This is a genomic window from Microcoleus harperi Pol14_C6, from assembly GCF_036701295.1.
GTDB lineage: Bacteria > Cyanobacteriota > Cyanobacteriia > Cyanobacteriales > Microcoleaceae > Microcoleus.
Window position 1 is genome coordinate 57,672 of record NZ_JAUBQN010000021.1, and the last position, 57,671, is coordinate 115,342.

Consider the following 57,671-nt stretch of genomic DNA (forward strand, 5'->3'; position numbering starts at 1 on the left):
TCTCAAAACCGCTTCAACCGAGTGATGCAGCAGTTACTTCAAGCAATTGCCACTGCCGAACATCCCTTAGTAATGTTTCTCGACGACTGCCAGTGGATAGATGCTGCAACAGTCAATTTATATCAACAAAATGGCCTCGCAAAAATTCCTTACTTGCTAGTAATTGTTGCTTATCGGGATAACGAAGTCAGCCCGACGCATCCATTGATGGTAGCGAATGAAGCAATTCGAGCTGCAGGCATTCCGATAACAGCTATTACTTTAGAACCGCTAGCAATTGGCAGCGCCATTCAACTAATTGCTGAAACTTTGAGATGTGCTGCTGAAACAGCGAGTCCGCTGGCGAATTTGCTAGTGCAAAAAACTGACGGCAATCCATTTTTTTTCAAGCAAATGCTGAGGTATTTGCATCAAAAAGGCTGGTTGAGATTTAACCCGCAGGCTGCTGAGTGGCAGTGGGATATTAAACATATTCAACGCCAGGCTATTTCAGAAAACGTTGTCGATTTGATGGTGAATAAAATTAAAACTTTGTCAACGGCAACCCAGCGAATTTTGCAATTAGCGGCTTGTACAGACAATCAGTTTAGTTTGGATGTACTGTCGGTGGCTAGCGGACAATCTTGGACTGAAACAGCGCAGGATTTGTGGGAAGCGTTGCAGGTGGGCTTGATTTTACCTGTAGGTAATAGCTATCGGATTCCGCAAGTATTTGAGCCGGAAGAGTTGGAAAAGTTGGGGATAGCGGCTGGAGATGTGTGCTACAAATTTATGCACGATCGCGTTCAACAAGCTGCTTATGCTATGATTCCTGACGCACAGAAAGAACCTGTTCATTTGGCGATCGGGCGTTTGTTGTTGCACAGAAGTAGCGCAGCCCAACGGCAAGAACGAATTTTTGATATTGTCAATCATTTGAATTTTGCTGGCGGGTTGATTTGCGAGTTGAGCGAAAAGTATGAATTAGCTGAGTTAAATTGGCAGGCTGGCAAAACTGCGAAAGCTGCTTCTGCGTTTGAAACGGCGCTGAGTTTTTTCCAGTCGGGCTGCAAATGTTTGCCGGCACAAAGCTGGGAAGATAATTATTCGTTAACTTGGGCGCTGTATTTTGAATTGGGCGAAGCTGAATATTTGAATGGGAAAAATGACGAAGCTTTGACAATTCTAGACTTTATTTTGCCTCCAACTCAGACATTGTTAGAACGGTGTCGGATTAATGAGTTGAAAATGACTTGTCTGCGAATGAAAAATGATTTGCCTGCAGCTTATCAGTTAGGTATCGAAACGCTGCAATTGTTGGGAATTGAGTTTGAAGCTTGCCCGGATGATGGGTATTTGCTGCGGGAGTTGGCAAAGACGAAGGAGATGATTGGGGGTTCGATCGCCAATTTAGCCGATTTACCAACACTCACCGATCCGCTGCAACTCGCCGCCCACCGGATTTTGAAAGAACTTTACCCCATTGCTTACTTTACCAGTCCCAACGCTCAATTTTTGTGCGCGATCGAGTTGGTGCAGGCGACAATCGAACACGGAAATTGCCGGATTTCCGCCTTTGGTTACATTGTGTATGCCTTTACTTTGATTGTTAAATATGGCGAAATTGAGGCTGGTTTGGCAGCAGGAGAACTGGGTTTAACTCTCTACGAACGCTGGGATGCTAAAGAGTTAAGTGCTTATATTTTCTTGCTGTGGGGGGCTTGTTTGCACTACATCAAACATATTGATGAGTCCAAGGTTTTTGTCCTCAAAGCTTTTAATAGCGGTTTAGAGACAGGTGCTTATCAGTGGTCGGGATATGCTGCGATTAATTGTCTTTGGTTCAGCTTTTTCGGCAATGACTCGCTGCAAAAAACCACCGCAGTTGTTGAGGAATTTTTACCTGTTTTGCAAAAAATTGACCGCAATATGCTAGCATTTTTTATGCTAAATAAATCGGCAATTGCTCGGCTTACTTGTGCTGCCGAGAGTGTAGAAAATCCCCCAACTTTCATCGACGAACAGTCGCTATTAGAATTTGCTGAAGCCTCGGCAGATTTGATGACTTCTTTTATGGTTTATCTCTACAGACTAACCGTGGCGAATTGGTTTGGTGAGGTCGATCGAGCATTAGAATATGCCAATATTGGTGTTAAATTTTTGGCAGGTGCTGCGGGCGTTTTTCTGAGTCCGGTTTTTTGCTTCCACCGGGCTATAGCCCTGGCTGCTGCTTGTACAAATGCCAGCGAGGGCGATCGCCAACTCTACCTCGAACAGCTTAGCATTAGCTTGGAAGAGCTTGGAGAATTTGCGAAAAACTGCCCTGCAAATTACCAGCACAAGTATTTAGCCATCCGTGCCCAAGTGGCGCGGTTGTCGGGACAAAAGTATGAGGCGGCAGAATGCTACGATAGTGCGATCGCCCTCGCAATAGAAAACGGCTTCATTCAAGATGCTGCACTCCTTAACGAATTAGCTGCCCAATTTTATTTATCTCAAAATCGGCTTATTTTCGCCAAAAGTTACCTCAACGATGCCAGAGTTTGCTATCTCCAGTGGGGCGCTACAGCGAAAGTCCGTCAACTCGAACAATACTATGGCAATTTATTTCCTGAAGCTGTAGATTCGCGAATTTCTGCAACTGTATCCGCGAGTACATCTAGTCATGCTAATATCTTAGATTTAGCAACGGTAATCAAAGCATCTGGGGCAATTAATAGTGAAATAGTCTTAGAAAAATTGTTGAAAAAACTGCTGCACATTATCTTAGAAAATGCTGGCGCGCAAAAAGGTTGTATTCTTTTAGAAAGAGACGGGCAACTGTTTGTTGAAGTTTCGGATACTAACCTGCATGACTCAGCAACATTTCAGGAGTCAATCTTTGTTGAAAACAGCTCGGATGTTCCTATTTCTATAGTCAAGTACGTTGGGATAATTCAGCAACCGTTGGTGGTGAGCGATGCAAGTCAAGAAATAAGGTATCAATCGGATACTTACATTCAGAATTGCCAACCAAAGTCGATTTTATGCGCGCCGATTTTGTATCAAAGTAAGTTGATTGGCATTGTATATTTAGAGAATAATCTGGCGAGTGGAGCATTTACGCGCGATCGGCTGGAACTGTTGCAACTGTTAACGACACAAGCGGCGATCGCCATTGAAAACGCCCGCATCTACGCCAGGGAACAGCACAAATCCCGCCAGTTGGCTGAATCTCTCGAAAGCCTACAACAGTTCCAAGTCGAACTCGTCCAAAAAGAACACGAGTACCGCAGCATATTTGAGACAGTAGCAGACGGACTTTCGGTGATAGATTTGGAGACTGGTAAAGTCATTGCAGCTAACCCCGCACTATGTCAAATATTTGGCTATGCTGAGCAAGATTTCGTGCAGTTAAATCCGCCCCATTATATTCTCCCAGAGTCTTTATTCGCCAAATTCCAACAAACTGTCAGCAGAGGCGAACAATTTACGTGTCAATCTATCATACAGAGAAAAGACGGTACGCTGTGCGATATTGATGTAAAAGCAAACTTTTTTGAGTACGGCGGTAAACCCCACGCCCTGGTGATTAATCGAGATATTAGCGATCGCAAGCGCGCCGAAATAGCACTGCAAACATCGGAAGCTCAATTGAAACAAAAAGCTGAAGATTTAGAAGCAACACTCGTTCAATTGCAACAAGCTCAAGCACAATTAATTCAAACAGAAAAAATCTCGCAACTCGGACAACTCGTGGCTGGAGTGGCCCACGAAGTGAACAATCCCGTCAGCTTTATTTCTGGCAATTTGCATCATGCCAAAGAATATGTTAGCGATTTGATAAATTTAGTTCAAGTTTATCAAGACAACTTTCCCGAGCCAGGGCAACAAGTTTTAGATGAAATAGAAGCGATTGAATTAGAATATTTAGTAGAAGATTTGCCGAAGATGATTGACTCTATGAGATTGGGAACAGATCGTATCGGCGACATCATGCAATCTTTGCGAAATTATTCGCGTACCGACGGGATTGAGAAAAAACCAGCAAATCTTCACGAAGGAATTGATACCACATTAATGATTTTAGCACACCGGTTGAAAGCGTCGGGCGATCGCCCTGCCATTAAAATCATCAAAAATTACGAGGAATTGCCTCAAATCGAATGCTATCCGGGGCAACTAAATCAGGTATTTATGAATTTGCTAGCCAACGCGATCGATGCTCTGGAAGAATCTAATGTTGGTAAAACCTACAAAGAGATTGAGAGCAACCCCAATACGATTACAATTTCGACCTCTGTTGCCAACTCGATCGAAAAATTTATCAATCCTATCGTAAAGATTCAGATAGCTGACAATGGAATTGGAATGTCAGAAAACATCAAAGAAAAGTTGTTTACGCCATTTTTTACAACGAAAGCAGTAGGCAAAGGAACCGGATTTGGACTGCCAATTTGCCACGATATAGTCACAAAAAAACACGGGGGAACCTTAGAATGTTGTTCGCGGCCGGGAAGGGGAACAGAATTTGCGATCGCCCTTCCGGTACACAGCATTCCTATCAAGGATAATTAGGGTATTCGGCAAAAATCGGACTCGGCGATTGACATCGCTACTATACAAAAAAAGTCCACTCCAAGCGGACTAAGTAATAAAGTGAATCCAACCCGTCATTAGTGCGGTAACTTGCTGAGGGCGTGCCAAGTTCTGTAGCCGACAATTCCATCTTGCGGTAAAGCCATGCTAATTTGCAATTGTCGCACTGCTACATCTGTCATCGTCCCGAATAATCCGTCAATAAAGCCGAAATAGTATCCATTGATTTTCAAGACATTCTGAACAATTTTAACAGCATTACCGGAACTGCCCTTCATGACGATCGGCATATTCACAGGTGCACCAGAGTATAGTGCTTCCCAAGTGAGAGGGCCGACAATCCCATCTTCTTTTAAAAAGACGCGGTGTTGATAGCCTTTGACCGCGTTTTGAACTTGCACACCGAAGATACCGTCTATCGGGCCGAAATAATATGCCCAATGATATAGAAGTTGTTGTAGTTCCTTGACAGCTTGACCTGTTGAACCCATTTGTAAAGTGGGTTTGTTTACTCCCGTGGTTTCAGCAAATGCCAGAGTTGATTGAGCAGTAGTATCGGCGACGAGAGCCATAGTTTCATTGTTCAAGCTTCTTTCTTCGGTGTACATAATGTGGTTCCTCTCAAGATTTAAGTTTTAGTCTTTGATATTTCAGGTATAACTGGCGGGATTTGTGGATGCACAGTCACTTTTTGGAGTGTCACTCCTGTGAGTGTCACTCGTTTGAGTTACCCGTTGGTTTGTCATAAGGAATGCAAGTTGTAATATTTTTATGAGGACTTTCGTTGTCACTACAAACCAAGGGGTAAGGTGCGCGGTGGACGCCTACCCAATACAAAGATGCGGGATACGCACCCTAACAACTACTGTTGATTGTTTACTCAGCAAATTCTCGCAATGTGGGAATTAAATACTGTGTCAAAGTAAAGGCATCTACTCCTAATTCCGTCCGTTCTTTGGCAGCCATGATTCCGGCTTGAGCGTGCCACCAAGCTGCTGTTGCTGCAACTGATTGGGGGGGGGATTTGCGGGCGATCGCAGTTGCTAATAGTCCCCCTAACAAGCCTGTAAGAACGTCGCCGCTGCCGCCTCTGGCGAGGGCTGGGGTGCTTTCGGGATTGAGGTAGGTGATGGTACGTGAAGCGTAGCTATCCCCTAGGGAATCGCCTTCCTCCTTCCAACTTATGCAAACTCTGGCTCCTTTGAGCAATACCGTTGAACCACAAAGCTGAGCCGCGGCTTGACTTGCGGCAATTCGATCGTCGCCTGTTTCGTCGGCTAATTCGGGAAATAAACGCTTGAATTCGCCCGGGTGAGGCGTGATAATTGTCAGTGCTGAGCGTTCCGACAAAATCGGGACTGTGCCGAGTTGAGCGAGGATATTTAAACCGTCAGCATCTAAAACCAGAGGTCGATCGCTCTCCAGTACAGATTCTACAGCTATTGCCGCTTCCAATGTCAGACCTGGCCCTACGGCGATCGCATCATAAGAACTCAAATCAATTGCTACTGGCAACTCGCTAATTGCACCGCTTTGGGTTTCGGGACATCCTATAACTAATGCCTCTGGCAACTGACTGCTTAACATCGATTTAATTGACTCAGGAACCGCAATTGATAGCATTCCGATGCCGCTTGCTCTTGCTCCCAATGCTGCCAAAATTGCGGCGCCGCTGTAGCGGCGGGAACCTGCAATAATTAGTAAGTGACCGTTGGTGTATTTGTGCGAAATTGGCGATCGGGGTAACGGCAAATGCTGAGTTGCCGAGGCTGTTGTAATGCGTTGTATTGCCGGCGTTTCCCCCAAGACTGCTGCAATATCTGCTGCGGGAATATCAAAATCAATTAATTCGGAACTGCCGATATATTCTAATGCTCTGTCTTGCAGAAATGCCATTTTCCACAAACCCAAACATAATGTATGTTTTGCCCGAATAGCAGTTCCCAAAACTTCTCCGGTATCTGTATGAATTCCCGATGGAATGTCTATACTTAAAATGGGTATATTTAAATTATTTATTTCGTTAATAGCTGCCGCAGTGGCGTTATTGATTTCTCGTTCTAATCCAAATCCAAATAAACCATCTACGAGCAAATCGCAGTTTTTCAGCAGTTCAATTTTGTCAACAAATCGAATATTCAAACAACGCGCATAATCAGCATGATTTTTGGTGAGTTCTTTGAGTTTAGAAAACGGGCAGTAAATAACTACTTGGAACCCTTGAAAGTGCAATTCGCGGGCAACAACCAAAGCATCGCCGCCGTTGTGTCCGGGCCCAACCAATAGGCCGATAATTGGCAATTGAGAATTAACAAGATTTTTCCCTTCTTCCCTTTTCCTTCTATCCGTTAAATCCCGTCCACTGCTAGTTGCCCCACTTCCTTCCACCTTCAAAAGCTCCTGAATGCGTCTAGCAATCAGTCCCGCGACTTTTTCCATTAAAGCTGCGACTGGCATTCCAGCAGCAAAGATTCTCGTTTCTATTTGCCGCATTTGGTCGGCGGTAACAACAAATTTTTGAATAGTCATTTCGATTACAGTGGTGGTAAGCTTTCAGCTAACAGCAGCAGTCGCAGTTTGTAGTATTTTAGTGCTACAATAAATTAGCTCGATCGAACAAAGTAACAGTAAAATAGCAATTTCTCCCCAACCATGAACAAGATTGTTGTAGGCCTCTCCGGCGGGGTCGATAGTTCCGCAGCAGCCGCAATTTTACACCATCAGGGATATGAAGTGGTGGGTTTAACGCTGTGGTTGATGAAGGGCAAAGGTCAGTGCTGCTCTGAGGGAATGGTCGATGCCGCTAAAATTTGCGAAGATTTGGGCGTTCCCCACCACATTGTTGACAGCCGCGAGGTCTTTCAGGCAAGTATTGTCGATTATTTGGTGGAGGGTTACAGTGCAGGAGTTACGCCTTTGCCTTGTTCGCAGTGCAATAAAACTGTGAAGTTCGGTCCAATGCTTAAGTATGCTCGCGAAGAACTCGGAATTGAAAAAATCGCTACAGGGCACTACGCTCGGATTAGTTACGATGCTGCTACGGGTCGCTATCAGTTGCTGCGGGCGATCGACCCTGGGAAAGATCAGTCTTATTTCTTGTACGATCTAACACAGGATTTGTTGGCGGGTACGGAATTTCCTTTGGGGGAAATTACCAAGACAGAAACTCGCAGAATTGCGGCGGAATTTGGCTTGAAAACTGCTGATAAGCCGGAAAGTCAGGATTTATGCTTGGTGGAAAGTAACGGTTCGATGCGGGCTTTTCTGGATAAGTACATTGCGCCGCAAAAGGGTGACATTGTGGACAAGTCAGGGCGGGTGCTCGGACAGCACGACGGCGTTCACCACTACACAATCGGTCAGCGGAAGGGACTCGGAATTGCTGCACCGGAACCGCTGTATGTGATTGAACTTGATGCTGTTGGCAATCGGGTAATTGTGGGCGATCGACAGTTGGCAGTAGAATCTGAATGTACAGTCCAGAAAGTGAATTGGGTTTCTGTAGCTGCACCGACGGCTCCGATTCGGGCTCAGGTACAGATTCGATATCGATCGCACCCCGTCCCCGCTACAATTATTCCTGTGGAACCATTCCCAGCAGAGGAAAAAACCGGCGGTACAAGAGTTAAGTTGATTTTTGACGAACCGCAGTTGAGCATTACCCCCGGACAAGCGGCCGTTTGGTATGACGGAGACGTGCTGTTGGGCGGCGGGATCATCGAAAGAAACCAGCTCCCAAATTAAAGTAAGGGGCGGGCTAGAACCCCACCCCACAAGAAACCACCCACAACAAAACTCACTCTTTGTGGAACAGGCATCTTGCCTGTTTGTTCTCCCCACCCACAAGAAAATTCACTCTTTGTGGAACAGGCATCTTGCCTGTTCCAAAATGAAGTTTATTTTTGATTTGACCGGCTCAAATTTACCGAGCTAACTTCTTTTCCAAACGCAAGATATTTCCCCTAGCGTTAGTACGGTAAACCCAAGTTTGCCTACCATCAGAGACCACAACCCGCCAACCTTCGACAATCATTTGACCGCAAATTTCATCTGCTTTCGCGAGTCCTAAACAAGTATTCGGCCAACTTTGTCCGCTGGATTCAGTTACTTTCAACTTGTCAGCAGCAATGCCAGTGGAGTCCGACAACTCTTGGCGAATGGCTGCTGCCACGGTTGCGGGCAATTTGTTCGGGGGATTTTGGCGCGTAGCCTCGGTCAAATTGCCCGGTTCGGAAATCAGAGTATTAAGTGCCAATACCGAATAGCTAATTTTTTTGGGCACCGCTGCTGAGGAAAATTGCTGCGCGGTTTGCTGCGGTTGCTTTTCCAACTGGGCAAGGGAAGATTTGAGAGCGCCCGCCTTAGCTTCTGCGGTATGTCTTAGCGCCGGATACATTTCCCATACTAGAATCCCTGTCAGCACCAAAGCCAAGATTACAGGATTAGGCTGCTTTTGGTCTCGGTTTTTATTCTTTTGAAATTTATTTATGGAGATTCTTTTCATCATACGCCCTCTGCCTCACTTTACACAATTGGCGATCGCTCCTGAACACTCAACTGCAGATACTTATTTAGACACTCTTGCTGGTGCTATTGGTTCCTTTGTGCAGAACCGACTTGACTGCTAGTTGCTGGTATGGCACAAGTATTTCCTACTCGCTGCCGGCTGATGTGCTTCAGGAAACTTGCACTACCCAGTTATTACTTAATTTTTACTTTTTGTCTCAGGGTATTAAGAAAAATTTATGCTTAAGTAAATATTCTTAAAAGCCTCTAATCCTACCCCCCAATCTCAGTACAAATTACTATTCTTCGTTCCACACCTGCTAAACGTGTTTTAGACTGTGGGAGGCGAGCTGAGCCAATGATATCACAGGGATGTCGCCATATTTGTTGCAACAGGACGAAAACGCATTAGAAATAAAACCAGCTATCGCTGATTAATTGTATTAGCATTGTGGTTTTCTAGAGCGACCGTCCTCGCAACTAATTTAGTAGCAAAGGCTACTTTCTGAGTACAATTTTGTTGACATCTATCCATTATGAACAGGAAATCCCTGGCAATCCATTTAATGAATCGGCTGAGTTATTCTCAAAAAAATCTCCTGGTCGGTTTTCTCTTTGCAATACCGTTAACCTTGGTCATGTACCTGTTGATTTCCGAAATTAACAGCAGGGTTGATTTTACTAAAAAAGAAATCTACGGGAATGAATACCTGCGACCACTGCCCCATTAAAGGGAATACATACCGAAACTTCAACAGTTAAATTATCAGAGTTTAAATCCTAATTTAAGTACTTCAAAATCCCTCAAAAATTTAGAAGCAAAAGTATACAACAACTTTCACTCCATAGCAAATACAGATAGCCAGGTCGGAAACATATTAATGTCCAGTGAAATTTTTTATAAAGTTTATCAAAGTTGGTAAAAGTTTAAACGTCCTCGCCATTTGAGTTGAGAAGATTACGCTTTTGTCTATCAACGTTTAGCTACAGATATTGATAGACTGAAAGCTCGCGTAGGCGATAGTTCTAATCTGATTTGAGACCAAGATTTGGATACATATTATTTAATAACTACTACTTTTCCTCAGCTTCCACAAATGGAAAAATATTTGTCATAAATTAGGCTTGTTTCTCAAAAAATTAGCCTGAATTCCGATGCCCTACCAGAAGAAAGAGCGCAATTGATTACTTTTTCCAGACGATTGAGAGAAATAAATGATGATTTGGTACTTAATATAAAAGGTACATTTAGCAACGATAATTAGGGGAATCTGCGCTCGGCATTAACACAGGATTTAATAAAATTTAACTCTCTGGTTAAGCAGCTAAATAAGCAATTATATCAAACAATATATCAAACTGGATCACTAAAATATTACGCATCCATCACTGGAAGCAATTTGGCTTTAAAGGCAAGTTTTAAAATCGAGATAAAACTGTAAATTTATTAGACTTTTTTCAGTATTGGCTTGCTGGTTCTGTTAATAAAAAATAATTGATTTTAGTTTTAGTGTTAACAATATTAGATCTTTTTATTTATCTATTTGTGTCTTTTTACAGGGCAGTTATGCAAACTGTATTTGTTCTTTACGAAACTTTTAAAAAAATGGCAACTGACAATTTCGACCCGAAAATTATTTTGGATAACAGAGATGAACAGGGGCAAGTTGTGGGTGCATTTAACAAAATTGCCGATGCCTTAGTTGCGGCAAATCAAAAAATTACTGTTCTTAACGATTGCCTAAAAGCTGAATATATGTCAATGAGCGCTGAACTAGACGTTCCTCGCAAAATTCAGCAGATGCTGCTACCGAAAGACCGAGAACTCAAGGAAGTTATCGGCTTAGATATTGCGGGATTTATGGAATCTGCTGAGGAAGTAGGCGGCGACTATTACGACGTACTCCAGCACAAAGGTAGAGTAAAAATCGGCATGGGGATGTGACCGGAAACGGATTGGAGAGTGGCGTTTTAATGATTATGGTTCAAACGGCTGTCCGAACTTTGCTCGCCTACAATGAACCCGATCGGTGAGATTTTTAAGTTCTATTAACAGTGTAACTTACGATAATGTGAAGTGAAGGAAATCCGATAAACACCCCAGCCTTGCTTTGCTAGACTATGAGCAAGGAATGCTGAAGTTGACTGCCCGGCACGAAGAAATGATTGTCGTGCGGTGTAACGGTTCTGTCGAGCGCTTTGATACAATCGATTTGGGTTTCCCGATCGGGCTTGATGCAGATATTGCTGAATTTTTTGCTGAGAAAATTGTGCACTTGCATTCAGGAGATGTGGTTGTGCTGTACACTGACGGGATTACGGAAGCTCAAAGTACGGATCAACTGCTTTATGGTTTAGATAGGTTAATAGAGGTAATAGAAAGTTATTGGCAGCGTTCGGCTACCGAAATTAGGCACGCTGTAATTAAGGACGTGCGATCGCACATCGGTAAACAAAAAGTTTTTGACGATATCACGTTGTTGGTACTCAAACAAAAATAACTACTTGGATATCCTTTCTAAAGTTTAAAATATATTTAGTGATGTCCCTCATCTCAAACTTTAGCTCTCAAATCGATATGATTCAGATTTTAGGTAATTTCATCGAGCAGCCCGCTAGCCAAGAATACTTAATAATTGGATTTTCTCCGAGTTCGGTTCCTCTCAAGCAGCGGTGGCGGAACAATGGTTTGTCGGCGGATTTTTTGGCTGACTACCTGACGACTTTTTTTCCGGGCAAACAAAATGAACCCTCGACAATTGAAAAACAAGCTGAAATAAAAAGCGCTGTTAGCTACATTGCAAATGAGTTATTGGAAAATGCCATGAAATTTAATAATGAAACTTCGGAGTACCCGATCTACATTAAACTGCAATTAGAGACCGACGGAGTGATTTTCTCAGTTGCTAACAGCATCTCTCCGCAAGCTGTGGACAAGTTTCAGGCTTACATTCAACAGTTGCTGACCTCGGAACCCAACGAACTTTACATTCAGCGGCTGGAAAAAAATGCTGCTGACGAAAGCTGCACAAATTCTGGATTGGGTTTGTTGACGATGCTCACCGATTATAGCGCCAAACTTGGCTGGAAATTCCAGACCATGCAAAAAGACCCGGAAGTAATTGCAGTGACAACTATGGTGCAATTAACAGTATAACCAACGCTGGCGATCGATAATATCTAAGGGACTTTTTTTTGTGACTATGGAAATTAATACAGAAGATTACCAAATCTGTTACGATCCAGCAACGGCAACCGTGAGTATTATTGGATCTCTAAGGCTGAGCGGGCCTGCAGAGTACGCACCGATAGCGCAGTTGCTGACGAAGGTTGCCGACGTGGAACCGACGAAAATTACCCTCAATTTGCAGCAGTTAGAATTTTTGAACAGTTCTGGCATCAATATGCTATCTAAGTTTATTATCCAGGTACGCAAAACAGCCAGGGTGCAAATGGCGGTACAAGGCTCTCAAAGCATAGGTTGGCACGGTAAATCTTTGAGGAATTTCCAACGTCTGATGCCTGGTTTGCAATTGGATTTTATATAGAAAAACGATGACGTTTAGGGTGCGAGCTGTTGAGAAATTTTTTGTTAGTCGAGGCGCAAATTCTCGAGTTATGCTGGAAGAACAACCATCTAGAGAACAGCTACTTTTAGAGATAGAAAGATTGCGCCAGCAAGTGGAAGACTTGAAGGAAGAAAAAGCGGATCTGGAAATCTTGCTGGAAACTACTGCTCAACATTCCGATACCGTTGAAACTGAGTTGCGATCTCGTGCATTCGAGGCGGTGCGCGAAGGCGAAATCAAGCTGGCTCAATTTCTCGAAGCGATTCCCATAGGTGTGCTCGTGCTGGATTCTCAAGGCAAACCTTACTACGTAAATCACGCAGGACAGCAGTTACTCGGTCAAGGAGTTTTGCCATTAAACGCAGTTGAGGGTTTGTCAGAAAGTTATCAAATTTATATTGCGGGAACTGACACTATTTACCCTTTTGAGAATTTGCCGATCGTCCGAGCTTTGAGGGGCGAAAACGCGACGGCTGAGGATCTAGAAATTCATCAACCCCACAAGAAAGTTCCCCTTGAGATTTGGGGAACGCCAATTTTTGACGAGGGTGGCAAAGTTGCTTTTGCGATCGCAGTTTTTCAAGATGTCACGGAACGCAAAGAAGCTGAAGCCGATCGCCATTTATTTATTAAGAAACTATTTGACCTCAACCAAAATTTAGAAAAATCCCTGGATGCCGAATCAGAGTTAACTGATGCCTACGGTAGATTTGTGCCTCACCAATTTCTAAATTTGTTGGGATATGAAAGTATTATAGATGTCCATTTAGGCGACCAAGTACAGCAGGAAATGTCGGTGCTATTTTCGGATATTCGGGATTTCACGACGCTTTCAGAAACTATGACTCCCCAAGAAAATTTTAAATTTATCAATGCTTATCTTTCGCGGATGGAGCCTGCCATTACTAGGAATAACGGGTTTATTGACAAATACATCGGCGATGCAATTATGGCTTTGTTTAGTGACTTTGCCGATGATGCAGTAAAAGCGGGTATTGCAATGCTAAATATCCTCAGAAATTACAACGAATACCGTCAAGGTGTCGGCTACGTCCCGGTTAAAATTGGAATTGGCATCAATTCGGGTTCTTTGATGCTGGGGACAGTTGGGGGTAAAAGCCGAATGGACAGCACTGTGATTAGTGATGCTGTTAATTTAGCATCTCGCATTGAAGGATTGACCAAAGATTACGGCGTACCTCTGTTAATTTCTCAGCAGACGTTGGAACGGTTGCGAAATCCAACAGATTATGCTATTAGAATTGTGGATAAAGTACAGGTAAAAGGAAAATCTCAATATGTCGTAGTCTATGAGGTATTTGATGCAGATCCGCCGGAAATTTTGTCGGCAAAGCTAGCAAATTTGTCTGTATATAATGAAGCTATGTTACTGTGCGATCGCAAGGAATTCCGAGAAGCGGGAAAATTATTTGAAGAGTGTTTGCGAACAAATCCCAGCGATCATGTAGCTCGCATTTACCTGAAACGCTGTCGGGATTGGCGATCGCTCCTCAAAGGAATTTAAAGCAAGTTAGTCTATTTGAGATTTTAGATTGACTCCATATAGCCATCCTCGCATCACTTGTGAATTTCTTACTTTCTCAGAACGGGTTCGGAGAGGGTTGGGGTGGGATAAAAAAATTACGACTCCTGCAAGGATGGCTATATATCTTGAGAGTGACGACTGACCTCTGGAATCTGCCAAAGGTGTAAAATATAAACAGCTTTATACCTGTTACTTCTGGGGGTTCTCAAAATAGAACGGCTTAGGGGTCAAAAACCAGCGATGGGTAATTTGGTACGAGAACGGTGGCCAGCGCTGAACCTGTCTCAAAAAAAGTTGGCGGATGAATTAGGGATGACCTTTCCCCGATTCATCGTTGGGAAAATGGACACCCTACGCCTTCTCGCTTGGCGCTCAAGCAAAGTTAGATATTGCTGGATGAGTTAGGTAATTTGCCAGATGCAACGCTTCGCGAATGCAGTCACGCGCGGCGAGCAAGATATTTTTCTGATAAGGAGTACAAAGGGTGAGTTTAGAGGGAATCAACAGCATTTTCAGAGTTAGACTACTTCCCTATGGTGTGGCGACCCTCTCCGTGGCTCTAGCACTGGCGCTAACCCGATCGCTTTTACCGTGGATCTACCCAACCACGACACCCCTGTTTTTCATCGCGGTGATAGTGAGTACCTGGTATGGCAGTTTCGGGGCTGGGTTACTGGCAACAATTTTATCCACGCTGGCAATTAACTATTTTTTTATTGAGCCGTTCTATTCCTTACAGATAGTTAATGTAGAGACAATTCTTCGGATCGGTATGTTTTTGCTCGCGGCAGGATTGATCGCTTCACTCAATCAATCGTGGCGCACTGCTATAAAAAACGCGAAAGCAGCCTTGCAAAATTTACAGCAGGCAATGGAAGTAGAACAACAGGTGCGCGACGAAGCAGCAGAAGCTGCGGCGACTGAGGCAAAAGAACAACTAGAAACGGTACTTTCTAGCATCAACGATGGGTTTTATATCCTCGATCGCGATTGGCGCTACACCTATGCCAACGATCGCTACTGTGAAATGGTTGGAATGTCGCGGTCAGCGCTTCTGGGTCAGAACGTTTGGGAGCTATTTCCCGCTACCGTTGACACCAATGCTTATGTGCAGTTTCATCGGGCAATGCACGAACAAAAGCCGCTCCAGTTTGATTATCTCTACTCACCTTGGAACGGTTGGTATGACTACCGAATTTACCCTTCGCCCCGTGGACTTACCGTTTTGCTTGCTGACATTACCGATCGCAAACAGGCCGAACTCCTGCTAATCGAGCAGAAACGACTGCTGGAGTCGATCGCATTCGGACAGCCACTAGACGACTGTCTGGCAGCCGTGTGTGACTCAGTATCCAGGCTGAATCCGGGTACCCGCGCGGGCTTCCTGCTAGCGGATGCTCAGCGGCTGACGTTTAACAGATCCATTACTCCAGACTTTCCAGCGTCTTTTGGTGAAGGGCTCCAAGATGCTCCAATTAACGATTTGTGCATTGGAACCTGTGGCGAAGCAGTGTATAGCGGCCAGCCCGTGACCTGCGCCGACATTGCTAAGGACGATCGCTGGTCGCAAGCATGGCGAAATTTATGCGTGGCTCATGGCATTCTAGCGTGTCATTCTCAGCCCGTGTTCAGGCAGGACAATCTAGCCCTGGGGTCGCTGATGCTTTGCTTTAGCGAGGCGCGGAGGCCGACGGATTGGGAATATAAACTCGCCGAGTTCGGCACCCAAGTGGCCAGCATCGCCTTCGAGCGCGATCGATCGTTCCAGGCGTTGCGCGACAGCGAAGAACAGTTCCGACTGGCTTCCGAAGGCGGCAATTTGGGTTTGTGGTATTGGGATATGGAAACAGACACGCTGAGTTTTACGGACATAGCCAAAGCGATGTTTGGTTTAGCCGTGGATAAGGCAATGTCGGTGCAGGTGTTTTTAGAAGCCGTGCATCCGGACGATCGCCCATTCGTTCACACCGTCCTCAATGAGCTAAAAGCGAATCAAGCGCATACTGAAATAGAGTATCGGACGCTGTGGGCAGATGGCACTGTTCGTTTGATTTTGGCAAAGGGCGATTGCGCCTACAACGCTGAGGGCTTCATAATTTCGACGCGGGGCGTATTCATCGACATCAGCGATCGCAAACAAGCCGAAGAAGCGTTGCGTCAAAGCGAAGAACAGAGTCGGAACATTCTAGAAAGCATTGAGGATGGATTCTTTTCCCTGGATGAGAATTGGTGTTTTACTTACGTGAATCGGTCAGCGGAAATTCTGCTAGACCGCACTTCGGGCGATCTGATGGGGAAGAATTTTTGGGAAGAATTCCCAGGACTCGATGGCAGCGAGTTTGAGCGGGTTCATCGGCGTGTGGCAAACGAGCGCGTGGCTTTGTCTGTTACCGCGTTTTATCCCGATCACGATCGGTGGTATGACGTTCGCACCTACCCTGCCGCAAACGGGATTACCATTTATTTCCGAAATGTCACCGATCAAAAACTGGCCGAGGAGGTATTGCAACAACGAGAAGCAGAACTTCGTTTAGTCACCAATGCCGTGCCTGCCTTGATTTCCTTTGTAGACTCTGACCAACGCTACCGCTTCCACAATCGAGCATATGAAGAATGGTTTGGACATCAGGCAACGCAAATTTACGGCAAGCATCTCCCAGAGGTTTTAGGCGAAACGGCGTATGAAGCGGTTCGTCCTTATGTTGAGCAAGTCTTGGCAGGAGAGGAAGTGACCTTTGAAACCCAAATTCCCTACAAAGATGGTGTAATTCGTTATGTCAATGCGACCTATGTTCCCCGCTTCAATAGCCAGGGAAAAGTTGAAGGGTTTGTAGCACTGGTCAACGATATCACCGATCGCAAACAAGCCGAAGCCACACTACGGGAAAGTGAGGCACGGTTCCGGCTGATGGCAGATGCCGCCCCTGTGCTGATTTGGATGTCGGACACCGATAAACTCTGTAATTACTTCAACCTCCCGTGGCTAAACTTTACGGGACGGACGATCGAGCAAGAAAGGGGCAATGGCTGGGCAGAAGGAGTCCACCCCGACGACTTTGAGCGCTGTTTAGACACCTATGTGACTGCCTTTGATGCCCGTCAACCGTTCAAGATGGACTATCGCTTGAAACGCTGTGATGGCATATACCGTTGGATTATGGATGAAGCTATTCCTCGCTACGGATTGGAAGGTGAGTTCTTGGGCTACATCGGCTCCTGTGTTGATATTGAAGACCACAAACAAGCTGAGGAAGCCCTGCGCGAGAGTGAATCCCGCCTCCGTCTGATCATTGAAAGCGCCAAAGATTATGCCATCTTCACCCTCGACCTTAACGGCATCATTGCCAGTTGGAACTCAGGGGCAGAAAGGTTGTTGGGCTATACCGAGACAGAAGCAATTGGTTGCTCGAGTCGGATGATCTTCACGCCCGAAGATAACGAACAAGGACAAGCCGAGTACGAGAGGCAAACGGCTCTACTACAAGGACGGGCAGAAGACGAACGCTGGCACGTCCGCAAAGATGGGAATCGCTTTTGGGCCAGTGGATTGATGATGCCCCTGCTTAACGAAGCGGATTGTCTGCAGGGATTTGTCAAAATCATGCAGGACAAGACCGCACAACGGCAAGCAAGTGAGCGACTGCAATTGCTGTATGAAACTACCCGCGATCTGATGCAGACAGAACAGCCTCTGGCTTTGATGGACACGCTATTCCGCAAACTTTCCGTGCAACTCGATCTGCACTCTTACTACAACTTCATGGTGGAAGAAAAAGACAACCACCCGATGCTGCATTTGAGAAACTATGATGGCATCTCTGAAGAAAGGGCGCAGGCGATCGCCTGGATCGAAGTAGGGGAATATCTCTGTGGACTTGTTGCCCAAACGCAGCAGCAACTTGTCTTGAATCAAGCCGAACTCTCCACTCATCCGAATGCTAAAGCCGTCTCTGAACTGGGCATGACGGCTTACGCGGGTCAACCGTTAATCGCTCAAGGGCAGTTATTAGGAACGCTCTCCTTTGCCAGTCGAACTCGGACGCACTTTACGCCTGCAGAAATCGATATGCTGCGATCTACCTGTGACCAAATCGCGAGCGCTCTGGAACGGGCCAACCTGAACGATTCACTCCAGCAGCAAGCGGAACACCTAAGACAGGCAAATCGGATCAAGGATGAGTTTTTAGCGGTACTGTCCCATGAATTGCGATCGCCCCTCAATCCGATCCTGGGGTGGACAAAGCTGTTGCAAACTGGCAAGTTAGATGCGGTCAAAACTGCACAGGCGTTAGCGACGATCGAACGCAATGCCAAGCTGCAAACTGAATTGATTGAAGATTTGCTTGATGTCTCGAAAATTCTCCAAGGCAAGCTCAGTCTTAATATTCGTCCAGTCGATTTAGCTTTAACTGTGGAATCGGCGATCGAAACTGTCAATTTGGCTGCTGTTGCCAAATCCATTGATATTCGGACTGCGTTAGATCCTCAGATTGGACAAATTTTGGGGGATTCGGGCCGTTTGCAGCAAGTAATCTGGAATCTTGTTTCCAATGCGGTCAAATTCACCTCAGCCGGGGGGCGCGTTGAGGTGAATTTGACTCGTGTTGGCAATCACGCTCAAATTACGGTGGCGGATACAGGGATTGGCATCGCACCGGAGTTTTTACCCTACGTGTTTGACTATTTCCGGCAAAAAGATGGCGCTACAACCCGCAAGTTTGGGGGCTTGGGATTGGGGCTGGCGATCGTGCGCCATCTAGTCGAACTGCACGGTGGCACCGTTGGGGCAGATAGCCTCGGTGAAGGGTTAGGAGCTACCTTTACCGTCAGACTGCCCCTATCAGGGAAGTTAAGACAAGAAAACTGTCTTGCAGGACTTTCGGAACGCTCGACTGCGGATGAACCGTTATCCGGGATGCGGATACTTGTGGTAGATGATGAGCCGGATATGCGAGAGTTGATTTCCTTTTTGCTAGAAGATGCAGGTGCAGAGGTTCGGACTGTTGCTGTCCCTCAAGAAGCCCTCACAGCGTTGACTAATTTCCAGCCAGATGTCTTGTTGAGCGACATTGGAATGCCGGGGATGGATGGCTATATGCTGTTGGGCCAAGTGCGATCCCTGCCGCCAGAACGGGGTGGGCTGATTCCCGCGATCGCCCTGACTGCCTATGCGGGGGAGTTTAATCAAAAGCAAGCTTTGCAAGCTGGATTTCACCGACATCTGGCAAAGCCGATCGAACCGGATAAATTAATTAAGACTATCGTCGCACTTGTTAGCAAGAACAGTCATCGCCCAGCAAGCTCTAAGGATTGATGCGATCGAGCTCAAAGTGATCGAACATCACCAAGCTTTCAAGTTGCTGTGGTTAGGCAGCGATATTTGTATTACAGGAAAATCTACCAATAAATCCGGTTTCTAGTCTAACAGTGCGTAAGTCCTGATAATATAATCAATAATTTGGAGTGTCAAAAAAAGACGATGGGAATTAACAAGCAGCAGCCTAGAATACATATAAAACCTTCAGTGATTAAAGCGATAGCTCTGTTCTTTCTGTGCTGCTTGTTAACTGCAAGTTGCGGACAGGGATCGCGTCGCTCGGTGAATGCGAGCGGCGAAAATGCTAATAACCGCATTACTATTGGCACAACCTTGAAATTGCGGACGATCGACCCTGCAGACGGTTACGAAACATTATCAGGACAATTGCTGCGAAATTTGGGCGACACTCTCTACACCTACGAGTCTGGAACTACAAAGTTAATTCCCCACTTAGCGACAGCGATGCCAAAAGTTAGCCAAGACGGATTGACATATACAATCCCCTTGCGTCAAGGCGTTATTTTTCACGATGACACACCGTTTAACGCCGCTGCAATGGAATTTTCCTTGCAGCGGTTTATCAAGAATGGTGGCAGTCCGGCTATGTTGTTGGGCGATGCAGTAGAATCGGTAAAAGCCACGGGCGAATACGAATTAACTTTTCAACTCAAAAAGCCTTTTTCTGCTTTTCCTTCCCTGTTGACATTTTCCGGTATGTGTGCTGTTTCTCCGAAAGCATACGAGATTGGACAGGGTAAATTTAAACCCGATACGTTTGTGGGAACTGGACGTTACAAGCTGGCGAAGTACGGCAGCGATTCTCTCAAGTTTGACGTGTTTGAAAAGTATTGGGGGGAAAAGCCGGTTAATCAAGGAATTGACATTTTGCTGCTTTCTAGTTCGTCAAATTTGTTCAATACTTTTCAGACTGGTGCCGTTGATGTGGCTTATTTGTCTCTGGATGCAGACCAAGTTCAAAGCTTGGACGAGGGATCAAAAAAAGGGAAATGGCAGGAAATCGCGGGGGAAAGCAGTACGGTTAATTACATAACGCTGAATACCAAGTCTAAACCGCTGGACAAGTTAGAAGTCAGACAGGCTATCGCAGCAGTGATGGATCGCCCGGTGATTAACGAGCGCGTACTGCGGGGACAAGCACAACCGCTTTACAGTCTGATTCCCACAAACTTCGACGTTCAAAAACCAGTTTTTAAGGAACTCTACGGTGATGCCAACACGACAAAGGCTAAGGAACTTTTAACGAAAGCGGGATACTCGGCTACCAATCCTTTCGTTCTGCCAATTTGGTATGCTTCATCTTCTACAAAACGAGCTTTAGTGGTGAGCATGATGGAGGCGCAAGCTAAACTCAAAATGGACGGGATAATGAAGGTAGAAATTAACAGCGTGGAATCTCCCACTTTGTTTCAAAACATAGAGAAGGGAATTTATCCTGCGGTTTTAGTGGATTGGTCCGCCGACTTTTTTGACGCTGACAATTATATCCACCCGTTTTTAGATTGTGCGACAGGTTCCGAGGCTGAGGGCTGCTCCAAGGGTCAAAGTCAAGGTCAGGGTTCGTTTTATTATAGCGATCGGGTAAATCAACTAATCGACAAGCAACGAAAAGAAGCAAATCCTGAAACCCGCAAAGCCCTGTTTGCCGAAATTCAAGACATACTGGGTCAAGATGTACCTTTTATCCCTCTTTGGCAGGATAAGGACTATACTTTTGCTCAGAACAGCATCACCGGCGTCCGTCTTGAACCGACGCAATCTTTTCCTTTTTGGTTCCTGAAAAAGCAATAATTCTTTACAAGAATTTACCGCAGTTGAAACGTCAGTAATTATTGCATATTTTGTACACAATAGGGTGATGATTGTCACAGTTTATCAAAGAGACTGATCACCCTAACCTATTTAATAATGTGGAATATTATTAAAAGAGAGATATTGCTGAGGGTGGGTATATGAAACTTGGGATTTTAACAACAACAGGGCTGGTAATTGCGATGGGCTTAGCCTCGGGAGTAAAGGCAGAAAATGTATCCCACGTCAAGCAATTATTAGAAACTAAAAAATGTAACCAATGCGACTTGACAGGAGCGCAACTTGCTGGTATGAATCTGAGCGGGGCAGATTTGAGCGGTGCGAATCTCAGAGGTGCAAATTTGAACGGTGCAAATTTGGACGAAGCCAAACTGAATGAAGCAAATCTAAAACAAGCTAAATTGCAAGGTGCGAGTTTAATTGGGGCTAAAATGCACGGGGCTAATTTGGAGGGTGCTGATTTGAGCCGCGCTAATTTGAGTTTGGCGGGTTTAGTGATTGCTAGTTTAAAAAATACGAATCTCACCAGCGCTAATTTAATCGGCGCTAATTTAGAAAGCGCCAATTTGGCGGGTGCAAACCTGAGAAATGCTCGCCAGTCTATAGCGAATTTAGCGAATGTCAGCCTCAGAGGTGGCAATTTGTCGGGAATAGACGTACAGGGAGTCAACTTGCGGGATGCAAATTTGACCAATGCAAATTTGAACGGTGCAAATTTGAACGGTTCCGACTTGACAGGTGCTAATTTAAAGAATGCCAATATGGCAAATGTAGATTTGCAAAACGCTTCTTTGCCGTAGGACGATCGCCACTTGCTATATCAAATTCTGGTGCTTAACAAACTTAATATAATAAGGTAGGGGCAATTCTGAAATTGCCCCTACAGTTTTAATTGTAGGATTTATCTTGTTCCCGGTCGCTGCGTAGGTCAATCGATTTTAGATTTTAGATTAAAGAATTGAAGCATTGACCCCACGGATAAATTTGGGGGCTTGTATCCTGGATGCTTCCGGTCATTGTTCGGTGTGCGAAGCTTTTCCTTGGCGTCTGCGAGTGCTTCATATTTGGATCTAGGATCAATCTTCCTCGTGACTATCTTGGGCGAAGCGGATAATGTCATCATCGCCGAGGTATTCACCATTTTGGATTTCAATCATCACCAGGGGAATAACGCCTGGATTTTCTACGCGGTGAGCAGTATTCATGGGAACGTAGGTTGACTGTTTCTGCATGAGAATCGTCTCTTTGTCGTCGCAGATAACTTTAGCGGTACCGGAGACGACAACCCAGTGTTCGCTGCGGTGATAGTGCATTTGGGTGCTGATGTGATGCCCCGGCTTGACTTCAATGCGATTGATCTTATAACGATCGCCCGCGTCTATGACTGTAACTTTACCCCAGTAGCGGGTTTGCGTGCGATCGTCAATTTTTTCGATTGTGTCCACTATTTCCACCATGCTGTTTATCTCGCTAACGGTGTCTGTAAAAATATCTGTAGTTCAAAGTATAGCAGGGATAGGGTAAGTGCGATCGATTTAAAGATTACTGAATTAGTTGCCACTCGCGAGCAGCAATAAATTGCGACAAGTGCCCCACATTTGTTGTAGCAATTACCACCTCATTGCCTTCACTGGCCTCCAATATTGCTTGCGCCGCCAAAATCACATCCCAGTCAAGGGCATTAGGTTCGGCTGTTGGTCTTCCTCTCTTTCTCGAATCAGCCCACAACTGAGCCGCTAAAAGCATTACTTCTGTAGTCAAAGGACGGTATGGGATTTGCGATTTAAGTTCATCAAGTCGTCTAATACCTGCCGTTTTACCTGCACGAATTAATTCGCGCCTCACCTCATAGTCAGCAATTTCAGGAAGCATGACAATGTAACCTTTTAGCGGAAAGATTGCAGCCAGACTTTACCCTCTTGAGATAAAGGAGAGGCGGCTTTGGGATTTGTAACAATTCCTAAAAGCCCAGAATTTAACAAAACTATTCTGCTCCTGGACTATATATGCACCGGGTTTTCTTCTAGTGCCTTGCGGAGAACTTCAGCGGTTTCTGTTTGTTCCTGTTCATCTCCATTGTCTATCCAAGACTGTAACAACTTGCTCAGAGCTTCGTGCTGCTGTACGCGATCGATTGTCTTAATTTCGTCTGTAGCTTTTATCGAAGTATCGGGGGTTGTTGGCTTCATTGTTACTGTTTCGCGAAATAGCCGAATCCTCTGAAGTAAGTTTGGCTAATATTCTCTCGGAGTTTGCTGAATCTCCCGCAAAAAATTTACAATTTCTTCGCCTATGCGAGTTTCTGGCGCTGAAGTTGCTGTCGCTTGGCTTTCGCTGATTAAAGCTTGCTCAGGCATAATCACTTTTCTCCTTTCTCAGATTTATATGAAGTTCGATTGATTTACGAAAAGGGGAGGGGGGCGGGTCGATCAATATCCTGGACGTGAATTAGATATGCAGGCGTGAACCCCTACTCCTATTATAAACAAAGGGCGGGCCATAGCCCGCCTCACTTTTTACTTGCTCAACACACCATCGGGAATCCCCAAAATATCCTCAATTCGAGGCATATCTTCCAAAGCAATCACTCGCCCTTCATCCTCAAAACCAGCAATTTGATCGAAATTCAAATACCGATACAAATCACCCGCAAAAGGATCGATTCTCTTCGACACAATGTCATTGTATTCTTGGACTGTGGGAATGCGACCTAACAGCGAACAAACGGCCGCCAATTCCGCCGAACCGAGATAAACTTGTGCATCTTTGCCCATGCGGTTATTAAAGTTACGAGTAGAAGTTGAAAACACCGTTGTCGCATCTTTAACCCGCGCTTGATTGCCCATACAAAGACTGCAACCGGGCATTTCTGTACGCGCTCCAGCAGCTCCAAAAATGCTGTAATAACCTTCTTCTTTGAGTTGCTGTTCGTCCATCCGAGTTGGCGGACAAATCCACAGGCGAGTTTTCACTTCCCCTGCACCTTCCAATACCTTCGCAGTGGCGCGGTAGTGACCGATATTTGTCATACAAGAACCGATAAATACTTCGTCAACGCGATCGCCCGCAACCTCACTCAACAACTTAACATTATCCGGGTCATTGGGAGCAGCCACAATGGGTTCTGTAATCTCGTTCAGATCGATTTCGATGATTTCAACGTATTCCGCATCAGCATCCGCCTCCATCAGCACCGGATTTGCAAGCCATTCCTCCATCTTCGCCACCCGGCGCATCATCGTCCGCGCATCTTGATAGCCCCGCGCCACCATGTTTTTCAGCAGCGCGACATTGGAGCGAATGTACTCGGAAACAGTCTCTACGCTCAATTTAATCGTGCATCCAGCGCAAGAACGCTCGGCAGAAGCATCGGTCAATTCAAAAGCCTGCTCGACCTTCAAATCGGGCAAACCTTCAATCTCCATAATCCGCCCAGAAAAGACATTCTTCTTATTCTGTTTTGAGACTGTCAGCAAACCTTTTTGAATCGCCACATAGGGAATTGCATTCACAACATCCCTGAGCGTTACTCCCGGCCGCAATTCACCTTTAAACCGCACTAATACCGATTCCGGCATATCCAAAGGCATGACGCCCAAGGCAGCAGCAAATGCCACCAGTCCCGAACCAGCAGGAAAGGAAATTCCCAAAGGAAAACGAGTGTGAGAATCTCCGCCAGTTCCCACTGTATCCGGCAATAAAGTTCGATTCAGCCAGGAGTGAATAATGCCGTCTCCAGGCCGCAAAGCTATGCCGCCCCGCTGTGACATGAAATCGGGTAATTCATGGTGAGTTTTGACATCAACTGGTTTGGGATAAGCGGCGGTGTGGCAGAAACTTTGAATTACCAAATCGGCGCTAAATCCCAAACAAGCAAGTTCTTTTAATTCGTCCCGAGTCATAGGCCCGGTAGTATCTTGCGAGCCAACTGTTGTCATGACTGGTTCGCAAGATGTACCGGGACGAACGCCGGACAAACCGCAAGCTTTGCCTACCATTTTTTGGGCTAAAGTGAAGCCTTTGCCCGTATCTACTGGGATTGTGGGACGGGTAAAAATAGTGCTAGGTTCTAGTCCTAAAGCTGCGCGGGTTTTGTCGGTTAAAGTTCGTCCAATTAATAGCGGAATTCGACCACCGGCACGAACTTCGTCTAGAATGGTATCGGGTTTGAGGGTGAAGGTGGAGATTATTTCTCCGGCTTCGTTGGTGATTTCACCTTTGTACGGATGGATGGTAATTACCATTCCTGTTTCCATTTGGGAGACATCACATTCGATCGGCAATGCGCCGGAATCTTCAGCGGTATTGAAGAAAATCGGGGCGATCGCACTTCCTAAAATATAACCGCCACTGCGTTTGTTCGGCACAAACGGAATATCATTGCCAATGTGCCAGAGTACGGAATTAATCGCTGATTTCCGCGACGAACCGGTACCGACAACATCACCAACATAGGCTACCGGATGACCTTTTTGCTTCAATTGTGCAATGGTTTGCAAACCCCCAGGCATCTTACTTTCCAGCATCGCCAAAGCGTGTAGGGGAATGTCGGGCCGCGTGGTAGCATGAGGTGCAGGTGATAAGTCGTCTGTATTGGTTTCTCCAGGAACTTTGAACACTGTAACGGTAATCGCTTCTGGCAACACAGGACGACCCGTAAACCACTCGGCATCCGCCCAAGAATCGACTACCTGCTTGGCGTAGGGATTGGTATCAGACAAAGCTATAACGTCGTGGAAAGCGTCGAATACTAACAACGTTTTGCTCAGTGCCCGGGCTGCAGTGGCGGGAATGGCGGTTTCAGCAGTAGGATTGAGCAAATCGATTAAAGATTGGACGTTGTAACCGCCCATCATTGTCCCCAGCAGGTAAACTGCCCATTTGGGAGCAATTAGGGGGCTGTGGATTTCACCTTTAGCAATGCCAGTTAGAAAACCAGCTTTGACGTAGGCGGCGCTGTCTACTCCGGGGGGGACGCGATCGCGCAATAATTCTATTAAGGTTTCTTCTTCTCCAGCCGGCGGATTTTTCAGCAGTTCACACAGTTCCGACGTTTGCTGGGCGTCCAGCGGCAGCGGTGGAATTCCCAAAGCGGCCCGTTCGGCAGCGGTACGGCGGTAAGATTCAAGCATTTCTCCTCTCTCCTCGGATAGTATTCGGTGGTTGTTTGTAGGTGACTTTACTTTTTAGATTAGGAGCTTCCGCTGCACATTGGGTAAAGTACCTCGCTCTTATCAAAACTTAACGCAACTTTAAAAACAGTAGATTGTCATACCAAAGACAGATGTGGTCTTTAACGAGAGTGCTGCGTATCAAACTTCAGCCGAGCAGTTTAGGGGCGTTCAGTTGCATAGTTCTGGTTAAGATTAATGTGTTGTGGGCTACTGTAGATCGTCCTCTGCATCTGAAATCGTCATTTACCAATAATCTGGACTGTTTTTAGTTCGTAGTTTGAAACCCTTGATTGTCCGTTGGTAGCTCGATCGGCGAATCGCCTTGAAACTTTTATTCTACGAATGCTAATTAAAAACCGTCCGCAGTATTGATTGACCACAAGTTTAAAAAAGTTGTCCTGCTAATGGATCGATTAAACAATGGAAAGTTTTATCCCTGAAAAGTCTGAAGACTGTCACGGCTGGGCGTCCAAGCCAGACTTGTACAAAGAGCTGCAAGGAACCAAAGAATTACTGCTGACGATCGCCAACTCGATGCCACTGCCCCTGATCGTCAGCAGTCTGGCGGACGGCACAATTCTTTATAGCAATGATTTATGCCGTCAGGCCTTCGGGTTCACAGGATTCAAGTCGATCGACCGTCAAAAAGCCGAAATGCTTTACCACAAACCTGCAGATCGCCAGGAATTGCTGTTGCGGCTCGCCCGCAACGGACACGTCCGCGAGACAGAAGTCCGGCTTAAAAAAGCTGACGGCACGCTGTTTTGGGCCAGTGTATCGATGCGGTATCTGACATTGGTGTCGGGGAAAGCTGTTCTGTCGGTGTTCACCGACATTACGGATCGGAAACGAGTCGCCGCCAAGGAGCAGGAATTGCTCACCTCAATCCACTCGCGGGCCCGCCAGCAAGCGGCCGTCGCTTACTTGGGGCAGCAGGCCCTGGCAGAAACAGATTTGTCCGCACTGATGGACAAAGCTGCGGTTTTAATTGCTCAAACCCTGGACGTTGATTATTGCCAGTTGTTAGAACTGTTGCCCTCTGGTCATGCTTTTCTGCTGCGAGCGGGGGTTGGCTGGCAGCCGGGCCTCGTCGGCAGCGCTACTGTTGCCGCTTCTGCTCGATCGCAAGCAGGTTACACATTGCTAGTGGGCGAACCGACAATCGTCGAAGATTTGCGGGTGGAAACGCGCTTTAGCGAGTTGCCACTGCTGCACAATCACCGGGCTGTCAGCGGCGTTACTGTGATCATTCCCGGCAATCGGGGACTGGGGAGGAACTGGGGACAAGCAGAACCCGCGAACAGTTCCTCCTCGCCGGCTTGGGGCATTTTGGGGGTTCATACCAGCCAAGGGCGGGTTTTCAGTCAAGATGACGTTTATTTTGTAGAAGCGATCGCTAACGTATTAGCTGCGGCGATCGAGCGCATTATATCGCAAGAGCGCTTACAAATGATGGAACGGGCGATCGAAAGTTGCAGCAACGGCATTGCAATCACCGACGCAACCGTAGCAGATAATCCAATTATTTATGTAAATCCCAGTTTTGAGCGGATTACTGGTTATAGCAGAGACGAGTTAATCGGGAAGAATTGCCGATTTTTGCAGGGGACAGACACTGACAGCCCCGCTGCCAAAGAATTGCGAATTGCGATTGAAGAAGGTAGAGAATCTCAAGTTATATTACGCAACTTTCGGAAAGACGGCACGCCTTTTTGGCACGAACTGTCGATCGCTCCGGTTTACAACTCGCGGCGACACTTAACCCACTTTATTGGAGTGCAAACAGACATTACCGACCGCCAGAGATCGGAAGAAGAATTATTTTTAAATTCTCAAGCTTTAGCAGCTTTTAGCGCTAATCTCAAACACTTACACCGGATTACAACTTATCATTATCAAAACTTTGAAGAACTGGTTGACGATTATCTAGCAGCAGGCTGTTTGATGTTTGGACTTTCTATGGGCATCATGGCGGAAGTTGACAACGAGACTTTTATTGTCCGAGCAGCTAAAACAGAGTTAGAATACTTTGTGCGAGGTTTAGAATTGAACCTCAGCGATACTTATTGCGCGGCAGTCATTAAACTTAACAAAACAGTTGCGTATTCTCATATAGGAGCAGATATTGAGATGCGCGAACATCCTGCTTATCAGAACTGCCAGGCGGAATCTTACATCGGAACGCCGATCTTTGTTAACAATAAAACTTACGGAACCTTGAGTTTTAGTTCGCGAGAGATCAAAAAAAGAAAGTTCAAGTACGAGGAAATAGAAATTATAGAATTGATGGCTCAAAGTATTGGCAAAATTCTGGCGGTTCACAAGATGGAAGTCGAACGCCAGCGGGCTGAAAAAGAGCGATGCGAGTTGATAGTATCTCTCAAAGAAAGTGAAGAACGCTATCGCCGTTTAGTAGAACTATCTCCCGAAGCGATCGCCGTTCACAGTCAAGGGAAAATCGCCTACATCAATGCTGCCGGGGCGAAACTCCTCGGTGCGAGCTCTCCCGAAGCGCTTATCGGCTTTCCAGTATTGCATTTCGTTCATCCAAACTATGTGGAAATAGCCACAGAGCGCATTCGGCTAGTCGAGACAGAAAATCAGCCGATTGAGCTTGCCGAACAAAAACTGATGCGGCTCGACGGACAAATAATAGACGTTGAAATGGCGGGCATCCCCGCTACTTATCAAGGCTCGACGGCCGGCCAGATTATTATCCGAGATGTCACCGAGCGCAAACGAGTAGAACGGCAACTACTGCACGGCGCTTTTCACGATGCGCTGACGGGTTTGCCCAACCGGGTTTTGTTCATCGACAGGCTAGGACAAGCCATCCGCCGAGCCAATCAGTCCCCCGATTACAAATTTGGTTTACTTTTCCTAGATTTAGACCGCTTCAAAGTAGTTAATGATTCTTTAGGACACGTTTTAGGCGACAAATTGCTAATCGCCCTTGCGGAGCGACTGCAAACCTGCGTCCGGGTTTCTGATACCGTCGCCCGGCTGGGAGGAGACGAATTCACCATCCTGCTAGACCACATTCAGAGCCTCAGCGACGCCACCCTCGCAGCTAAAAAGATACAAAAAGAACTGACGAAGCCGTTTCATCTCGAAGGGCACGAAGTATTTACCACCGCTAGCATTGGCATTGTTTTCAGTCGAGGCGAAGCCACCGCCAGTGGCGCATCAAATTCGTACACTCACCCAGAAGAATTCCTGCGCGATGCTGACATCGCTATGTACCGCGCTAAAGCTTTGGGTAAGGCCCGCCACGAAGTGTTTAATTTGGCTATGCACGACCAAACTATGTCGCTGTTGCAGTTAGAAACTGACCTGCGGTTGGCTATTTTGGGCAAGGAGGAATTAGGAGAGAGCAAGAATCAATGTTCGCACTTTATTGTGCACTACCAACCAATTGTTTCGATCGCCAGCGGTGCGCTCGAAGGTTTTGAGGCCTTGGTGCGCTGGCACCACCCAGTTCGGGGTTTAGTTCCGCCGTCTACTTTTATCCCTGTAGCTGAAGAAACAGGTTTGATCGTGCCTCTGGGAGTCTGGGTGTTGCGGGAAGCTTGTCAGCAATTGCGGATTTGGCAAGAAATGTTAACCGAGGAACAGGGAAGAAGTCGAATGGAAGTCGGAACAAGACCCTTCCACTCCCTTCGGCATCACTCAGGGCAAGTCGCTCAGGCTAACCAGAAGGAAGAAGGCGCTTCGACTTCGCTCCGGGTAACAACAGGGAAGAAGGGAACGGGCAATGTAGGGGATTTAACTGATGTAACAGATACAGGGAATGAGGAACACGAAACTTTTAGTGAGCGTAGTGCCAGTATTGGTCACAGGGAAGAAAGAATCGGTAAAAAATTATCAATTCCCAGTTACCAATTCCCGATTACCGATTTCCACTCATCTATTACCAATTCTCAATTCCCAATTACCAATACTTCGGCTACGTTCAGTACCACCTCCCAGGTACCAATTCCGAATTTTAAATTACCCATTATTGATCCTTCGCAATTAACAATGAGCGTCAATCTCTCTCCTAAACAGTTAGGTATGCCGAATTTAATCGACGAAATCGATGAAATTTTAGCAGAAACAGGCTGCGATCCGAGCTGTTTAAAATTGGAGATTACTGAAAGCGCGATCGTGGAAAATGTGAAGAAAGCCAATATTGTGCTAGCCCAATTAAAAGGTAGGAATATTCGATTGTCGATCGACGATTTCGGTACTGGCTATTCGTCTTTGAGTTACTTGCACCGTTTTCCCCTGGATACACTGAAGATCGATCGATCTTTTGTAAGCCGCTTGGGGGCTGTCGAAAATGGTGACGACGGGGGTCAGCCTTTGCAGATTGTGCGGGCGATCGTAACTTTGGCTCACAATTTGGGATTGAATGCGATCGCTGAAGGTGTAGAGACAGGCGAACAGTTAGCACAGCTTCGAGAACTCGACTGCGAATTAGCTCAGGGATATTGGTTTTCTAAACCTTTGGACAGTTCTGCCGTGACAGAAATCCTGATAAATCTGGGTAATAAAGCAATTACGGACTGAGTGAGGTACAGATTGGTAAATAGTGCGTCACCCCGTGAAGACATTTTTGCTACAAACTCACAATCTCAAAACTGATGCACCAAGGAATAAATGGTGCATCAAAATTAGATTTTTGGTGATGATATGAAATCTGTTAGCATCGGAATTATTAATCTGCGTGAATCCGCGTTAACCCATTGTCATCTGCGGCCATATCAATTATCTTTTTAAAACCGCAGATGATAGCAGATAAACACAGATTAACGCAGATGAATTAGATTAATTCCGGTTGCCCCGTCGGTGATTGTTGACTATTGACTGGATTTTATCAAGACGATGCTACCGGATTTGAGATGGTTTAAAATTACCAAACTGACGCACAGTAACGCTTTTGCAATTGCCAATTGCCAATTACAACTTACCAATTCCCCATTAACAATTAGCTTTGAGGGGAATCTCGATCGTCAATTCTGTACCCTGTCCCGGAAAAGAAGTGCATTTGAGCGACCCGTTGTGTCTGTCTGTAACAATTTGATAGCTAATCGACAAGCCCATCCCAGTGCCTTTACCCACAGGTTTAGTGGTAAAAAACGGGTCAAAAAGCCGAGTGCCGACTGTCTCCGGTATGCCCGGCCCGTTGTCAGAAATCCGAATGATTACCTTGCCCGCTGGCGATATTTCAGTGCGGATGCGGATGTGGCTCGGCTGTTGCCGCATCTCCTCAGCAGAACGGCGCTGATCCCGTTCTTCCAAAGCATCCAAAGCATTGCTCAAGATGTTCATAAACACTTGATTTAACTGTCCGGCATAACATTCTACTAAGGGAAGTTGAGCGTATTCTTTAATCACTTGAATTTCTGGATGATTGTGTTTAGCTTTGAGCCGGTGCTGCAAAATCATCAGGGTGCTATCTATGCCGTCGTGGATGTTGACTGCTTTCTTTTCCGCTTCGTCCATGCGGGAAAATGTGCGGAGAGAAGCAACAATTTGCTGAATTCTGTCTGCACCGACTTTCATTGAAGAAAGCAACTTTGGCAAGTCTTCCATCAAAAATTCGAGTTCAATATTGTCTACTTTCTCTTGAATTTCCGGGACGGGAGCGGGATAGTGATTTTGGTAAAGTTCGATTAGGTGAAGCAAGTCTTGAGTATAGTCGTTCGCGTGGGTGAGATTGCCGTAAATAAAGTTAACTGGGTTGTTGATTTCGTGGGCGACTCCTGCCACGAGTTGACCGAGAGATGACATTTTTTCATTTTGAATTAACTGCGATTGAGTGCTGGTTAATTTCTGCAATGTTTGCTCTAATTCGAGAGCTTTATTGCGAGTTTGGGCGTAAAGATCGGCTTGGTTGAGAGCGATCGCCAATTGAACTGTAACGGCTTGCAATAATTCTACTTCGCTGTCGCTCCAATGCCGCATAGAAGTAGAGTGGGAGCAGGTAACAACACCCACAACTCCCGAAAGTGCCTGCATCGGAATTGCCAATATAGATTGGTAGCTCATAGAACTAAGAGCCTTTCTCCAAACAGGGTCTGCGATTGATCCGACATCATCAACTTGCAGCGTTTCTAGACGCAAGACAGTTTTTCCTAAAGCACCGAAGTCAGAAGCTTGATAGCGACCTGTTAAATCCGGAAGTTGGGGGAGGCGAGATTCTTTAATAATTTCCCAGAAAGGTTCCTCCCCGTCGCAGCGATACCAGCTAAAGTTGCAACGATCGATCTGCATGAAAGCCCGGATTTCTTGGACGGCGACAGCAATAATGCTGTCGAAATCGAGGGAATTGCGGATTTGAGTCGTGAGGTTGTTGAGCAATTTTTCTCGCTCGGCCTGCTGTCTGAGTCGGGCTTCCGATCGCCTCAAGGCAATTTCTCCCCGCTTGCGATCGGTAATGTCTTCGGTGACAGCTAATAGATATTGCGGTTTGCCATCAGCATCGAGTATTGCTGTTTTCTTGGTATGAAATATCCGCGTTTCTCCCTGCCTCGTTTCAACCTCTTCTTCGGCGATTTCTACAATTTGCCCGTTGTTGAGCACTTCCCGGTCTTTGGCGGTGAAAAAATCAGCTTGTTCTGTTGGGAAAAAGTCGTAATCATTTTTGCCAATCACTTCTGGTGCACTGAAACCGAGCAACTCTTCGGCTGCTGGGTTCCACAGTACAAATCGCAGTTCTTGGGCATCCTTGGCAACCACTCCTACGGGTATGGTTTTGAGTACGGACTCCATAAACTGCTGGGCGTGTAGGAGTTCTGCTTCTGCCTGTTTGCGATCGCTAATATCTCGGACGTTGGCAATGATGCTGAGATTACCGTTGAGATGAATTCTGGATAGGGCAATTTCTGCATCAAAAGTTGAACCGTCCTTGGGACGCCTCGCTTTCCATTCCACGCGACCTGTTTCGCCGGCTAATACTCTTTCCCAAAGTTCTCCCATTTGTTCAATGGGATTGTCGCCACTTGAATAGTCCTTTTTAATTGATAATTTTGTTGCTTGTTCTGGAGTAACTCCGTACATTTCTAACATTCGATTATTGAAATCGAGAATATTTCCTTCTAAATCGTGAATCAAGATAGCATCGTAGACATTGTTAAATATGGTTCTCAAGTTTTGCTCGGAAACTTGTAGCGCTGCTTCTGCCTGTTTGCGATCGCCAATTTCTTGTTCTAATTGCGTGACTGCTTGGGAAAGTTCGGCCGTGCGATCGCTCACTCTGTCTTCTAGCTCGACTGCTGCTTGCCGCAGTGCTGCTTCGGCCGCTTTGCGATCGGTAATATCGATCGCCGTGCCGAATAGTTTTACCACCTTGCCGTTCAAATCGGTTTCGGCTTTGCCCAGAGCGTTCACGTGTCGCAGCGTGCCGTCGGGACGGTAAAGGCGAAAGTCAAACTCAAAAGGGATGCCTGTTGCGAGTCCCTGCTGCACTTGAGTTTGCCACAGTTGCAAATCTTCTGGATGAATCAGAGCTACCTGTTCGGCTATGTTGGGCGCGATGGGGGCCGGTTCGAGCCCGAAGATGCGGAAAAGTTCTTCCGACCAAGTGAGGGTTTCGGTGGCTGCGTCAAGTTCCCAATTGCCGACATGGGCGAGTCTCTGGGCTTCTTTGAGCTGTCGCTGGCTGTTGCGGATGGCGGTTTCGGCAACTTTGCGATCGGTAATGTCGAGCAAAACGCCGCAAAATATTATTTCGCCGTTCTCGCTGCGGGTGGGCATAGAGTCGCCCTGCCACCAGCGAATCTCACCGTCGGGCTTGACTAACCGCCCTTCGTAGTGCCAGGGACAAAGGTTTTCTACGGCTTCGTTGACGGAAGCGAGGTGGCTTTCCGAGTCTTCGGGGTGGATGCGAGAAATGAATGTATTTAAGTCTCGCGTCATTTCTGCTGCTGTAACGCCCGTGAGATCGAAGATGCGATCGCTAACGTAGTCAACTTGCCAAACTCCGTCCCGGTTGCAAAACTGGAACAGAGCTCCGGGGATGGTGCCGGCGATGGTCCGGAACCTGGCTTCGCTGGCCGTGAGGGCGGCAAAAGTCTGGCGCAGTTCTGCCGTGCGTGCTTCTACTCTGCGCTCTAGTTCTGCGTTGGCGTGTTGTAAGGCTGCTTCTGCTCGCTTGCGATCGGTAATGTCGGTTGCTGTACCGGTGGTGCCGAGGAAGTTTCCGGTTTCGTCGTAGAGGGCAATGGCGTTAAACATTAAATGTTTCATGCTGCCGTCTTTGGCGATTTGGGTGGTTTCGTACTGGAAAATTGATTCTCCGACCATCAGGCGGGCGAAAACTTCTAAATCTTTCAGGCTTTGTTCTGGTGTCACAAAGTCTGAGAACGGCCGACCGATCATTTCTTCTGGTTCGTAACCGTAGATATACTTAACTGCTGGGTTGACGAAGGTGTAACATCCTGAAGCATCTACCGACCAAATCATGTCTTGGGATGTTTCTACCAGGCTGCGGTATTTGGTTTCGCTGGCTTTGACGGCTTCTTCTGCTTGTTTGCGTTCCGTCATGTCGCGGGAGACGCCGACAGTCATTGCAACTTGGCCGTCTTGATTGCGGATGGGTGTTTTGACGGTGCTGAACAGTCGCACTTCTCCGTCGTAGCGCGTCACCGGTTCTTCGGAAATGTGCAAAGTCTGTCCAGTTTCAAAAACGAAGGCGTCATCTTTGATGTACTGGAGAGTATTGTCGGGATCGGCGAAAGGTGCGTCTACGATGCCTTGAAGTTTCTCTTCAGTCATGCCGTAATAGTCGCGGAATGCTTGATTTGCCCAAACAATTTTGGATTTGGGGCCTTTGACTAATACCATATCGCCGATCGAATCGAGAATTTGGTGATATTTTTGCTCGCTGTCGCGGAGTTTCTGCTGCGCGGATTCGATTTCTGCTATTTGCCTCTGGGTTTGCAAGTGCAGTTCGGCTTGGTAGATGGCAAGTGCTAAATGGTCTCCTACTTGTCTTGCAAATTCGATTTCGTCTTCTTGCCACTGGCGGGGTTGACCGCAGGAGTGAATGCACAGCAATCCCCACAGGTGTTGCCCTTGCAGCAGCGGTACGACTAAGTTGGCTCGGATTTGAAACCGCTTGAGGATTTTGACGTGGCACGGGTTTAACCGGGCTTTGTAGATGTCCGTGACAGCTTGAACGTAACCTTGGGCGTAGTTGGCTGCAAATTGTTCGCCGAAGCAGTAGTCGCGGACTCTTGCTCCCAAAGATGGGCTGTATAGGGGAAGTACGTCTTCGGAGACTACTTCGCCCTCGTTCCATTCGGATTCGGGAAGAAAGCGGTAGATGATGACTCGATCGGCATTTAGGAGTTGCCGAACTTCGGTGGCTGTGATTTTGAATATTGTTTCTAAGTCTAGGGATTCACGAATTTTGCTAATAACTCCCATCAGCGCTTGCAGCTTTTTGAACCAGGTTTGAGACTGCGTTTGTCTTTCTAGGTGAGCTAGTTTCTCGCGCAGGTTGGTTACTTCGTGATACAGGTATTCATGAAACATAATGCTTTTTCTTTAGTTATTTTGCCGTTTGGTATCGAGGTTGATGGCATCTCAATAGCGCTCTGCAACTTGAGTCTGGTAACTCAAAAAGGCAAAGGACATATTTTCCTCCTTCTGCTACCACTTAGCAGCTACTCAGGCTGCATTTCCGTATTTTTTCTAGATTGGGAAATCAATCGAGCATAGTAGGTTCCGTACATTTACTGAAAAAAGGCAGAAATTGCTACGTCATAAGTTGTCAATTATTGAGAATAATGCTAAGCAAATTTACACATAAACTCGGTTTTTTTAACGTAATTAAGTCAGGGAAGCTCCGAAAGTGGAACGAACAAACCCGGTTCCATTGCGCGATCGGCAGGAGCATCTCTGACTAATTTTGACATTTTTTGGCTCGCCTTCGGTTGCAATTGTCACCTTTTTATTATTACCGAAAACTCTAGCAAGGATTTCTTTGTTTTGGCGAGCGAATATCCTGTTGGGTTCGCCTCTATTAAAATTTGTTTAAACTTAGATCGTCCCCTTTTCTATAGCTTTAAGTAATGCTTGATTTATCTCTACTAAATTAGATTTTTTACAGCCTTTAGGGTAACCAGAGGTTTGAGATATTTTCCCTTGCATTCTCATTTTTTTATGTAATGAATAGAAAATTTTTTAATGATTAAAATTCACCGAATCAGAGGTTAGTTTTCGGTCAAACAGTTAAGGTAGTTGCAGGCTATGGTTAAATTGGCTCAACTCAAAGACGATTTCCTACCGCAACGGCCCCGAACGCGCGTTCGATAGCTTCGCACGCGCGGAGACTGTTTGCCGGATTTTTGTGATTTTTGACAAGTGTAAAAATTTTAAATAATACAAATATTTAGGGTATCACATTTTTGGGTAAAGTAAAGGTATTTCAAGCTGGATCAATAGAAAGGGCGATCGCGACGATTAAAGTGGGGGCAAAGTAATGATAAATTTCGTATAAACTCATATTTCACTTTTTAGCTTAAAGTGCCACCGTGTAGTTGGGCAATCGGCTCGCGAGGGAGAGATAAACGAAAACCGACTGCTTCTGCTGTTGGTTTAGTCGTAAAGAAAAGATGGCAGGTTTTTGCTTTAATTTCTAGAGAAACTCTGATGGTATTGTCGCGCAGACCAAGTTCAAATGCTTTTGCCAATTTTTGCGTTCTTACCAAATTTTTGAGAGTAAATTTTATGTTTATCGATCGGTTCCTTTCTGCCATTTCTCTGCTTGTGAAATACAGCCTCACAAGCATATCCATGATATTTACCAAAGCGCAGTTAAAATCCGAGAAGCGCACTTTCGAGAGACCGATCGCCCTGTCATACTCAATATAAATTATTATATTGAAGTGGCGAGCGGGCTGCTGCGATCGCCGAACTGCTACAAGCTTAAGAAGCAGTTTTCAATATTGCCTTCGCTTCCTCAATATTTTGGGCAACCACTTTGCCCGACTCGATAAAGGCTGCTCTTTCCCTATCGCTGAGTTCGAGTTCCACTACCTGTTCGACTCCCTGATCTCCCAAACGACACGGAACTCCCAAACATATATCTTGCACGCCGTATTCGCCGTGCAAATAAACGGAGCAAGGCAACAGTCGTGACTGATTGAGTAAGATTGATTCTACCATCAAACAGGCAGAAGATGCGGGTGCAAAATAAGCACTACTAATCTTCATCAATCCGACAATTTCTGCGCCACCGTGGCGAGTTCGCTGTACGATTCGATCGATCGCCCCAGCATCCATAAGTTGATTAATGGGAATACCGTTGACAGTAGAATAGCGTGGCAAAGGAACCATCAAATCGCCATGAGAACCGATGACAGTTGCATTAATTTCAGCATTTGAAACGCCCAATTCCATGGCAATAAAAGTTTGAAAGCGGGCGGAGTCGAGAACTCCCCCCATACCCATGACTCGGTGTTTGGGCAAATCCACAGCTTCCCATGCTAAATAAGTCATGATATCTAGGGGATTTGTGATTACGATTAAGATTGCTTCGGGAGAATGCTCGATCGCCTGTTTTGATGCTTCCGTGACAATTCGAGCATTAATTTTAATTAAATCTTCCCGATTGATACCGGGTTTGCGCGGAATTCCGGCGGCAATTACTATGATATTTGAGTTGGCTGTATCTGTATAATCATTTGTACCGACAATTTGGCGATCGTGGCGTTCCACTCCCCTGGCTTCCATCAAATCTAAAGCAACGCCCTGCGGCCAACCCTCCACAATATCTAGCAATACTACATCTGCCAGATTTTTCTCAGCAATTCGCTGGGCTAAGGTACTGCCCACTTTGCCTGCACCAATAATTGATACGCGGTTTGATGGAGAATTCATTGGATTTTAGATTTTAGATTTTAGATTTTAGCAATCAGCTTAATTGGGGAAAGGTGCGCGGTGTGCACCCTTCGCTACATTAAGAGCCGTGATGTTTAGTTTTGGTGACTTACTTAAAATCTTCGAGTTGATCTACCCGCAGCCAAATATTGGGAGTGGGAACTTTGCCAAATTTGACGAAGGCATAGTCGCCTCGAACATCCATCACTTCGCCCTTTGTTTCAAATATATACGAGGAAAAGCGCTGGTCGCTGGCTTTGGCTTCTACACTGTTTTCCAATTTTTCGCGTACAGCGCGAACTATACTGCCTTTCTTGATTGCCATAACTTGCTTTGTTTAGTTTAAAAAACTATACAAATTTTAATCTAGATTTGGCTTGAAAGTCACTCTGGGATTGAAATCGCTACTAAACAAACGAAGTCCGCCTACGCGGACTAAGGAATAAAGGGGTGCGATTCGTGGGGTAAATCTAAAATCTAAAATCTAAAGCCTAAAATCCATTGACTGCTTCCTATGTCTGACAAATGGGGCAAAAATGAGTCGATCGCCCTGCTAATTTTATACGTTCGATGGTTGTGGAGCAAGTGCGACAGGGTTGACCGGCGCGATTGTACACCCAAGCGACGCCGCCGTAGTTGCCGTTGACACCTTGGACGTTGAGAAAATTGCTAAAAGTGGTGCCGCCGGATGCGATCGCCTTCTGTAAAACTTGAATAATAGCTGTATGGATGCGCCCAATTTGCTCTGCCGTCAAATCCGCGCACAGAGTTGTGGGCATCACTCCCGACAAAAACAAAGTTTCGTCTGCGTAAATATTGCCCAAACCAGCTATCAGTGACTGGTCTAGCAAAGCTGTTTTTATGGGTCGCGCCCGCCGGTGCAGCTTGCGGGCCAAATATTCTGTTGTAAACTCGTCTGAAAACGGTTCGGGGCCTAAGAGTTTCAGACCGATAACTGTGCTGGAAACCTCGGTTTCTTCAGGCACGTACCACATTTGCCCGAAGGTGCGCTGGTCTACAAACCGCAATTCTTGGTTTCCTTCAAAGAATAGCCGCACTCGCGCGTGTTTTTGCAGGGGTTCGGATCTGTTCACCCACAGCAGTTGTCCGGTCATCCGCAGGTGAACGCCCAACCAGCCGGCTTTTGAAGGAAGGAGGAAGGAAGAAGGAAGAGGGGAAGAGCTTGGAGTTCGATCCCTAAATTCTCCCCCTTTCCGTTTCTCTCTTTCTCCTTCTGGGAATTGAGATAGTTCTGCCAGGAGGTATTTGCCGCGTCTGTACCAGCGGGCGATCGACTTTCCTTTGAGTTTTGTCAAAAAATCGGTCGCAGATATTGAGCGGGCGATCGTGCTGTTTAACAACACCTCCCCGCCCAACATTTCTCGATCGAGGGTTGCTTGATTCAAACCCCGGCAAATAGTTTCAACTTCTGGCAGTTCTGGCACAATTAGCGCTGTTCTGTTCCTTGACCTTGAGGCGAACCTTCGACGGTACCGGGCACTTCGGCGCCGGGTTTGCTGTCCGTCGAAGTTTTCGGCTGCGAGGGGGCTCCTCCGCTGCCGGTTTTCCGAGTTTTCTCGTCGAGCGTGGTTTGTTTGCCGCCGGAGGCTACAGCAGTCGCTGTTTTCGCTTTTGCTTTGGGTGCTGCCACTTCCACTAATTCGCTTTCGGCGTAGTTGTTGGTGTTGACGCCTGCATAATTTACGGTGTTAAAGCGAACGATAACTGGGTATTTAATGCCGCTTTGGTCTACCGTAGCAACGGTGCCCACTTCTTGATACCAGTAGGATTCTTTGCGGAGAATCCGGACTGTTGAACCGCGTTGAACCATGAGCTTTTTTTCCTTTGCGATGAATAAACGGATCAAGCCATTTTTTTTACTCTAGTCGATCGCGCGGCGCATTTAAAGTCTGCAACGAATTTTTTACCTCCCACGCCGTTTTTTGTCTGCTGTTTGTAAAGAAAAGTAAATACTTTGGTAGGGCGATCGCTGGGGTTGCAAAATAAATAAACCCACATTATCCGTCAAATAAAACCAGTCCGAGCGAGTTGAAAACAAACTTTACAAATAGTTGTGAATTGCTACAGTTAAATGTTCTGCGAAATTCTGATAAGTAATGACTGGACTTCACGCAACAGTAATACTCGCGATCAGTGCTGACGGTAAAATAGCAGATGCAGTACGATCGCCCGCGAGATTCGGTTCTGCCAACGACAAAGCCCACCTCGAACAGCAAGTAGCAGCAAGTGACGCCGTTTTGTTCGGCAACGGCACTTTACAGGCTTATGGGACGACGATGAGAGTGATTTCGCCGGAATTGGTCAAACAGAGGGAACAGCAACGGAAGCCCCCACAACCGGTGCAAATTGTGTGTTCGCGATCGCCCCAATTTGACCCCAACTTGCGATTTTTCCAGCAACCGGTACCTCGGTGGCTGCTGACGGGGCAAGACAGTAGGCACACGGCATTGCCATCTCCCTACCCGATGACAAACAGTAAGTTCGATCGAATTATCTATGCGAAAACCGCAGGTGGAGAGATTGATTGGATTGATGCGTTTCCACAGCTAGCAAGCTTCGGTATCAAACGCTTGGCGATTCTGGGCGGGGGAAAACTGGTAGCGTCTGTGCTGGCTGCAGGCTTGGTAGACGAACTTTGGCTGACGGTGTGTCCGTTAATTTTGGGCGGCGCTGATGCACCGACGGCTGTTGAGGGAGAGGGTTTTTTGGCGGATGTAGCGCCGAAATTGGAGCTTTTGGCGCTTAAACAGGTGGGACAAGAGGTATTTTTGCATTATCGGGTCGATCGAACTAACTGAAGCTCAAACGTACTCCGAGACTAGGGTTTGACGATTAAGCCCTCCGATCCCCCCTAGCCCCCCTTAACAAGGGGGGAACCGGAGGCGCTCAAAGTCCCCCTTCTTAAGGGGGATTTAGGGGGATCGGGTTTCGGACAAAAGCGACATTTGTCAGGTTTCAAGGTTCAGTTGACACCAGTTGCCATTCAGCTTTCCCAGCGATCGAATAATTGTATTAACTTAAATGAAGTTCGATCGCTCTACGCTCAAATCTCCCTATGCTGAAACAGCCAAAACCTGAATATTCTGTAGCCTGGATTAGCAAAATAGGCGAAATCCCGCAAGCGTCGTGGGATGCCTTGGCGATGCCACTAAAAACTCCTTTTCTGGAATGGGATTGGCTGAACAATCTCGAAGTCTCCGGCAGTGCGACAGGTAAAACCGGTTGGCTACCGCATCACTTGACTGTGTGGCGAGACAAACAGTTGATTGCTTGCGCGCCACTTTATGTCAAAAGTCACAGTTACGGGGAATTTGTATTCGATAATCAGTGGGCAGATTTAGCTCAACGTTTGGGTGTTCAATATTATCCCAAATTGATGGGCATGACGCCGTTTACTCCGGCTGAAGGCTATCGGTTTTTGATTGCCGAGGGGGAAGATGAAGACGAGTTAACCGGAGTAATGGTAAGCGCGATCGACCATTTTTGCGATCGCCACAATATCTCCGGTTGCAATTTCCTTTATGTCGATCCAGAATGGCGCGAAAGAATGGAACGCCACGGTTTCAGCAGTTGGCTGCACCACAGCTATATTTGGCAAAATCAAGGCTATCAAAATTTTGACAATTATTTAGGCGCATTTAATGCCAACCAGCGCCGCAATATCAAACGCGAACGCAAAGCAGTTGACCAAGCTGGTTTGTTGGTAAAAACGCTGACTGGCGATGAAATTCCCCAAGCTATGTTTGCTCAAATGTATGCTTTTTATGAGAATACTTGCGACAAATTTGGTTGGTGGGGAAGCAAGTATCTGACTAAGCGATTTTTTGAACAGTTGCACCACAATTATCGCGATCGAGTTTTATTTGTAGCCGCCTACGACAAGGAAGATGAGAGACAGCCGGTGGGTATGTCTTTTTGTTTGTATAAGGGCGATCGACTGTACGGGCGTTATTGGGGCAGTTTGCAAGAAATAGACTGTTTGCACTTCGATGCTTGTTACTATACGCCGATCGAATGGGCGATCGATCGGGGCATCCAAAGCTTCGATCCCGGTGCCGGCGGACGGCACAAAAAACGGCGCGGCTTTCCAGCTACGCCCAATTATAGTTTGCACCGATTTTATAACAACCGTCTGGCCCAAATTCTCAAGTCTTATATCGGTCAAATCAACGAAAGAGAACAGGAAGAAATTGATGCAATCAACGAGGATTTACCTTTTACTAAGTTACCTCCGTTGTTACTCGGCGATTGACGGTTGACTGGGAATTTGGAATGGGAAATAGGGAATTAGTAACAGCCCAGCGGTGTCAACATAATACTAAAACCCTGTGTATATCTCGTTTGTATCGAAGTTTCGATCCCCCTCGCATCCCCCTTAAGAAGGGGGACTTTGAATGCTCTTCCCCCTTTATTAATGGGAGTTAGAGGGGACGTAAGAATACTCTTGTCTCTCCCTTATTAAGGGGGGTTAGGGGGGAGCGAAACTCAACTATAAACGATATTTATTATGGATTTTAGTCTTAAGTTGACACGAATGGTAACAGTCAACCATCAACCGTCAACCGTCAACCAATTAACCTAATTCAAAATTACCTTGCCATCTTCCTGAATTTCCAGCGATTTTGTATCAGCGGCCACCTCAGTTGTCGCGCCGAAACTGACTTGCAACATTCCCGGCATCGCGGTTACTTGGGGGCGAACCAGCAGCAATCCGCCGTCTGGGCGCTGGTAAGTGAGGGTGATTGGCACTGGGAGGGCTTGAAGCAAAATTTCTGATTGTTCGCCCAGAGTGCGCGGCTGGGTAACGCCTACGATTTGATAATTGATGACAGCATTGGTGGTATTCACCAGTTTAATTACTATCCCGCCTTCGGCAGGCGTAACTCGCGCACTGGGCATTGGGAAGCGGGGAGGCGCATCTGTGGGTGTAGATGGCATCCCGCTGAGGCCCGGACTCGCAGCCGGAGTTGGTTCACTGACGGGCTCTTCAGTGGCTGCGGGAGTCTCTGCGGGTTGGGAAACGGGTTTTCCTTGTTGGGGCGGTGGGCCGCCGGCTTGGGAAAGTGTTGCGAGACTAACGAGTAAACCTCCGCAGGTGGCTGCTAGCAAGCTGATTTTTTTTAACGGTAGATTGTGGCGAAACATAAATAACTCCTCACAAGTTCGATCGAGGTTTTCCAACAACGTTTATGTTAATCTATGGCGGAAATGAATTTTAATAGCTGGGTTTGGACACGAGGTAGGAAGAATAACGGTTTGAGGGGTAGATTTTTTTTAAACCGCAGAGGAAGAGAGGAAGAGAGGAAGAGGGGAAGTTTTAAAGACGGAATTGTTCTGATTTGTGGGCGGGGAGGGTGACGGTAACGGCGGTACCTCGCTCGACTTGGCTGTCAATGCGGATTTGGCCGCGGTGATTTTCGACAATTGCTTTGGCGATGGCTAATCCTAAACCGGAACCAGCGGCGCTGCGGTGGGTGCGGGCGGGGTCTGCGCGGTAGAATCGATCGAATAAATGCGGCAGGGCTTCTGCGGAAATTCCGATGCCGGTGTCTGTTACTTTTATTTGCAGCGCTGGATGTAACATTGGCGAATTTCTTTTGTTTTTAGCTGCCACCTCCAATTCTACTTGAATTTGACCGCCAGAGGGGGTGTACTGCACCGCGTTGCTGACGAGATTGGTAAAAAGTCGGGCTAGTTGATCCCAGTCGCCCAACAGTGTAAAGTTGTCCTCAGCGTTGGGCAGATCGACAATTTCCAAAGAAAGAGAGAGATTTTGGGTAGTGGCGATCGCCTGTTGTTCTTCAATTACCTCCATCAGCAAAGCATCGAGAGGAACCTCAATCCACTGCTGCTGCACGATACCGCTATCTTGTCTGGCTAAAAACAGCAAATCGTCAACCAAGCGCCCCAAACGGCGCGTGAGACGTTCGATAACTTGTAGCTGTTGATGCTGCTGCGGTTCGATATCCGGTTCCGCCAAAGCTACTTGGACGTTAGTTTGAATAGTGGCGATCGGATTTCTGAGTTCGTGAGAAGCATCAGCAGTAAACTGTTTGAGACGCCCGTAAGATTCCCGCACAGGTTTCATAGCCAATCCCGACAGCAGCCAGCCAATAGCTGCAACGCAAATTAGAGTTAAACTCGCGCCCAAAATCAAATCGAGAATTAATTGGCGGATGGGTTTTGTCACTTCAAACCAAGGATGGCTGACTCGCAAATATCCCAGAACTTGGCGGCCGCTTTGTACTCGCTGCGTTACTTGTCTGAGGGAATAGTTTTGATCGGACTGTAACTTATTATTAATTATCCAAACTGTTTCGCCGGTACGGTTAGCGTGAATGGGAATATTCAGCGGTTCCGATAATGTAGACCACAGCAATTCACCCGTAGGACTGAACCATTCTAAATCAATGTGGTCGTCTTCTACTGCATCGGTGCTATCTCGAAAACTCGCTTGAATATTAACTTGCAATTTAATTTTATCTGTGGTATTGGGAAAAGTTAGCGGTTCGATAACGAGAGTTCGCTCTATTACTTCTACAACATGATTGAGAGTGTCATCAATGCGATCGATCAAAGTATTGCGGACGTAGAAATAGAAACCAGTGGCGAATACAAGTAACAATACAGCAGTAACGGCTGTGTACCAAATAGCGAGGCGGCGGCGAGTAGCTTGGAACATATTACGAAGGAAGTTCGGCAACTGATTGTGTAATAGCTTCAACAGATTTAACCGATTTAATAACTATAACCTTCTTCACTTCTTCTCTTCCTTCGTGTCCTAGCGCTTAGGCGGTTCGTTTAAAAAAAACCTTCTTAGCCAATGATCCAAAAAAACTATAACAATATTCCATTATTAATACTTCAGACAGATGTCGAGTTAGCTGTCAGCCTGGTAGTCTACTCGCTAAACTTTTTAGGTAGAAAGCCTGTGAATAAATTTTTATTTCGAGCTGCGATCGGGCTATTAATGGCATTTTTTGGAGCAATCACCTATTTTACAAACGACGTACAAAATCCGGTAACTGGAGAGAGACAGCGGGTGCAGCTTTCTCCCCGCCAAGAGGTAGTTTTGGGATTGCAGGCGCGAGATCAAATGGCCGCCAAGTATGGGGGGCTTTATCCCAGCCAGAGTATTCAGCAGTATGTCGATCGAGTAGGAGAACGAGTTGTCAACGGTTCGGCCGCGAAACAAGCGGGTTATCCGTTTGAATTCCACCTGCTGCGAGACCCCGAAACTGTCAATGCTTTTGCTTTACCGGGGGGACAAGTTTTCATTACGGCGGGGCTGCTGCGGCGGCTGAATTCCGAGGCTCAGTTGGCTGCTGTACTGGGGCACGAGAGCGGTCACGTTGTGGCGCGCCACGCTGCGGAACACTTGGCAAAACAGCAGTTGGGCAGGGCTTTGGTAACGGCGGTTGGGGTGGCTACTAGCGACGATCGCGGTGGGGGCCAGCAGGCTGCATTAATTGCTCAAGCTGTCAATCAAGTGGTCGGTTTACGGTACGGTAGATCGGATGAACTTGAGAGCGATCGGCTCGGTTTTCGGTTTATGACGGAGGCGGGTTACGATCCGAGAGGTATTGTTGAGGTAATGCAAATTCTCGGTGCTGCTAGGAAGGGCGAAGCGCCGCCGGAGTTTTTGAGTTCTCACCCAAACCCCGAAAACCGAGTTCAAAAGTTGCAAGCTTTAATCGCGCAAAATTACCCTAACGGCGTTCCAGCTAATTTGGTGTCTGGACGCGAAGAGTTTGCTAAGAATTTGTCTGGCGGTTAGGAATAATTGCATAGGGCTTTACAAAAGTTATTACTAAAGGCGGATCTAAGTTCGGCTGGGAGTTGGCACGATCGACTTAATGAGCGATCGAGCAATTTGAAAGTTGAAAACCATGATCGAATCTTGGATGATTATCGGCGGCGTGACTTTCTCAGTCGCGTTTGGTACTCTGTTTTTTAAACTCCGCGATATTAACTGGGCTGTCAAACTTCAAAGACCGGATTGGATGTTTTTTGAGCCTGCTATCCCGTTAATTTGGACGGTAATTTTTGCTTGCGGGGCAGGCAGCGCTACTTTCGTGTGGGAACAGGAGCCAGGGAGCCTTAAAACTTGGCTGTTGATGGCTTTGTACTTGCTTTTAGAAATTGTAACAGTTGCTTATATTCCTGCTACTCTCAGAGCCAAAAGTCTCAAAGTAGGGACGATTTTGGGAGGGGCTGGCGAGATTTTGGGAGTTGTGCTGGCGTTGGCTGTTTTGCCGATTTCTCAAACGGCCGCTTTGTTACTTTTGCCTTACGCGATTTGGGGTGCGATCGGCACTTATACTACTTGGGAAATGATTCAATTAAACCCAGAAGCTGCATAAATAGTCGGTGTTCTTCGGCGCACCCTACATACAATACCCCTCTTCTCTTCCTTCGTGTGCTTAGCGTCTTCGCGGTTAGTAAAAAAAGCATTGTTAATAATAGCAAATCCGTGCTAGCGGGTTAACCCACCCGATAAAGTGAGGAAATCCGCTTAACATTGTCTGCGTAGTTAATGAGAAAATAGATGAATAAAACTGCTTTAAATCAAAGGATGACAGTTATCAATGGCTATTAAAGACCAGCCCCAAACACCTCGTTTTCGACAAATTAGCAATGTCTTGTTATTGCTCTCAAGTTTGTTTTTGCTGGCGAATATCTTTTTACCGAATTTGTTCGGTCCCCAAATTCCGCAAGTGCCTTACAGCTTGTTCGTCCATCAAGTACAAGAACAAGATGTAGTCCGAGCTTCGGTAGGCCAAAATGAAATTCGCTACCAACTCAAAGGCGAAGGTGACAAACCCGGTCAAGTCCTGTCAACTACGCCAATTTTTGACCTGGAACTGCCTAAACTTTTGCAAGAAAAAGGCGTTGAATTTGCGGCTACTCCGCCTGCTAAAAATGGCTGGATCGGCAGTGTTTTAAGCTGGGTAGTTCCGCCGCTGATTTTTGTGGCGATTTTTCAATTTTTCATGAACAGGCAGGGTGGCGGGCCACAGGGTGCGCTCTCGCTCGGCAAAAGCAAAGCTAAGGTCTATGTAGAAGGCGAATCGGCGAAAATTACTTTTGCTGATGTGGCTGGAGTAGAAGAGGCTAAAACTGAATTAGTCGAAGTTGTTGAATTCCTGAAAACTCCTGACAGATTTACGGCAATTGGCGCGCGAATTCCGAAAGGCGTGTTGTTAGTCGGGCCTCCGGGAACTGGCAAAACTCTGTTAGCTAAAGCAGTGGCTGGTGAAGCTGGCGTGCCGTTTTTTAGCATCTCCGGTTCGGAGTTTGTGGAACTGTTTGTAGGTGTTGGTTCTGCAAGAGTTAGAGATTTATTTGAGCAGGCTAAGAAACAGGCTCCTTGTATTATTTTCATTGATGAATTGGACGCCATCGGCAAATCCCGCAGCAGTAACGCTAGCTTCGGTGGGAATGACGAACGCGAACAAACTCTCAATCAACTGTTAACTGAAATGGATGGTTTTGCGGCGGGCAATACTACGGTAATTGTGCTGGCTGCAACTAACCGCCCAGAAAGTTTGGATGCTGCTTTGTTGCGCCCTGGCCGTTTCGATCGCCAAGTTTTAGTCGATCGCCCGGATTTATCCGGCCGCGAAGCAATTTTGAACATTCACTCTCAAAAAGTGAAGTTGGGCCCGGATATTGACTTGAAGGCGGTCGCCACTCGCACCCCCGGTTTTTCGGGCGCAGATTTGGCAAATTTGGTCAATGAAGCTGCCTTGCTAGCTGCTCGGAACAAGCGCCTAACTGTAGCTCAGGAAGACTTTTATGAGGCGTTTGAGCGCGTTGTCGCTGGCTTGGAAAAGAAAAGCCGGGTGCTCAACGAAAAAGAGAAAAAGATTGTGGCTTACCACGAAGTCGGGCATGCGATGGTGGGTGCTGCGATGACTGGCGGCGGCGAAGTGTCAAAAATCTCGATCGTCCCGCGCGGTATGGCTGCACTGGGTTACACGTTGCAAGTACCGACTGAAGACCGTTTCTTGTTGGATGAATCGGAATTGCGGGGTCAAATTGCGACTTTGTTGGGCGGGCGATCGGCTGAGGAAGTCGTGTTTGGTAGCATTACTACTGGCGCTTCAAATGACTTGCAAAGGGCGACCGATCTAGCTGAACGGATGGTGACAACTTACGGGATGAGTAAGGTTTTGGGGCCTCTAGCTTACGATCGAGGTCAACAAGCAATGTTCCTCAATGACGGTATGGGAAATGCCCGCCGCGCTGTCAGTGCTCAGACCGCTGAGGCGATCGACCAAGAAGTGAAGGAAATTGTCGAAACTGCACATCAGCAAGCTGTGGATATTCTCAAAGCAAATCGAGAGTTGTTGGAAACAATTACGCAGAAACTGTTGGAAACTGAGGTGGTGGAAGGTGACGCACTTCGCGAATACCTCCGTCAAGTGCGGCCTTTAGATAAGGTTGTGGCTTCAGTTTAATAGGGTTTAATTAAACCGCAGATGAACGCAGATGATTCCAAATCATCTGCGTTTTGTGATCGTAATCCACGATGAGCCGACTTAAACAGACAACGGCAAACGGACAAATCTGCGTTTGTGCGATCGCAAGTAATCGTATTGAGGGAGAGCAATCACAGGGCGCTCTCCCTGATACTCAAATCAAAATAAATTAGCACTGACATCTCACGAATTAGCTGCAAAAACGAAGAGCAATCGCATGAAACCAATGCAGCAATTACATTATGATTGGTCTGGCGATCGAGTTGGGCTGATAAAAGGCTAATGGCAAGACTCTATTATCGAGGCATGGCAGAAGAAAACGGTAAACCCAAAATGGGACGCAGCGCGAGGCTACTGGGAGTCAGACACGGTACTGACATTGATGTTGAGCAAGTCCCCAAAGACTGGTTGGATGAACAAGGTTATTTACTACCAGAAACAGAGCGCAAGTCTTCAGAGGAGTCTGTCACTGTAGCCATTAGAAACACAAAAGGAATGTCTGTATCCCTCTCTATCGAAGGCTTACCACCATCCCGCAAACCCCCAAAATTTGGCGGAACAGGAAAAGATCCTCTTTGGCAGATTGACGACAGCAAGATCGTCGGAGATATTGAAGCTGTGCAAGATAGTCCAACTCATGTCAGTATTTTGCCAAGCGCTACAATGCTTTTAGAGAAATATGAAGCAGCCCTGGCCCAGACACAGAACGAATGGGAGAAAGTTTGATAGTTTAATTTACTCAACGGGAGAACAGCAATGGTATGGGTGTTTAGCTTATCGGCTGAATGTGGCACAAAGCAATCGGAAGCACAGCAATTTGCTCAATATTTCAATAAAACTTTCTGCGTGCTCTCAAACGGTAGAGTTTCCCAATGCCGGGCAGAAATTTTTCAGGATATAGAAGAAAATTGGTGGTGTCGAGTTTGTCCAAGTGGCATCAGTGAGATTGGCATTGACACTCCAGAAAGTGCTTATTTAATGACGGAAATAGGTAGATTTCTGTATCTGCGTTTGCGGTTTGCTCCACCGTTTCGGTATGCTTTAGTTGGTATGGAAGTAGATGAGTTTAGAACCTACAGCGAATTGATTGAAGAGCCTGGCTGGGCTTTTCCTGGATTGGTTTTAGCTGAAGCTGTTTGGCAAGCAACGGGAGCATCTTCGGTTTTTCAATCGTTCAGTCTTGGATATGTTTGGAAGCCCTATGAGGGTGAAGTTTATAGACCGCTACTAGCATGACCGGACTTAAAGAACAAGCTGGATGAATTGCTGAGCGTGGGGTAATCCTTTGAGTGGAGGCATCACCCCTGACAGTAAATACCAAACTGTGCAATGTTTACAGAAATAGCGATCGCCCCTACCTATCTAATTAGTCGCTCCATACAGCGCTCGTTACAAACACACAGAAACCCGGTTGCTTCAAAACACCGGGTTTCTCCATATTGTTGCTGCATTTTCGAGCGATCAAACTCCGTTTATGTAAGCCATAACTGGAGTACCTTGCTGCTGCTGCGCCATTTCCAAAAGGCGTTGAATGCGATCCTCTGTCGGCGGGTGAGTGCGGAAAAGTGACTGCAAACCTTTAGTCGAAAAAGGATTCACAATCAGCAGCGGCGACATCGCAGGATTGCCGTGCATGGGAATTTCATGACCCAGTTTCTCCAATTTTTGCAGCGCGTTTGCTAAGCCGATCGGGTTATTGGTAATTTCCACCGCACCGCTGTCTGCTGCAAATTCCCGCGTCCGAGAAATCGCCAATTGAATTACGGTTGCTGATAGTGGCGCTAAAATGATTAAAAACAGCAAACCAAACGGATTCGCGCCTTGTCTGCTATCCCGCGTTACCGGGCCGTACAGCGCTCCAAAAGTCAGAATTCGCCCGACAAATGTAATCGCCCCAGCAATTGTGCCTGCAACTGCTTGAGTAAGGGTATCGCGGTTGCGGATGTGCGTGAGTTCGTGTGCTAAAACCCCTTCTAATTCTTCGCGCGAAAGCAGCTTGATTATCCCTTCAGTAACTGCTATTGTCGCGTGTTCCGGGTCTCTTCCTGTGGCGAATGCGTTGGGAGATTGAGTGGGAACTAGAAATATTTTCGGCACCGGAATTTCTGCTTTTTCACTCAGCGAGGCTACCATATCGTAGAGTTCGGGAGCTTCGCTGCGGGCGAGCGGCTGAGCGCGGTAAGCCATTAACGCGGCCGTGTCGGAATAGTACCAAGAGCTAAAACTTGAGAAAGCCGCTAGCGCTAAACCGATGTAAAGTCCTTGCTCGTTGCCGATTAAATAATAACTTCCTAAAACGAGAAGGCCGCTTAGGAGTCCTAAGAGAGCGGCTGTTCTGAGTTGATTTGTTCCTAGCATGGCGGGTTGAGGGCGATCGCTATTTTGATATTTTTTATCTTGTAATTAGATTTTCATATTTGCGGGCGATCGCGCCTCTATCTGCCGAAATAAGTGCAGCGGCCAATAGTAGTATTTCACCTTTTGAGTCAGAAACTGGGAATCTCTCGGGAGGCTCTCTCGCCTGCTCTCAAGAGGCGGTAGAGCCGCAGGATATGACATTTCCAGCCAGAACCTGGAAACGAGATTAAAAACAAAATAAACGCAGACAATCTTACATTCATCTGCGTTTACCTGCGTTCATCTGCGGTTGAATTCTCCAACCCTAAACCGCTTGCACTTGCTTTTCCTCAACAGCAACAGGTTCTTGATATACTGTTTGAGACTCATTAGCCAAAAACTCGGCTAATTGAGCTTCGATTTCATCGCGCACAATCTGGCGGTATTCCAGGAAATGCTCGTTGTGAGCACACACTGTTAAATAATGATCCCAAACCGCAGGATTGCGCTTGAGAATGCTGAACAAATGATGCCAAAACTTCCAGCGAGTTTTGCGCTTGACTCCCTGTCGCCACACCACAGTTAGCAGTGCTCGCAAATCGATCCAACTGGGAATTCTTGCAGGTATATTTGCTGTAGGTGCACCCAACATTAAGAAATGGCGATAAGTCCGGTCTAAATATTTCTCAGCATCGTACACTTCGCAGAATGCCTCGACATATTCGCGGGCAATATCTTCGAGAGGCCGCGTCGGAATAAAGTTCATCAAAGTAGTCTGATTAAGGTTGCCAGATTTGTCGCGCAACCGCCCTTCTTTTGCTAGTCTGTGGGACAATGCAGTGTGCGGCAAAGCTTGCAGCATTCCAAAGGTTGTGCTCGGAATGGCGGCTGCTTCGGCAAACTGGACAATCCGCTGACCGGCACCGGGTTTTTCCCCGTCAAATCCGATGATGAATCCGGCCATTACTCGCAAACCGGATTTGGCAATTAACTCTACCGATTCTATCAGAGAATTGCGGGTATTTTGGAATTTTTTCGTCATTTGCAGGCTTTCTTCATCAGGAGTTTCAATCCCTAGAAATACTGCATTGAAATTGCACGCTACCATCATATCCATCAATTCTTGGTCTTGGGCTAAATCGATGGAGGCTTCTGTGTTGAAAGTAAATGGAAATTTGTGTTCTTCTTGCCAGACTTGTAAGTCTTTTAGCAACAGTTTGACGCTGCGTTTGTTGCCGATAAAGTTGTCGTCTACCATGAACACGCCGCGCCGCCAGCCCAAGTTGTAGAGACAGTCTAATTCTGCTATCAATTGTTGGGGGGTTTTGGTGCGGGGTTTGCGGCCGTAGAGGACGATGATATCGCAGAATTCGCACTGGAAAGGACAGCCTCTGGAAAATTGAATTGACATCGAGTCGTAGGCGTCTAATTCCAGCAAATCGAAGCGGGGAACTGGGGTTGTGGTAACATCGGGTTTCACGCCGTCCGATCGATAAATTCCGCTTTTTTCGCCCCGTTGTATTGCTTCGACGAACATCGGCAAGGTGATTTCGCCTTCGTCGAGAATCAGGTAATCTATGCCCGCTGCTTGAGGTTCTTCGGGTACGGAAGTGGGGTAGGGGCCGCCGCAAGCTACGGATTTACCGCGCCGTTTTGCTTCGCGAATGATGTCTAGCAAATCTTCTTTTTGAACAATCATTGCGGACAGAATAACGAGTTCTGCCCATTCCCATTCTGCTTCTGTAATTTGTCTGATATTGCGATCGACTAACTTAAATTCCCATTCTTGGGGTAAAATAGCTGCTACCGTTACCAAACCCAGCGGTGGCAGCAGCACTTTACGATCGACTAATTCTAGGATTTTCTCGTAAGACCAAAATGTTTTCGGAAACAGCGGGTAAACTAGAAGAACTCGCATTATATGTTAAACCTCACATCAGTAAACAACTTGCGATCGGGCTGGCGTGTTTGAGAGTTCGATCGACTCTCAAGACTTCATGTTAAGGCTAAAATTACGATCTTGCACTCGATCAAATATCTGGCGAGGGGTCACACCCCCTAAGATAAACAAATATGAGCGCAATTTTTAGCTTGCAGTTCCCTGTTCAAGTTTGCAAATGCTGATATCTTATCGTATTTGACCCTTAATTGACGATAATCGCATTTAAAAAGCATGGGATTAAGGCAAAAAAGAACTGGAAAAACTTACCTTATTCGTAAGATGCGCGTCGGCGCACCCTACATATATCTCGTAAGATACACATTCCCTCTTCCCTGTTCCCTTTTCCTTCTAATTGGAATCTTTGCCCGGAATCCCGCTAGTTCTTAACATATCGGCAACTGTACCGCAGTAACTCGGGATTCCTATGCTTTCGGGATTCACCAGATTTTGATAGGTAAAATGGCGGTAGCTGATGCAAAATCTATCCCAAGCAGCCACCTGAATTCGGAACAGCCAAATAAAGAAATCCGCTAGCCAAGGTGACAGAGTTATCCGAAAAAATATGTTTTTATTCAAATACTTGCAAGCTTGTTCTACCACTTCATTAGCTGTAATCGCCGGATTTCCTAGCACAAAATGTCGCGGTTCCTCGGAAGCCGGCGGATGTTCAACTAAATAATTAACTACTTTAGCAATATCTGCGCCGTGGATGAAGTGAAAACTGCCATCTGCCTTAAACCAGCGAATCAAACCAATCCATTTTGCGACAAGTGGCAAGCCAGATGACAAGTGAGAGACGGGTTTTTCAGCGTCTCCTCCCAATACTAATGTCGGGTAAAGTGCAGTAATGGGAGGCACATTTGTCAAGGCTGACAAATGCACCATGCAGTTGTATTTTGAGCTAATATAATCTGTCCCCAGTTCCCCGGCTTCTTTGAGCAAATTGTTGTCTCTACCGAGAATGCTGGCTGTTGAAAAATAAATTACTTGCTGGCAAGTCTGTGGCGAAAGTAGTTGAATTAGCCCGAGAGTTTTGGTTACGTTAACGTCAAACACTTCTTGAGTTCCTCCCCAAGCAGTGGCCGCTAAAATTGCGACATTAATTGTTTGCAGAAGTTCGGCGTGTCGATCGATATCTCGCATATCGCCTTGTATTATATGGATGCCGGGGCGGGCTTTCCAGTCAAATTTTAATTTTTCCGGGTTGCGAACTAAGAGGTAAAGTTCGTGGTTTGTCTCTTGAATCAAAGTTTCGGCCATGTAGTGACCGATACAGCCACTTGCACCCGTCACAAAAATTTTTTTGGAGTTCATTTTGCCGCAGGGGAAGAGGGAGGATTTGACGTTTTTTCGACGGTAGGGAGACGGCATTGCGGTATCCCTACCAATATCAGATGCAATTAACCGGATTCGCTCCGATTATATAATCTTTTTCGACGGTAGGGAGACGGCATTGCCCATTGGTGTCAACGTAAGACTGAAACCCCTGATAAATCTCGCTTTTAACTGAGTCTCGATCCCCCTAAATCCCCCTTACTTTGAGAAGATTCCTGCCCCCCCTTATTAAGGGGGGCGCCAGGGGATCGAGCCCTAATCGTCAGACAGCAGACCGATACTACGTTTAACGTTAAGTTGACACGGCAATGCCCAGTGCCGTATTTCTACAAAGATCAGGTGCAATTAACCGGATTTGATCAAATTCTACTATCGAAATCAAATTAAGCAGCAACTGCAAGCAATTTGTCCGCTTGTTTTGCCGTTTCAAAGAAGAAACGCACGTTATCTTCAGGAGTTCCCGGTAATACACCGTGTCCCAAATTGAGGATGTGTCCGCGCGGGCCCGCTTTGCGAATTGTATCAAGAATTCGATCGCGAATAAACGGTTGAGAACCAAACAACACGCCCGGATCGAGATTTCCTTGAACGTTCATATTCGGGCCCAAACGCTTGCGCGCGTCGGCCATATCAACAGTCCAATCGACGCTGATGATATCAGCGCCGGATGTTGTCATGCGTTCGAGGAGGCCGGCGCTACCGGTGACTAACAGAATTAGCGGTGTGTCGGGATGGGTTTTTTTGACTTGCTCGAATACTTGTTTCTGGTAAGGTAGAGCGAAGGTATCGTAGTCCTGCGGGGACAGTTGGCCGGCCCAGGAGTCGAACATTTGCACGACTTGCGCGCCGCAGTCGATTTGATAGCGCACGTAAACTGCGATCGCATCGGCGAATTTCGACAGCAACTGATGCAGTAAAGTTGGATCGGAAAATGCCATGTTTTTGATGATGGCATAATCCTTAGAACCTTTGCCCTCAACGGCATAGGCCGCCAGCGTCCACGGCGCGCCCACAAAACCGAGCACGGTGGATTTGTTGCCGACTTCCTCGCGCAGGGATTTGAGGATGGTTTTGATAAACGGCAAGCTTTCTTCCGGGTTCAGCGGTTGCAGCGCGTCGATTTGCTGCTGAGTGCGGATGGGTGCGTGGATAATTGGGCCTTTACCTTCGGCGATGTCCATGTCGATCCCCAAACCGGGCATGGGGGTGACAATATCGGAAAACAGGATTACGCCGTCGGGTTGAAACGCGCGCCACGGCTGAAGGGAAACTTCGATCGCAACTTCGGGAATTTCGGAACGTTCGCGAAACGAGGGATACTTTTCTCGCAAATCTCGATAAGCCTTCATGTAGCGGCCGGCTTGGCGCATCATCCACACGGGCGGGCGGTCTAGGGTTTCGCCGCGGGCTGCCCGCAACAACAAGGGAACTTCATTTAATGCCGACATTTTAACTTTTCTCTACCTTAGATATTTCAATGCCTTTGGTAGCTTACCACTGTGCGATCGTCCTTTTTGACAAAATAGTTGTGTGTACAAATGTGTATTTTGTCATTGCCAAAGAAAGTGAGGCGATGGCCGCAGATCGACTCGTATATAAAGGACTGTATAAGTCCTGTGTATAGGCTCAGAAACCCGGTTTCTTCGTAGAAACCGGGTTTCTGATTCCGCCCTACACTTTGACCTACTTACCTCGTCACACAAACTCCGCCCACCACTACCCGACATTGATCTCGGTCCGCATCGAATCTACTATCATTCCGCCTCGCGGAGTCTAAATCTCTAGTCCGTGAATTGTAGTAATAATCTCCCGCCGGAAACCTTCTATTCGGGACAGCGCAGTAAGTTGAATCTTGATTACCATCGTCAAACCTGACTCTCACCATAGAACGTCTCTCGCGACAATCAACCGACCGCAAGCCAAAATCATCTTGCAGAAGCTGTGCTCTGTCATATTGATGGTCATCTCGCCTCGTGTACCAATCGTCCCGCGAATTGCGAGCTCGTCTGTCCCCCCCATCAATTCCCGAAACTTCCAGCGTGTAGTTACCGCCCCTGGCAGCATCTTTTGCTAACACTAACAGTTTGTAATCGCCACTACGGGGAATTTGATAATTAAAAGAACGGTCTTGCGTAAAAGCGACTTGTTTGTTGTTCCCGTAAAACAGCACCATGACGGGAGTAAAACCGCGACTTCTATCTGTGTCTAAAAACACTTCAATGTTATCGCCTTCCCGAGCGTTGAATGTGTATTCTTGCCCGCGCAATTCTTCCGTCGGAGATCCCGGAACCCACATATTTCGGAAACGGTAAATCGGGGAAGTGCGGCGAATTACTCCATCTATGCGATCGTTATTCCCTATCTGTTCGCCAACCGCACTAGAGGAAATCCCCGTAAGTGCCAATCCCGTAACTAGGACTGCGGCAGCAATACTGTTTAACAAGTTGTGTGCTTTCATATCAACCTCTGGAAAAATTTAAAATCTTTTTGCTTTCTTGGCGCCGACATTTGCATACACAATCCATTTTAAATGTAATTTCTGCCAACCGTGTCAACCTCACCCAACCCCGCTATTTAGCTGGTGCAAAATCTCAAGTTAAAGTTATAGACGTTGATCTCTAATCTAAAGTTGCGATTTATAGCCACAAATCAGCAATCCCGATTCAGCGTCGAGACTCGCCATAATTCCCATCGGTAAAGCAGCGTTAACCCCCTCGTGGCCGAAGGGCAAATCCGAGACAATCGGAATATTCAAGTCCCCCAGCCGATCGCGCAAAACCTCTTCAATGCTAAAACTGGGAATACTCGGGTCAATCTCGCAACGACTGAAGCGCCCCAAAGCAATGCCCCGCACCCCAGCGAAAGCCCCCGCCATCCGCCACAAAGTCAACATTCGATCGACCCTGTAAGGAGCCTCGGAAACATCCTCAAATGCGAGAATAGCCCCGGTCAAATCCGGTTGATACGGGGTTCCGAGCAAATGAGAAGCCACCGTCAGATTCGCCGGAAACAGCCGGCCGGTGGCTTGTCCGCTGCCCCATCCTTTACCTTGCAAAGATTGTAAGGGACGACCTTCTATGCAGTCAAAAAGTCGATCGACAGACCAATCCGGTTCAGCACCCAAAGTTGTCAGCATCGGCCCGTGAACGCCCCAAACGCCCAATTTAGCCTGATTCCAC

At 46.6% G+C, this 57,671-nt stretch carries 41 protein-coding genes (2 of these 41 cut by a window edge); 19 read left to right on the plus strand and 22 right to left on the minus strand.

What is annotated here, in order from left to right:
• Positions 1 to 4,536 carry the 3' portion of an ATP-binding sensor histidine kinase gene (locus QUA27_RS15780; protein WP_333068983.1) on the plus strand. It extends 1,407 nt beyond the left edge of the window, so the window shows 4,536 of its 5,943 coding nt (coding positions 1,408-5,943); its start codon lies beyond the left edge, outside the window; its stop codon occupies positions 4,534 to 4,536.
• Between the two features lie 98 nt (positions 4,537 to 4,634).
• On the opposite strand, the gene QUA27_RS15785 is transcribed toward QUA27_RS15780, so the two are convergent.
• A complete protein-coding gene (locus QUA27_RS15785) occupies positions 4,635 to 5,165 on the minus strand; it encodes a peptidoglycan-binding domain-containing protein (protein WP_333068984.1) in 531 nt (176 codons plus the stop codon).
• A 268-nt stretch (positions 5,166 to 5,433) separates the two neighbouring features.
• Complete coding sequence (locus QUA27_RS15790) at positions 5,434 to 7,086, minus strand: NAD(P)H-hydrate dehydratase (protein WP_333068985.1); 1,653 nt, start codon at positions 7,084 to 7,086, stop codon at positions 5,434 to 5,436.
• 123 nt (positions 7,087 to 7,209) lie between these two features.
• Here QUA27_RS15790 and mnmA point away from each other — a divergent pair, with 123 nt between their 5' ends.
• Positions 7,210 to 8,301, plus strand: a complete 1,092-nt coding sequence (gene mnmA / locus QUA27_RS15795) for a tRNA 2-thiouridine(34) synthase MnmA (RefSeq protein ID WP_333068986.1) — start codon at positions 7,210 to 7,212, stop codon at positions 8,299 to 8,301.
• 178 nt (positions 8,302 to 8,479) lie between these two features.
• On the opposite strand, the gene QUA27_RS15800 is transcribed toward mnmA, so the two are convergent.
• A complete protein-coding gene (locus tag QUA27_RS15800) occupies positions 8,480 to 9,064 on the minus strand; it encodes a DUF8738 domain-containing protein (RefSeq protein ID WP_333068987.1) in 585 nt (194 codons plus the stop codon).
• 1,605 nt (positions 9,065 to 10,669) lie between these two features.
• Here QUA27_RS15800 and QUA27_RS15805 point away from each other — a divergent pair.
• The 8 genes from QUA27_RS15805 (at position 10,670) to QUA27_RS15840 (ending at position 22,128) form a co-directional block, all read left to right on the plus strand.
• Positions 10,670 to 11,008, plus strand: coding sequence for a hypothetical protein (locus QUA27_RS15805; protein WP_333068988.1), 339 nt, complete (start codon positions 10,670 to 10,672; stop codon positions 11,006 to 11,008).
• 187 nt (positions 11,009 to 11,195) lie between these two features.
• The gene (locus QUA27_RS15810; RefSeq protein ID WP_333068989.1) at positions 11,196 to 11,564 is read left to right on the plus strand and encodes a PP2C family protein-serine/threonine phosphatase; all 369 of its coding nucleotides are present in this window, start codon (positions 11,196 to 11,198) and stop codon (positions 11,562 to 11,564) included.
• A 77-nt stretch (positions 11,565 to 11,641) separates the two neighbouring features.
• Positions 11,642 to 12,220, plus strand: coding sequence for a slr1658 family protein (locus QUA27_RS15815; RefSeq protein WP_333068990.1), 579 nt, complete (start codon positions 11,642 to 11,644; stop codon positions 12,218 to 12,220).
• 46 nt (positions 12,221 to 12,266) lie between these two features.
• A complete protein-coding gene (locus QUA27_RS15820) occupies positions 12,267 to 12,611 on the plus strand; it encodes a slr1659 superfamily regulator (protein WP_333069021.1) in 345 nt (114 codons plus the stop codon).
• A gap of 70 nt (positions 12,612 to 12,681) precedes the next feature.
• Positions 12,682 to 14,157: an adenylate/guanylate cyclase domain-containing protein gene (locus QUA27_RS15825; protein WP_333068991.1), complete on the plus strand. Its 1,476-nt coding sequence runs from the start codon at positions 12,682 to 12,684 to the stop codon at positions 14,155 to 14,157.
• A 505-nt stretch (positions 14,158 to 14,662) separates the two neighbouring features.
• Positions 14,663 to 19,492 (plus strand): PAS domain S-box protein, encoded by a 4,830-nt coding sequence (locus QUA27_RS15830; RefSeq protein ID WP_333068992.1) that lies wholly within the window; start codon positions 14,663 to 14,665, stop codon positions 19,490 to 19,492.
• A 165-nt stretch (positions 19,493 to 19,657) separates the two neighbouring features.
• Positions 19,658 to 21,307: an ABC transporter substrate-binding protein gene (locus QUA27_RS15835; RefSeq protein WP_333068993.1), complete on the plus strand. Its 1,650-nt coding sequence runs from the start codon at positions 19,658 to 19,660 to the stop codon at positions 21,305 to 21,307.
• Positions 21,308 to 21,468: 161 nt separating this feature from the next.
• Entirely contained in the window at positions 21,469 to 22,128 is a 660-nt protein-coding gene (locus QUA27_RS15840; RefSeq protein ID WP_333068994.1) for a pentapeptide repeat-containing protein, read from the plus strand.
• A gap of 276 nt (positions 22,129 to 22,404) precedes the next feature.
• Here QUA27_RS15840 and QUA27_RS15845 read toward each other — a convergent pair whose 3' ends face one another.
• The 5 genes from QUA27_RS15845 to acnB form a co-directional block, all read right to left on the minus strand.
• The gene (locus tag QUA27_RS15845) at positions 22,405 to 22,785 is read right to left on the minus strand and encodes a cupin domain-containing protein (protein WP_445251515.1); all 381 of its coding nucleotides are present in this window, start codon (positions 22,783 to 22,785) and stop codon (positions 22,405 to 22,407) included.
• An 85-nt stretch (positions 22,786 to 22,870) separates the two neighbouring features.
• Positions 22,871 to 23,200 carry a PIN domain-containing protein gene (locus QUA27_RS15850; protein ID WP_333068995.1) on the minus strand — a complete coding sequence of 110 codons (330 nt, stop codon included), beginning with the start codon at positions 23,198 to 23,200 and terminating at the stop codon, positions 22,871 to 22,873.
• A gap of 128 nt (positions 23,201 to 23,328) precedes the next feature.
• Positions 23,329 to 23,517: a hypothetical protein gene (locus QUA27_RS15855; protein WP_333068996.1), complete on the minus strand. Its 189-nt coding sequence runs from the start codon at positions 23,515 to 23,517 to the stop codon at positions 23,329 to 23,331.
• Positions 23,518 to 23,562: 45 nt separating this feature from the next.
• The gene (locus tag QUA27_RS15860) at positions 23,563 to 23,685 is read right to left on the minus strand and encodes a hypothetical protein (RefSeq protein WP_333068997.1); all 123 of its coding nucleotides are present in this window, start codon (positions 23,683 to 23,685) and stop codon (positions 23,563 to 23,565) included.
• A gap of 159 nt (positions 23,686 to 23,844) precedes the next feature.
• On the minus strand, positions 23,845 to 26,460 hold the full coding sequence (gene acnB, locus QUA27_RS15865) for a bifunctional aconitate hydratase 2/2-methylisocitrate dehydratase (RefSeq protein ID WP_333068998.1): 2,616 nt from the start codon (positions 26,458 to 26,460) through the stop codon (positions 23,845 to 23,847).
• A gap of 462 nt (positions 26,461 to 26,922) precedes the next feature.
• Between acnB and QUA27_RS15870 the strand changes: the two genes are divergently transcribed.
• Entirely contained in the window at positions 26,923 to 31,053 is a 4,131-nt protein-coding gene (locus tag QUA27_RS15870) for an EAL domain-containing protein (RefSeq protein ID WP_333068999.1), read from the plus strand.
• A gap of 411 nt (positions 31,054 to 31,464) precedes the next feature.
• On the opposite strand, the gene QUA27_RS15875 is transcribed toward QUA27_RS15870, so the two are convergent.
• The 6 genes from QUA27_RS15875 to QUA27_RS15900 form a co-directional block, all read right to left on the minus strand.
• Positions 31,465 to 36,024, minus strand: a complete 4,560-nt coding sequence (locus tag QUA27_RS15875; RefSeq protein ID WP_333069000.1) for a PAS domain S-box protein — start codon at positions 36,022 to 36,024, stop codon at positions 31,465 to 31,467.
• Between the two features lie 983 nt (positions 36,025 to 37,007).
• A complete protein-coding gene (locus QUA27_RS15880) occupies positions 37,008 to 37,250 on the minus strand; it encodes an ATP-binding protein (protein ID WP_333069001.1) in 243 nt (80 codons plus the stop codon).
• A gap of 169 nt (positions 37,251 to 37,419) precedes the next feature.
• Positions 37,420 to 38,373, minus strand: a complete 954-nt coding sequence (mdh, locus tag QUA27_RS15885; RefSeq protein WP_333069002.1) for a malate dehydrogenase — start codon at positions 38,371 to 38,373, stop codon at positions 37,420 to 37,422.
• Between the two features lie 109 nt (positions 38,374 to 38,482).
• Positions 38,483 to 38,698 (minus strand): NAD(P)H-quinone oxidoreductase subunit O, encoded by a 216-nt coding sequence (locus tag QUA27_RS15890; protein ID WP_333069003.1) that lies wholly within the window; start codon positions 38,696 to 38,698, stop codon positions 38,483 to 38,485.
• A 187-nt stretch (positions 38,699 to 38,885) separates the two neighbouring features.
• Complete coding sequence (locus QUA27_RS15895; protein ID WP_333069004.1) at positions 38,886 to 39,818, minus strand: DNA-formamidopyrimidine glycosylase; 933 nt, start codon at positions 39,816 to 39,818, stop codon at positions 38,886 to 38,888.
• A 2-nt stretch (positions 39,819 to 39,820) separates the two neighbouring features.
• Positions 39,821 to 40,204 (minus strand): photosystem I reaction center subunit IV, encoded by a 384-nt coding sequence (locus QUA27_RS15900; RefSeq protein WP_333037683.1) that lies wholly within the window; start codon positions 40,202 to 40,204, stop codon positions 39,821 to 39,823.
• A 286-nt stretch (positions 40,205 to 40,490) separates the two neighbouring features.
• Between QUA27_RS15900 and QUA27_RS15905 the strand changes: the two genes are divergently transcribed.
• Together QUA27_RS15905 and QUA27_RS15910 are read left to right on the plus strand one after the other, a co-directional pair.
• On the plus strand, positions 40,491 to 41,192 hold the full coding sequence (locus QUA27_RS15905) for a RibD family protein (protein WP_333069005.1): 702 nt from the start codon (positions 40,491 to 40,493) through the stop codon (positions 41,190 to 41,192).
• A gap of 257 nt (positions 41,193 to 41,449) precedes the next feature.
• A complete protein-coding gene (locus QUA27_RS15910) occupies positions 41,450 to 42,646 on the plus strand; it encodes a GNAT family N-acetyltransferase (RefSeq protein ID WP_333069006.1) in 1,197 nt (398 codons plus the stop codon).
• A 326-nt stretch (positions 42,647 to 42,972) separates the two neighbouring features.
• Here the strand turns inward: QUA27_RS15910 and QUA27_RS15915 are convergent, their stop codons facing one another.
• Together QUA27_RS15915 and QUA27_RS15920 are read right to left on the minus strand one after the other, a co-directional pair.
• Complete coding sequence (locus tag QUA27_RS15915; RefSeq protein WP_333069007.1) at positions 42,973 to 43,539, minus strand: hypothetical protein; 567 nt, start codon at positions 43,537 to 43,539, stop codon at positions 42,973 to 42,975.
• 172 nt (positions 43,540 to 43,711) lie between these two features.
• Positions 43,712 to 45,076, minus strand: coding sequence for a sensor histidine kinase (locus QUA27_RS15920; RefSeq protein ID WP_333069008.1), 1,365 nt, complete (start codon positions 45,074 to 45,076; stop codon positions 43,712 to 43,714).
• A gap of 141 nt (positions 45,077 to 45,217) precedes the next feature.
• On the opposite strand from QUA27_RS15920, the gene QUA27_RS15925 reads away from it, so the two are divergent.
• The 5 genes from QUA27_RS15925 to QUA27_RS15945 all read left to right on the plus strand — a co-directional run bounded on the left by QUA27_RS15925 (position 45,218) and on the right by QUA27_RS15945 (position 50,114).
• The gene (locus QUA27_RS15925; protein ID WP_510175262.1) at positions 45,218 to 46,171 is read left to right on the plus strand and encodes a M48 family metalloprotease; all 954 of its coding nucleotides are present in this window, start codon (positions 45,218 to 45,220) and stop codon (positions 46,169 to 46,171) included.
• A 112-nt stretch (positions 46,172 to 46,283) separates the two neighbouring features.
• Positions 46,284 to 46,757 (plus strand): TspO/MBR family protein, encoded by a 474-nt coding sequence (locus tag QUA27_RS15930; RefSeq protein ID WP_333069009.1) that lies wholly within the window; start codon positions 46,284 to 46,286, stop codon positions 46,755 to 46,757.
• 225 nt (positions 46,758 to 46,982) lie between these two features.
• A complete protein-coding gene (gene ftsH4, locus QUA27_RS15935; RefSeq protein WP_333069010.1) occupies positions 46,983 to 48,857 on the plus strand; it encodes an ATP-dependent zinc metalloprotease FtsH4 in 1,875 nt (624 codons plus the stop codon).
• Between the two features lie 303 nt (positions 48,858 to 49,160).
• Positions 49,161 to 49,604 carry a Tse2 family ADP-ribosyltransferase toxin gene (locus tag QUA27_RS15940; RefSeq protein WP_333069011.1) on the plus strand — a complete coding sequence of 148 codons (444 nt, stop codon included), beginning with the start codon at positions 49,161 to 49,163 and terminating at the stop codon, positions 49,602 to 49,604.
• 30 nt (positions 49,605 to 49,634) lie between these two features.
• On the plus strand, positions 49,635 to 50,114 hold the full coding sequence (locus QUA27_RS15945) for a hypothetical protein (protein WP_333069012.1): 480 nt from the start codon (positions 49,635 to 49,637) through the stop codon (positions 50,112 to 50,114).
• Between the two features lie 225 nt (positions 50,115 to 50,339).
• On the opposite strand, the gene QUA27_RS15950 is transcribed toward QUA27_RS15945, so the two are convergent.
• From QUA27_RS15950 to hemE, 4 genes are all read right to left on the minus strand, one after another.
• Positions 50,340 to 51,236 carry a M48 family metalloprotease gene (locus QUA27_RS15950; RefSeq protein WP_333069013.1) on the minus strand — a complete coding sequence of 299 codons (897 nt, stop codon included), beginning with the start codon at positions 51,234 to 51,236 and terminating at the stop codon, positions 50,340 to 50,342.
• Between the two features lie 304 nt (positions 51,237 to 51,540).
• Positions 51,541 to 53,133, minus strand: a complete 1,593-nt coding sequence (locus tag QUA27_RS15955; protein WP_333069014.1) for a B12-binding domain-containing radical SAM protein — start codon at positions 53,131 to 53,133, stop codon at positions 51,541 to 51,543.
• Positions 53,134 to 53,505: 372 nt separating this feature from the next.
• A complete protein-coding gene (locus QUA27_RS15960; RefSeq protein WP_333069015.1) occupies positions 53,506 to 54,471 on the minus strand; it encodes an NAD-dependent epimerase/dehydratase family protein in 966 nt (321 codons plus the stop codon).
• 404 nt (positions 54,472 to 54,875) lie between these two features.
• Positions 54,876 to 55,940 carry a uroporphyrinogen decarboxylase gene (gene hemE, locus QUA27_RS15965; RefSeq protein WP_333069016.1) on the minus strand — a complete coding sequence of 355 codons (1,065 nt, stop codon included), beginning with the start codon at positions 55,938 to 55,940 and terminating at the stop codon, positions 54,876 to 54,878.
• A gap of 29 nt (positions 55,941 to 55,969) precedes the next feature.
• Between hemE and QUA27_RS15970 the strand changes: the two genes are divergently transcribed.
• Positions 55,970 to 56,116 carry a hypothetical protein gene (locus QUA27_RS15970; RefSeq protein ID WP_333069017.1) on the plus strand — a complete coding sequence of 49 codons (147 nt, stop codon included), beginning with the start codon at positions 55,970 to 55,972 and terminating at the stop codon, positions 56,114 to 56,116.
• Positions 56,117 to 56,179: 63 nt separating this feature from the next.
• Here the strand turns inward: QUA27_RS15970 and QUA27_RS15975 are convergent, their stop codons facing one another.
• Positions 56,180 to 56,950 (minus strand): hypothetical protein, encoded by a 771-nt coding sequence (locus QUA27_RS15975; protein ID WP_333069019.1) that lies wholly within the window; start codon positions 56,948 to 56,950, stop codon positions 56,180 to 56,182.
• Between the two features lie 165 nt (positions 56,951 to 57,115).
• Positions 57,116 to 57,671, minus strand: the 3' portion of a protein-coding gene (locus QUA27_RS15980) for a S66 peptidase family protein (protein ID WP_333069020.1). It continues 374 nt past the right edge of the window; only the last 556 of its 930 coding nucleotides appear in the window; the start codon falls outside the window, past its right edge; the stop codon is at positions 57,116 to 57,118.

Coding starts and splice junctions, on each gene's coding strand:
- QUA27_RS15910 (WP_333069006.1), top strand. CDS start 41,450: ATGCTGAAACAGCCAAAACCTGAATATTCTGTAGCCTGGATTAGCAAA.
- acnB (WP_333068998.1), bottom strand. CDS start 26,460: ATGCTTGAATCTTACCGCCGTACCGCTGCCGAACGGGCCGCTTTGGGA.
- QUA27_RS15940 (WP_333069011.1), top strand. CDS start 49,161: ATGGCAAGACTCTATTATCGAGGCATGGCAGAAGAAAACGGTAAACCC.
- QUA27_RS15815 (WP_333068990.1), top strand. CDS start 11,642: ATGATTCAGATTTTAGGTAATTTCATCGAGCAGCCCGCTAGCCAAGAA.
- QUA27_RS15905 (WP_333069005.1), top strand. CDS start 40,491: ATGACTGGACTTCACGCAACAGTAATACTCGCGATCAGTGCTGACGGT.
- QUA27_RS15840 (WP_333068994.1), top strand. CDS start 21,469: ATGAAACTTGGGATTTTAACAACAACAGGGCTGGTAATTGCGATGGGC.
- QUA27_RS15915 (WP_333069007.1), bottom strand. CDS start 43,539: ATGTTTCGCCACAATCTACCGTTAAAAAAAATCAGCTTGCTAGCAGCC.
- QUA27_RS15930 (WP_333069009.1), top strand. CDS start 46,284: ATGATCGAATCTTGGATGATTATCGGCGGCGTGACTTTCTCAGTCGCG.
- mdh (WP_333069002.1), bottom strand. CDS start 38,373: ATGAATTCTCCATCAAACCGCGTATCAATTATTGGTGCAGGCAAAGTG.
- QUA27_RS15875 (WP_333069000.1), bottom strand. CDS start 36,024: ATGTTTCATGAATACCTGTATCACGAAGTAACCAACCTGCGCGAGAAA.
- QUA27_RS15870 (WP_333068999.1), top strand. CDS start 26,923: ATGGAAAGTTTTATCCCTGAAAAGTCTGAAGACTGTCACGGCTGGGCG.
- QUA27_RS15845 (WP_445251515.1), bottom strand. CDS start 22,785: ATGGTGGAAATAGTGGACACAATCGAAAAAATTGACGATCGCACGCAA.
- mnmA (WP_333068986.1), top strand. CDS start 7,210: ATGAACAAGATTGTTGTAGGCCTCTCCGGCGGGGTCGATAGTTCCGCA.
- QUA27_RS15900 (WP_333037683.1), bottom strand. CDS start 40,204: ATGGTTCAACGCGGTTCAACAGTCCGGATTCTCCGCAAAGAATCCTAC.
- QUA27_RS15805 (WP_333068988.1), top strand. CDS start 10,670: ATGGCAACTGACAATTTCGACCCGAAAATTATTTTGGATAACAGAGAT.
- QUA27_RS15810 (WP_333068989.1), top strand. CDS start 11,196: ATGCTGAAGTTGACTGCCCGGCACGAAGAAATGATTGTCGTGCGGTGT.
- QUA27_RS15850 (WP_333068995.1), bottom strand. CDS start 23,200: ATGCTTCCTGAAATTGCTGACTATGAGGTGAGGCGCGAATTAATTCGT.
- ftsH4 (WP_333069010.1), top strand. CDS start 46,983: ATGGCTATTAAAGACCAGCCCCAAACACCTCGTTTTCGACAAATTAGC.
- QUA27_RS15790 (WP_333068985.1), bottom strand. CDS start 7,086: ATGACTATTCAAAAATTTGTTGTTACCGCCGACCAAATGCGGCAAATA.
- QUA27_RS15890 (WP_333069003.1), bottom strand. CDS start 38,698: ATGGCAATCAAGAAAGGCAGTATAGTTCGCGCTGTACGCGAAAAATTG.
- QUA27_RS15785 (WP_333068984.1), bottom strand. CDS start 5,165: ATGTACACCGAAGAAAGAAGCTTGAACAATGAAACTATGGCTCTCGTC.
- QUA27_RS15855 (WP_333068996.1), bottom strand. CDS start 23,517: ATGAAGCCAACAACCCCCGATACTTCGATAAAAGCTACAGACGAAATT.
- QUA27_RS15920 (WP_333069008.1), bottom strand. CDS start 45,076: ATGTTCCAAGCTACTCGCCGCCGCCTCGCTATTTGGTACACAGCCGTT.
- QUA27_RS15955 (WP_333069014.1), bottom strand. CDS start 53,133: ATGCGAGTTCTTCTAGTTTACCCGCTGTTTCCGAAAACATTTTGGTCT.
- QUA27_RS15960 (WP_333069015.1), bottom strand. CDS start 54,471: ATGAACTCCAAAAAAATTTTTGTGACGGGTGCAAGTGGCTGTATCGGT.
- QUA27_RS15835 (WP_333068993.1), top strand. CDS start 19,658: ATGGGAATTAACAAGCAGCAGCCTAGAATACATATAAAACCTTCAGTG.
- QUA27_RS15975 (WP_333069019.1), bottom strand. CDS start 56,950: ATGAAAGCACACAACTTGTTAAACAGTATTGCTGCCGCAGTCCTAGTT.
- QUA27_RS15880 (WP_333069001.1), bottom strand. CDS start 37,250: ATGGCAGAAAGGAACCGATCGATAAACATAAAATTTACTCTCAAAAAT.
- QUA27_RS15820 (WP_333069021.1), top strand. CDS start 12,267: ATGGAAATTAATACAGAAGATTACCAAATCTGTTACGATCCAGCAACG.
- QUA27_RS15860 (WP_333068997.1), bottom strand. CDS start 23,685: ATGCCTGAGCAAGCTTTAATCAGCGAAAGCCAAGCGACAGCAACTTCA.
- QUA27_RS15970 (WP_333069017.1), top strand. CDS start 55,970: ATGCCTTTGGTAGCTTACCACTGTGCGATCGTCCTTTTTGACAAAATA.
- hemE (WP_333069016.1), bottom strand. CDS start 55,940: ATGTCGGCATTAAATGAAGTTCCCTTGTTGTTGCGGGCAGCCCGCGGC.
- QUA27_RS15945 (WP_333069012.1), top strand. CDS start 49,635: ATGGTATGGGTGTTTAGCTTATCGGCTGAATGTGGCACAAAGCAATCG.
- QUA27_RS15825 (WP_333068991.1), top strand. CDS start 12,682: ATGCTGGAAGAACAACCATCTAGAGAACAGCTACTTTTAGAGATAGAA.
- QUA27_RS15950 (WP_333069013.1), bottom strand. CDS start 51,236: ATGCTAGGAACAAATCAACTCAGAACAGCCGCTCTCTTAGGACTCCTA.
- QUA27_RS15925 (WP_510175262.1), top strand. CDS start 45,218: ATGATCCAAAAAAACTATAACAATATTCCATTATTAATACTTCAGACA.
- QUA27_RS15800 (WP_333068987.1), bottom strand. CDS start 9,064: ATGATGAAAAGAATCTCCATAAATAAATTTCAAAAGAATAAAAACCGA.